The 49394-nt window shown below is 71.9% G+C and carries 44 protein-coding genes and 1 pseudogene (1 of these 45 only partly in view); 14 read left to right on the plus strand and 31 right to left on the minus strand.

What is annotated here, in order from left to right:
* The 4 genes in view from TAE01_RS14995 to TAE01_RS15010 are tightly spaced (at most 53 nt apart) and all read left to right on the plus strand, a layout consistent with a single transcriptional unit that may run on beyond the window.
* Nucleotides 1–670: the final stretch of a 2-oxoacid:acceptor oxidoreductase subunit alpha gene (locus tag TAE01_RS14995; protein WP_147067623.1), read on the plus strand. 1229 nt of this gene lie to the left of the window's left edge; 670 of the gene's 1899 nt are visible here — the last part of the coding sequence; its start codon lies beyond the left edge, outside the window; it ends in the stop codon at nt 668–670.
* Nucleotides 667–1746: a 2-oxoacid:ferredoxin oxidoreductase subunit beta gene (locus TAE01_RS15000; RefSeq protein ID WP_147067624.1), complete on the plus strand. Its 1080-nt coding sequence runs from the start codon at nt 667–669 to the stop codon at nt 1744–1746. The genes TAE01_RS14995 and TAE01_RS15000 overlap by 4 nt, the downstream gene beginning before the upstream one ends.
* A complete protein-coding gene (gene rarD, locus TAE01_RS15005; protein ID WP_147067625.1) occupies nt 1743–2747 on the plus strand; it encodes an EamA family transporter RarD in 1005 nt (334 codons plus the stop codon). Before TAE01_RS15000 ends, rarD begins: the two co-directional genes overlap by 4 nt.
* 53 nt (nt 2748–2800) lie before the next feature.
* Nucleotides 2801–4354 carry an MFS transporter gene (locus TAE01_RS15010; protein ID WP_147067626.1) on the plus strand — a complete coding sequence of 518 codons (1554 nt, stop codon included), beginning with the start codon at nt 2801–2803 and terminating at the stop codon, nt 4352–4354.
* Between the two features lie 2 nt (nt 4355–4356).
* On the opposite strand, the gene TAE01_RS15015 is transcribed toward TAE01_RS15010, so the two are convergent.
* Complete coding sequence (locus TAE01_RS15015; RefSeq protein WP_147067627.1) at nt 4357–6093, minus strand: sialidase family protein; 1737 nt, start codon at nt 6091–6093, stop codon at nt 4357–4359.
* A 123-nt stretch (nt 6094–6216) separates the two neighbouring features.
* Here TAE01_RS15015 and TAE01_RS15020 point away from each other — a divergent pair, with 123 nt between their 5' ends.
* The gene (locus tag TAE01_RS15020; protein ID WP_147067628.1) at nt 6217–7629 is read left to right on the plus strand and encodes a class II fumarate hydratase; all 1413 of its coding nucleotides are present in this window, start codon (nt 6217–6219) and stop codon (nt 7627–7629) included.
* A 130-nt stretch (nt 7630–7759) separates the two neighbouring features.
* Here the strand turns inward: TAE01_RS15020 and TAE01_RS15025 are convergent, their stop codons facing one another.
* The 19 genes from TAE01_RS15025 to TAE01_RS15115 all read right to left on the minus strand — a co-directional run bounded on the left by TAE01_RS15025 (nt 7760) and on the right by TAE01_RS15115 (nt 30055).
* Nucleotides 7760–9091 carry a D-arabinono-1,4-lactone oxidase gene (locus tag TAE01_RS15025; protein WP_147067629.1) on the minus strand — a complete coding sequence of 444 codons (1332 nt, stop codon included), beginning with the start codon at nt 9089–9091 and terminating at the stop codon, nt 7760–7762.
* Between the two features lie 4 nt (nt 9092–9095).
* A complete protein-coding gene (locus TAE01_RS15030) occupies nt 9096–10277 on the minus strand; it encodes an alanine racemase (RefSeq protein ID WP_147067630.1) in 1182 nt (393 codons plus the stop codon).
* A 198-nt stretch (nt 10278–10475) separates the two neighbouring features.
* On the minus strand, nt 10476–11495 hold the full coding sequence (locus TAE01_RS15035; RefSeq protein ID WP_147067631.1) for a polyprenyl synthetase family protein: 1020 nt from the start codon (nt 11493–11495) through the stop codon (nt 10476–10478).
* A gap of 34 nt (nt 11496–11529) precedes the next feature.
* Complete coding sequence (gene nuoN / locus TAE01_RS15040) at nt 11530–13143, minus strand: NADH-quinone oxidoreductase subunit NuoN (protein ID WP_147067632.1); 1614 nt, start codon at nt 13141–13143, stop codon at nt 11530–11532.
* Nucleotides 13140–14741, minus strand: a complete 1602-nt coding sequence (locus TAE01_RS15045) for an NADH-quinone oxidoreductase subunit M (protein ID WP_147067669.1) — start codon at nt 14739–14741, stop codon at nt 13140–13142. The genes nuoN and TAE01_RS15045 overlap by 4 nt, the downstream gene beginning before the upstream one ends.
* An 8-nt stretch (nt 14742–14749) precedes the next feature.
* Nucleotides 14750–16735, minus strand: a complete 1986-nt coding sequence (gene nuoL / locus TAE01_RS15050) for an NADH-quinone oxidoreductase subunit L (protein WP_147067633.1) — start codon at nt 16733–16735, stop codon at nt 14750–14752.
* A gap of 15 nt (nt 16736–16750) precedes the next feature.
* Nucleotides 16751–17041: an NADH-quinone oxidoreductase subunit NuoK gene (nuoK, locus tag TAE01_RS15055; RefSeq protein WP_371860843.1), complete on the minus strand. Its 291-nt coding sequence runs from the start codon at nt 17039–17041 to the stop codon at nt 16751–16753.
* A gap of 5 nt (nt 17042–17046) precedes the next feature.
* Nucleotides 17047–17835: an NADH-quinone oxidoreductase subunit J gene (locus tag TAE01_RS15060; RefSeq protein WP_147067634.1), complete on the minus strand. Its 789-nt coding sequence runs from the start codon at nt 17833–17835 to the stop codon at nt 17047–17049.
* Entirely contained in the window at nt 17832–18644 is an 813-nt protein-coding gene (gene nuoI / locus TAE01_RS15065; RefSeq protein ID WP_147067635.1) for an NADH-quinone oxidoreductase subunit NuoI, read from the minus strand. Before nuoI ends, TAE01_RS15060 begins: the two co-directional genes overlap by 4 nt.
* Complete coding sequence (gene nuoH / locus TAE01_RS15070) at nt 18637–20076, minus strand: NADH-quinone oxidoreductase subunit NuoH (RefSeq protein WP_147067636.1); 1440 nt, start codon at nt 20074–20076, stop codon at nt 18637–18639. The genes nuoI and nuoH overlap by 8 nt, the downstream gene beginning before the upstream one ends.
* Nucleotides 20073–22541 carry an NADH-quinone oxidoreductase subunit G gene (locus tag TAE01_RS15075; RefSeq protein WP_147067637.1) on the minus strand — a complete coding sequence of 823 codons (2469 nt, stop codon included), beginning with the start codon at nt 22539–22541 and terminating at the stop codon, nt 20073–20075. The genes nuoH and TAE01_RS15075 overlap by 4 nt, the downstream gene beginning before the upstream one ends.
* A complete protein-coding gene (nuoF, locus tag TAE01_RS15080; protein ID WP_147067638.1) occupies nt 22538–23881 on the minus strand; it encodes an NADH-quinone oxidoreductase subunit NuoF in 1344 nt (447 codons plus the stop codon). Before nuoF ends, TAE01_RS15075 begins: the two co-directional genes overlap by 4 nt.
* Entirely contained in the window at nt 23878–24609 is a 732-nt protein-coding gene (nuoE, locus tag TAE01_RS15085) for an NADH-quinone oxidoreductase subunit NuoE (RefSeq protein WP_147067639.1), read from the minus strand. The genes nuoF and nuoE overlap by 4 nt, the downstream gene beginning before the upstream one ends.
* Nucleotides 24606–26003 carry an NADH-quinone oxidoreductase subunit D gene (locus TAE01_RS15090; protein ID WP_222594143.1) on the minus strand — a complete coding sequence of 466 codons (1398 nt, stop codon included), beginning with the start codon at nt 26001–26003 and terminating at the stop codon, nt 24606–24608. Before TAE01_RS15090 ends, nuoE begins: the two co-directional genes overlap by 4 nt.
* Nucleotides 26003–26782, minus strand: a complete 780-nt coding sequence (locus TAE01_RS15095; protein ID WP_147067640.1) for an NADH-quinone oxidoreductase subunit C — start codon at nt 26780–26782, stop codon at nt 26003–26005. The genes TAE01_RS15090 and TAE01_RS15095 overlap by 1 nt, the downstream gene beginning before the upstream one ends.
* Entirely contained in the window at nt 26779–27333 is a 555-nt protein-coding gene (locus tag TAE01_RS15100; RefSeq protein WP_147067641.1) for a NuoB/complex I 20 kDa subunit family protein, read from the minus strand. Before TAE01_RS15100 ends, TAE01_RS15095 begins: the two co-directional genes overlap by 4 nt.
* Before the next feature lie 68 nt (nt 27334–27401).
* Nucleotides 27402–27761: an NADH-quinone oxidoreductase subunit A gene (locus tag TAE01_RS15105; RefSeq protein ID WP_026864999.1), complete on the minus strand. Its 360-nt coding sequence runs from the start codon at nt 27759–27761 to the stop codon at nt 27402–27404.
* A gap of 154 nt (nt 27762–27915) precedes the next feature.
* A complete protein-coding gene (locus tag TAE01_RS15110) occupies nt 27916–29235 on the minus strand; it encodes a geranylgeranyl reductase family protein (RefSeq protein ID WP_147067642.1) in 1320 nt (439 codons plus the stop codon).
* A 127-nt stretch (nt 29236–29362) separates the two neighbouring features.
* Nucleotides 29363–30055: a demethylmenaquinone methyltransferase gene (locus TAE01_RS15115; RefSeq protein WP_147067643.1), complete on the minus strand. Its 693-nt coding sequence runs from the start codon at nt 30053–30055 to the stop codon at nt 29363–29365.
* A 92-nt stretch (nt 30056–30147) separates the two neighbouring features.
* On the opposite strand from TAE01_RS15115, the gene TAE01_RS15120 reads away from it, so the two are divergent.
* Both TAE01_RS15120 and menD read left to right on the plus strand, forming a co-directional pair.
* A complete protein-coding gene (locus TAE01_RS15120) occupies nt 30148–31443 on the plus strand; it encodes an isochorismate synthase (RefSeq protein ID WP_186815229.1) in 1296 nt (431 codons plus the stop codon).
* 12 nt (nt 31444–31455) lie between these two features.
* Entirely contained in the window at nt 31456–33198 is a 1743-nt protein-coding gene (gene menD / locus TAE01_RS15125) for a 2-succinyl-5-enolpyruvyl-6-hydroxy-3-cyclohexene-1-carboxylic-acid synthase (RefSeq protein WP_147067644.1), read from the plus strand.
* A gap of 16 nt (nt 33199–33214) precedes the next feature.
* Here the strand turns inward: menD and TAE01_RS15130 are convergent, their stop codons facing one another.
* From TAE01_RS15130 to TAE01_RS15145, 4 genes are all read right to left on the minus strand, one after another.
* Nucleotides 33215–33937 (minus strand): 3-keto-5-aminohexanoate cleavage protein, encoded by a 723-nt coding sequence (locus TAE01_RS15130; protein WP_246111380.1) that lies wholly within the window; start codon nt 33935–33937, stop codon nt 33215–33217.
* Nucleotides 33938–33984: 47 nt separating this feature from the next.
* Nucleotides 33985–34989, minus strand: coding sequence for an o-succinylbenzoate synthase (locus TAE01_RS15135; protein WP_147067646.1), 1005 nt, complete (start codon nt 34987–34989; stop codon nt 33985–33987).
* 23 nt (nt 34990–35012) lie between these two features.
* Nucleotides 35013–35270, minus strand: a complete 258-nt coding sequence (locus tag TAE01_RS15140) for a hypothetical protein (protein ID WP_222594144.1) — start codon at nt 35268–35270, stop codon at nt 35013–35015.
* A 135-nt stretch (nt 35271–35405) separates the two neighbouring features.
* Nucleotides 35406–35921: an NUDIX hydrolase gene (locus tag TAE01_RS15145; RefSeq protein ID WP_147067648.1), complete on the minus strand. Its 516-nt coding sequence runs from the start codon at nt 35919–35921 to the stop codon at nt 35406–35408.
* 35 nt (nt 35922–35956) lie between these two features.
* Between TAE01_RS15145 and TAE01_RS15150 the strand changes: the two genes are divergently transcribed.
* Nucleotides 35957–36916: a 1,4-dihydroxy-2-naphthoyl-CoA synthase gene (locus tag TAE01_RS15150; RefSeq protein WP_147067649.1), complete on the plus strand. Its 960-nt coding sequence runs from the start codon at nt 35957–35959 to the stop codon at nt 36914–36916.
* Nucleotides 36917–36920: 4 nt separating this feature from the next.
* On the opposite strand, the gene TAE01_RS15155 is transcribed toward TAE01_RS15150, so the two are convergent.
* Complete coding sequence (locus tag TAE01_RS15155; RefSeq protein ID WP_246111382.1) at nt 36921–37895, minus strand: alpha/beta hydrolase; 975 nt, start codon at nt 37893–37895, stop codon at nt 36921–36923.
* A 163-nt stretch (nt 37896–38058) separates the two neighbouring features.
* On the opposite strand from TAE01_RS15155, the gene TAE01_RS15160 reads away from it, so the two are divergent.
* From TAE01_RS15160 to TAE01_RS15180, 5 genes are all read left to right on the plus strand, one after another.
* Complete coding sequence (locus TAE01_RS15160; protein WP_147067651.1) at nt 38059–39741, plus strand: MFS transporter; 1683 nt, start codon at nt 38059–38061, stop codon at nt 39739–39741.
* A complete protein-coding gene (gene menE, locus TAE01_RS15165) occupies nt 39741–40925 on the plus strand; it encodes an o-succinylbenzoate--CoA ligase (protein WP_147067652.1) in 1185 nt (394 codons plus the stop codon). Before TAE01_RS15160 ends, menE begins: the two co-directional genes overlap by 1 nt.
* Nucleotides 40926–40971: 46 nt before the next feature.
* Nucleotides 40972–41247 (plus strand): PLD nuclease N-terminal domain-containing protein, encoded by a 276-nt coding sequence (locus TAE01_RS15170; RefSeq protein WP_147067653.1) that lies wholly within the window; start codon nt 40972–40974, stop codon nt 41245–41247.
* Between the two features lie 20 nt (nt 41248–41267).
* Entirely contained in the window at nt 41268–42143 is an 876-nt protein-coding gene (locus tag TAE01_RS15175) for a 1,4-dihydroxy-2-naphthoate polyprenyltransferase (RefSeq protein ID WP_147067654.1), read from the plus strand.
* 102 nt (nt 42144–42245) lie between these two features.
* Entirely contained in the window at nt 42246–43472 is a 1227-nt protein-coding gene (locus TAE01_RS15180) for a flavin-containing monooxygenase (RefSeq protein ID WP_147067655.1), read from the plus strand.
* A 97-nt stretch (nt 43473–43569) separates the two neighbouring features.
* On the opposite strand, the gene TAE01_RS15185 is transcribed toward TAE01_RS15180, so the two are convergent.
* Genes TAE01_RS15185 through TAE01_RS15210 form a run of 6 tightly spaced genes read right to left on the minus strand, consistent with a single transcriptional unit; the run spans nt 43570 to nt 48631 of the window.
* Nucleotides 43570–43887 carry a DUF4229 domain-containing protein gene (locus TAE01_RS15185; protein WP_147067656.1) on the minus strand — a complete coding sequence of 106 codons (318 nt, stop codon included), beginning with the start codon at nt 43885–43887 and terminating at the stop codon, nt 43570–43572.
* 12 nt (nt 43888–43899) lie between these two features.
* On the minus strand, nt 43900–44898 hold the full coding sequence (gene ccsB, locus TAE01_RS15190) for a c-type cytochrome biogenesis protein CcsB (protein WP_147067657.1): 999 nt from the start codon (nt 44896–44898) through the stop codon (nt 43900–43902).
* Nucleotides 44895–46598, minus strand: coding sequence for a cytochrome c biogenesis protein ResB (gene resB / locus TAE01_RS15195; protein ID WP_147067658.1), 1704 nt, complete (start codon nt 46596–46598; stop codon nt 44895–44897). The genes ccsB and resB overlap by 4 nt, the downstream gene beginning before the upstream one ends.
* Nucleotide 46599: 1 nt before the next feature.
* The gene (locus TAE01_RS15200; RefSeq protein WP_147067659.1) at nt 46600–47343 is read right to left on the minus strand and encodes a cytochrome c biogenesis CcdA family protein; all 744 of its coding nucleotides are present in this window, start codon (nt 47341–47343) and stop codon (nt 46600–46602) included.
* 5 nt (nt 47344–47348) lie between these two features.
* Complete coding sequence (locus TAE01_RS15205) at nt 47349–47963, minus strand: TlpA family protein disulfide reductase (protein ID WP_147067660.1); 615 nt, start codon at nt 47961–47963, stop codon at nt 47349–47351.
* The gene (locus TAE01_RS15210) at nt 47963–48631 is read right to left on the minus strand and encodes a histidine phosphatase family protein (RefSeq protein ID WP_147067661.1); all 669 of its coding nucleotides are present in this window, start codon (nt 48629–48631) and stop codon (nt 47963–47965) included. The genes TAE01_RS15205 and TAE01_RS15210 overlap by 1 nt, the downstream gene beginning before the upstream one ends.
* 130 nt (nt 48632–48761) lie before the next feature.
* On the opposite strand from TAE01_RS15210, the pseudogene TAE01_RS15215 reads away from it, so the two are divergent.
* A pseudogene (locus tag TAE01_RS15215) lies at nt 48762–49380 on the plus strand (LysE family transporter).
* Nucleotides 49381–49394: the final 14 nt, after the last annotated feature.

Here is a 49394-nt window from a genome sequence, read left to right on the forward strand (position 1 = left end):
CGGCTCCGAGCCCTGGCGGCTGCCGGTCACGAGCGAGCTGCCCGACATCGCCGTGGAGTTCGCGACCGAGCCCAACGCGGTCGACGACTCGGGCCGGCCGACCTTCCACCCCTACCTGCGCGACCCGGAGACGCTCGCGCGGCCGTGGGCCATCCCCGGCACCCCGGGTCTCGAGCACCGCGTCGGGGGCATCGAGAAGGCCGACGTCACGGGCAACATCTCCTACGACCCCGACAACCACGACCACATGACGCGGCTGCGCCAGGCCAAGATCGACGGGATCGCCGACACCATCGGCGTTCTCGAGGTCGACGACCCGTCCGGTGACGCCGACGTGCTCGTCCTCGGCTGGGGCTCGACCTTCGGCCCCATCGCCGCCGGGGTGCGCCTCGCCCGGTCGACCGGAGCCCGGGTCGCCCAGGCGCACCTGCGCCACCTCAACCCGTTCCCCGCCAACACCGGCGAGGTCCTGCGCTCGTACCAGCGCGTCATCGTGCCCGAGATGAACCTCGGCCAGCTCGCGATGCTGCTGCGGGCGAAGTACCTCGTCGACATCGAGTCGCACACCTCGGTGCGCGGCCGGCCGTTCCAGGCGGGCGAGCTCGCCGACGTCATCGCCACCGCCGTGGCGTCCGTCTCGGACGTGCCCCTGAAGGAGGCCGCCAAGTGACCATCGACCTGGGTATGCCGTCCGGCGGGCCCGGTGCCCCCGGCACCGCGGGTGTCCCCCGCCTCGCGGACGGCACCGCGCTGACGAAGAAGGACTTCACCTCCGACCAGGAGGTGCGCTGGTGCCCCGGGTGCGGTGACTACGCGATCCTCGCGGCCGTGCAGGGCTTCCTGCCCGAGCTCGGCCTCAAGCGCGAGAACATCGTCTTCGTCTCGGGCATCGGGTGCAGCTCGCGCTTCCCGTACTACCTCGACACGTACGGCATGCACTCGATCCACGGTCGCGCGCCGGCCATCGCGACGGGCCTGGCCGCGACCCGCGAGGACCTCTCGGTCTGGGTCGTCACGGGCGACGGCGACGCGCTCTCGATCGGCGGCAACCACCTCATCCACGCCCTGCGCCGCAACGTCAACCTCAAGATCCTGCTCTTCAACAACGAGATCTACGGCCTGACCAAGGGGCAGTACTCCCCCACCTCCCACGTCGGCCAGGTGACGAAGTCGACCCCGCTCGGCTCGCTCGACACGCCCTTCAACCCGGTGTCGTTGGCGCTCGGCGCCGAGGCGAGCTTCGTGGCCCGCACGATGGACTCCGACCGCCAACACCTGACCTCGGTGCTGCGGGCCGCGGCCGAGCACCGCGGGTCGGCGCTCGTGGAGATCTACCAGAACTGCCCGATCTTCAACGACGGCGTCTTCGACGTGCTCAAGGACCGCACCGAGGCTGCCGCCCGCATCCTGCACCTCACCGACGGCGAGGAGGTCGGCACCGCCGAGACCGTCGTCGTCCGTGACGACCGGGGCTCGCTCGCGGTCGTGCCGCGCGCCGAGGCCGACCCGACCCGCATCGTGCGCCACGACGTCGCGGCAGCCGACCCGTCGGCGGCGTTCGCGCTCTCGCGCCTCGACAGCCCCGACCTCGGGCACGTGCCGATGGGGATCTTCCGCAACGTCCAGCGCCCGACCTACGACGACTCCCTGCGCGACCAGGTCGCCTCCGCCCGCACCGGCGAGGTCACCGACGCCGACATCGACGCCCTGCTCGCCGGCCGGGACACCTGGACCGTGGGGGCGTGACCACCCGCGACACCGCTCCGTCCGTCGCACCGAGCGGGTCCGGCACCCCGGGCCCGGCGTCGCCGGCACCCCACGGTGAGGTCGGCCGCGGCACCCTGCTCGGCTTCGTGGCCTACGGCCTCTGGGGGCTCTTCCCGCTCTACTTCGACGCGCTCAAGCCCGCCGGGCCGTGGGAGATCCTCGCCCACCGCATCCTGTGGACGCTGCTCTTCTGCGTCGTCGTCCTGCTCGTCGTGCGCGACCTCGGCTGGGTCCGCCCCCTGCTGCGGAGGCCGAAGCTCCTCGCCGGCACCGCGGTCGCGGCGGTCCTCATCGCCGTCAACTGGGTCGTCTACGTCGCGGCCGTCACGTCGGGCAACACCTCCGAGGCGGCGCTCGGCTACTTCCTCAACCCGCTCGTCACGGTGGCGCTCGGCGTCGTCGTCCTCGGTGAGCGGCTGCGCCTCCTGCAGTGGGTCGCCGTCGGCATCGGTGTGGCGGCCGGCGTCTACCTCGGCGTGTCCGGAGGTCGCGTGCCGTGGGTGGCGCTGACGCTCGCCGTGTCGTTCGCGCTCTACGGCCTGACGAAGAAGAAGGTCGGCGTCAGCCTCGACGCGATCCACGGGCTCACCGTCGAGACGGTCGTGCTCGCGCCGGTCGCCGTGGTCCTGCTCCTCGTCGTCGGCGCCCAGGGCGGTCTCGAGTTCGGTCGCCACGGCGCCGTGCACACCTCGCTGCTCGTGCTGTCGGGCGTCGTCACCGCCGTGCCGCTGCTGTGCTTCGCGGCCGCCGCCCGGCGCATCCCCCTCGTCTCCATCGGCCTGATCCAGTTCATCACCCCGGTCATGCAGCTGTTGTGCGCCGTGCTGCTCCTGCACGAGCACATGCCGCGCGAGCGCTGGATCGGGTTCGGCATCGTCTGGGTCGCGCTCCTCGTGCTGAGCGTCGACTCGCTCGTCAGCCTGCGTGGGACGCGCGCGGCCCGGCGCGAGCCGCTCCCGGTCGACGACTGCCCCCGCTGAGCGCGCACCGGCGCAGGGCCCGCTCGGACCGGCGGCGGTGACAGACTGCCGAGGTGAGTGACATCGCCCTCGGCTCCCGCACCGGTCGGTTCGTCATCGCGGCCGCGGTGCTGGGCTCCGGCATGGCGTTGCTCGACGGGACCGTCGTCAACGTCGCGCTCGTGCGCATCGGCAAGGACCTCGGTGCGAGCCTGGCCGACCTGCAGTGGATCACCAACGGCTACCTGCTCGCGCTCGCCTCGCTCATCCTGCTCGGAGGCTCGCTCGGTGACCGCTTCGGCCGGCGCCGCGTCTTCGTCATCGGGGTCGCGTGGTTCACCCTCGCCTCCGCCGCGTGCGGCCTCGCCCAGTCGCCCGGCCAGCTCGCCGTCGCGCGTGTGCTCCAGGGCGTGGGCGGAGCGCTCCTGACGCCCGGCAGCCTGTCGATGATCCAGGCGTCCTTCCGACCCGACGACCGCGGCAAGGCCATCGGCACCTGGTCGGGGCTCGGCGGGATCGCCTCTGCGCTGGGGCCGTTCGCCGGCGGGTGGCTCGTGCAGTACGCCAGCTGGCGGTGGGCCTTCCTCGTCAACGTGCCGCTCGGGGTGGCGACGATCTGGATCGCCCAGCTGCACGTGCCCGAGACACGCGACGAGGAGGCGGACCACCGCTTCGACGTCGCCGGGGCGGCGCTGGCGACGCTCGCCCTCGGCATCACGACGTTCGCGCTCATCCAGCACGAGGCGCTCGGGCTCGGGCCGGCCCTCGCCGTCGGCGCCCTCGGGCTCGCTGTCGGGGCGGCCTTCGTCGTCGTGGAGCGGCGGACCTCCCACCCCATGGTGCAGCCGGCGCTCTTCGCCTCCCGCCAGTTCAGCGCCGCGAACGCCATGACGCTGCTCGTGTATGCCGCCCTGGGCGCGGTCTTCTTCTTCCTCACCCTCCAGGTGCAGACGGTGCTCGGCTACGGTCCCCTCGTGGCGGGGATGGCCTCCCTGCCGGTCACGGTGCTGATGCTGCTGCTCGCCGCCCGTGGGGGTGAGCTCGCCTCGCGCATCGGGCCGCGGCTGCCCATGACCGTCGGCCCCGTCGTGTGCGGCATCGGCACCCTGCTGCTCTCGGGGGTGGGCGTGGGGTCGACCTACTGGACCGGCATCCTGCCCGGCATCTCCGTCTTCGGCCTCGGGCTCACCCTGCTCGTCGCCCCGCTCACCGCCACCGTCCTCGCCGCCGCGCCGGACCGCTACGCCGGGGTCGCCAGCGGGGTCAACAACGCCGTGGCCCGCGCCGGCAGCCTGCTCGCGGTCGCTGCGCTCCCCGCCGTCGTGGGTCTCCACGGCGCGGACTACACGGTGCCCGAGGCGTTCTCGTCGGCCTACCGCGCGGCGATGCTCATCTGCGCCGCCCTGCTCGTCGCCGGCGGCGCCGTGTCGTGGCTGCTCATCCGCAACCCGGACCGCACGGTGCAGGCCGCACCCGAGCGCGAGCACGCCGTCCTCGGGCACGCCGGCACACGGCATACGCGATCGGCCCCGGCGGGGTGGTCGTGCGCGGGCACCGAGGGGTGCCCGGGCACGAGCCACGCCCACGAGGACCGCCCGGTCGTCGGCGACGTCGAGGCGGGGCGCTGAGGTCAGGGCGTCGGGTCGGCCCAGCTGCCTCCACGGATGTCGCTGTTGCCGAACGTCGCCGGGCAGGACCCGAGGACGTCGGGCGGAGCGGTCGGAGTGCTCGTGTAGAGCGACGCGCGGTAGGCGTCGATCGCCGGGCAGTCCGCCGCGTTCGAGGCGTCGTTCCAGACGCCGACGACCTTGTCCCGGGTGGCACTCGCGTAGACGTAGTCCCCGAGGAACTCGGCCGTCAGACCGTTCTGGCTCGTCCCGCGCGGGTCACCGACCGCGCTCCGGTCGAGCGACGACCAGCCGGTCGGCACCCCGCCCACGACGTTCGCGTGCCAGATCTCGCCGACGAGCCCGCGGGGCGAGGTCGTGTCGTTCCGGTAGGGCGTCGTGAAGGCGTTGTCGACGACGTAGAGGTCGGTGCCGTCGGGCGAGAGAGCCGGTGCGGTGTAGACCGGGCGGTCACCCGCGCGGAGCGGGACCGCTGCCGGTGCGGTCCACGCAGACCCGCCGTCCGTCGAGCTCGTCCAGAGCAGCTGCTCGTGGTTAAGGCCGGCGGCACCGTCGGCCCAGGTCATGACGATCTGGTCGGTGGCGTCGGCGCCCGTCGGCGCTCCGTTGGCGATGTCGACGCTCGGGCCCGCGGCCAGGTCGACGCGCGCACCCGCGAAGCCGTCCATGGTCGGGCGGCCGAGCACGGGGTCGGTCACGCCGGGCGCCGTGACCGGCGCGACGAGCGACGGGCCCGTCCAGTGGGCGCCGCCGTCCGTCGACCGGTACAGCATCTGGAACTGCTGACCACCGCGCGTGCCGATGCCGAAGACGTAGACGTTGCCGTGGCTGTCGGTGCGCACGGTGCAGCCGTCGGGCTGCGAGTTGATCCCGTTGTCGGTCGCCGGGCCGACCTGCTTGCTCGTCCACGTCGCTCCCCCGTCCGTCGACCGGGCGACGTTGAGCGGGGTCGGGAGTGCCTGGCCGCGGCTGTTGCTGCGGAAGGAGGCCCAGCAGACGTAGACGTTGCCGAAGAACCGGCTCGACGCGGCGTTGTCGGCCCAGACCTGCTCCTTGTCCGAGAACGTCGTCGAGGACTGCTTCGAGACGAGGACCGGGCTCTTCCAGGCGGCGGCGTCACCCGCGGCCGCAGCGCGAGGGTTGTCGGTGCGCGAGACCGCGATCGCCTCGAAGCCCTTGAAGGTCGCGGACTCCTTGTCCGCGCCAACGTTCGAGGTGAGGTTGGCGTAGTACAGGCGCGAGCCGTTGCCCCACGAGAACGACCCGTCGGCACCCGGTCGCGGGCCGAAGGCGAGCGCCGGGTCACCGTCGGAGACGAGCCCCATCTCGGCGTAGCTGGGGAGCGTGCCGATCGGACCGGTGTGCGCGGTGCACGCTGCGGGACCGGTGCAGTCGCGGGCCGTCAGCCCGGTGTACGTCGGCTGCACCCACCCCCCACCGTCGAACGAGAAGTAGATGCCCGACACCCCGACCCCTGCGGTGAAGGGACAGGACGTCGGGTCACCCGCCGCGCACGACTCCTCGTCGATCTCGTCGTTCGCGCCCGCCACGACGACACCGGGGTCGTGCGCGTCGATCGCGACCGTCGGCTCGTTCTGCTTGTTCTGCGAGAACGGCGTCGGCGGGCTGCCCACCGACACGAGGGTGTCGGCGGATGGCGCAGCGACCGCCACCGCGGCTCCGGCGAAGACGGTCGCGAGGGATGCGAGGACGGCGGTGACGGTGCGGCGGTGGACCATGACCTCTCCTTCAGTGCTCGACAAAGGATCGCGTCGGCGCCCGCACCCTCCAGCGTGCTCCCGGCAGACGGCATACGACAAGGGTTTCGGTGCAACGACCGGCCGAGTGGGGATGATGGGGGCATGACGAGCGATGCAGGGCAGGGCTTCCGGACCGAGCACGACTCGATGGGCGAGGTGCAGGTGCCCGCCGCCGCCCTGTGGGGAGCGCAGACGGCCCGCGCCGTCGAGAACTTCCCCGTCAGCGGGCAGCCGGTGCCGCCCGGGGTCATCCACGCGCTCGCCCGCCTCAAGGCCGCCGCTGCCGACGTCAACGCCGAGCTCGGGGTCATCGATCCCGACCGGGCGCGCGCCATCGCCGCGGCCGCCGGTGAGGTCGCGGACGGCGAGCACGACGACGAGTTCCCCGTCGACGTCTTCCAGACCGGCTCCGGCACCTCGACGAACATGAACGTCAACGAGGTCGTCGCCCGTCTCGCCCACCTCGCGAGCGACCTCGACGTGCACCCCAACGACCACGTCAACGCGGGCCAGTCGAGCAACGACACCTTTCCCAGCGCGCTGCGCATCGCCGCGACGTCGGCGGCCGTGCTCGAGCTCGTCCCGGCGCTCGAGCACCTCGCTCTCGCCCTGGCCCGCAAGGAGTCCGAGTTCGCCGACGTCGTCAAGGCCGGCCGCACCCACCTCATGGACGCCGTGCCCGTGACCCTCGGCCAGGAGTTCGGGGGCTACCGGCGGCAGGTCGAGCTCGGGGCCACGCGGGTGCGCACGGCCGCTGAGGCGACGAGCGAGCTCCCCCTCGGCGGGACCGCCGCGGGCACGGGGCTCAATGCGGCACCGGGTTTCGCGCGCAAGGTGATCGAGCGCGTCGCGGGCGTCACCGGCATCCCGTTCCGCGAGGCCACCAACCACTTCGAGGCCCAGTCGGCCCAGGACGCCGTCGTCGAGCTGTCCGGCGCGCTCAAGGTCGTGGCCGTGAGCCTGACGAAGATCTGCAACGACCTCCGCTGGATGAGCTCGGGGCCGCGCACCGGCCTCGGCGAGATCCACCTGCCCGACCTGCAGCCCGGGTCGAGCATCATGCCGGGCAAGGTCAACCCGGTCGTCCCCGAGGCGACCCTCATGGCCTGCGCCCAGGTCATCGGCAACGACGTGACCATCACGACCGCCGGGGCGGCCGGTAACTTCGAGCTCAACGTCATGCTCCCGGTCATGGCCAAGAACGTCCTCGAGTCGATCGGGCTGCTGGCCTCGACGAGCCGGCTGCTGGCCGACCGGTGCGTCGACGGGATCACGGCCGAGGTCGAGCACGCGCGGGCCCTCGCCGAGGGCTCTCCCTCGATCGTCACCCCGCTCAACCGCTACCTCGGCTACGAGGCGGCAGCAGCCGTCGTCAAGCAGGCCGTCCGGGAGCGGCGCACGATCCGCGACGTCGTCATCGCCCGAGGTCACGTGGCCGACGGCACCCTGACCGAGCAGCAGCTCGACGACGCCCTCGACGTCCTCTCCATGACGCGGCCCGCGCCGAGGGCCTGACCGTTCCCTCGGTCGTATGCCGGGTGGCTGCGCTCCGTGGGTCCGCGTGCCCGCGAGCACGTCACCTCGCGGACGGGCGACACGGCATACGGCATACGGCATACCGGCCCGCGCCGGACGGCCGGCGCGCTCAGGGGCCGAGGACCCGCTCGAGGTAGGGGTTGCCGAAGCGGCGCTCCGGGTCGACGCGGTCGCGGACGGCGAGGAAGTCGTCGAACCGCGGGTAGACCCCACGGAGGTAGTCGGCGTCGCGGGTGTGGATCTTGCCCCAGTGCGGCCGGCCCCCGTGGTTGACCGCGATCGCCTCGAACGCGTCGAAGTAGGCGCCGCGCTGCTGCCGGTGGTACTTGTGGATCGCAACGTAGCAGCTCTGCCGCTCGTAGGCGGTCGACAGCCACACGTCGTCGGCCGCGGCCACGCGACACTCGACGGGGAACGAGATGCGCTCGTCGTGGCGCTCGACCCACTGGCGCAGCTCGAGCAGCACGTCCGACAGGCTCGCGCGCGGGAAGGCCCACTCCGACTCCATGAAGCGCACCTCGCGCGCGGTGACGAAGACCTTGTGCGAGCTGTCGGTGTACTGCCGCTCGCTGAGGGCCCGGGACGCGACGGCGTTGATCGCGCGCGTTGAGCGCGGCAGACGGGTCGCGACGCGGTTGGTCACCTCGAAGAAGCGGTTGCTGAGGAGGTCGTCGTCGAGCTTCTCGCGCCAGGCCGGCAACGGGCGGCTGGCGGTGCCCTCCGGGACGCGGTTGTTGCGCTTGGTCAGGACCCGGTCGGTGTGCGGGAACCAGTAGAACTCGAAGTGGTCGTTGGCCTCGGCCGAGACGTCCGCGTGGGCCAGCACGTCGCTCAGCGACTCGGGCCGCTCGACGGCGTGGAGCAGGAAGGCGGGCACGACGGCGACGGTGATCTCGGTGACGACGCCGAGGGCGCCGAGCCCGAGCCGGGCGGCCTGGAAGAGCTCGGGGTCACGCGTCGGCGAGCACTCGACTACGGAGCAGTCGGCGAGCACGATGCGCAGCGCGCGGACCCCCGCGGCGAGCCCCGTGAGGCGCAGCCCGGTGCCGTGAGTGCCGGTGCCGATGGCGCCGGCGAGGCTCTGCCGGTCGATGTCGCCGAGGTTGGGCAGCGCGCAGCCGAAGGCCGCCAGCTCCTCGTTGAGGACGTGGAGCGGGGTGCCGGCCCGGACGGTGGCCTCGCCGCGCGTCGAGTCGATGGAGGTGACGCCGGTCAGGGCGCCCAGCCGCAGCTGCACACCGTCGGTGACGGCGACTCCCGTGAACGAGTGCCCGGCGCCGATCGCCTTGACCCGCAGGCCCCGCGAGGCCGCACGCCTGACCTCGTCGACGACCTCGGCCTCGCTGCGCGGCGTTGCCACGCGGGCGAGCTTCGCGGACTCGGTGCCCGACCAGTTGGACCAGTCGACACTGCGTACGACGCGGCCCGTCGCACCGCCCACGCTGTCAGCCAAAGCACTGCCCTTCCCCACGATAGGTCGCGGCCCGCCCGACGACCCGGTCGCCTCCGTCGCTGCTGACGAGCGCGAACTCCGTGAAGCGCTCGGCCAGCTCCCCCGCCTTGGCGTGCCGGAACCATATCCGATCTCCCAGTGAGAGCCGGTCGGCCCCCTCGCCCTCCACGGGCGTCTGCACCTCGCCGGCGCCCTCGCGCCGGATCAGTGTGACGTCCTGCTCCGGGAGCGGGCTGGGCACCCGGGACCAACCGGGCGGACCCGACGCGACGTACCCCCCGCCGTATGCCGTCACCATCCGCTCGCCGGGTCGGCGCACCACCGGGGCGCCGAAGTAGGCGGCCGGACGCAGCGACAGCGCGTCGTAGCCGTCGAAGAGGGTCGGGGCGAAGAGGCCCGAGCCCGCCGCGAGCTCGGTGAGGCAGGGGTCGAGGTGGGTGACGTGGAGGCTGCCGGTCCCGCCGCCGTTGACCACCTCGAGGTCGGCCAGGGCGCGGGCGGCCGAGACCACCTCGGCGCGGCGGGAGCGCAGCTCGGTGTCGGAGACCTTCTTCATCCGCCGCACGGCCGGGCCCGAGTCGGGCAGACCGGCGATCTGCGCGTCGTAGAACATCAGGCCGGCGACGACGAGTCCCCGCTCCTGGGCCCGCCGGATCACGGCCTCGACGTCGCCGGGGGTCCGGGTCGGTGACCGGCGCACGCCCATGTGGGCAGGGCCCACCCGCAGCGACGCGTCGACGTCGACGGCCACGCGCAGACCCTCGTGGCCCGGGACCTCACGGGCGAGGAAGTCGACGTGCTCGACGCTGTCGATCATGACGATGGCCGCCCGGGTCAGGGAGGGGTCGGCGGCGAGCTCGGTCAACGCCGGCACGTCGACGCTCGGGTAGGCGACGAGGAGGTTGTCGTGACCGTCGCGGGCCCACCACAGCGCCTCTCGCACCGAGTAGCACATGAGCCCCTCGAAACCCTCACGGGCGAGGGCGCGCTCGATGAGGGGGCGGCTGCGCAGCGACTTGGTGGCGATGCGGATCGGCAGGCCGGCCGCGAGCCGGACGAGGGTGGCGGCGTTGGCGTCGAACGCGTCGAGGTCGACGACGGCGAGCGGCCCCGCCAGATCGGCCGTCGCCGCCGAGAGTCGGGCCGCGACCGGGGGCGACAGGCGACGATGCATGCCCGCACCCTACCGAGCGTCACCCCCGCCCACACCCCGTCGAGTGGGCACGTCCACACATCCAGTGGGCGCTTCCCCAGGCCGGGTGGGCGCCGGACCTCAGCCGTTCGTATAACTACAGTGCCCATTCGACTGGATCAAACTGCCCACTCGATTGGTCGAGGTGCCCACCCGACGAGGTGAGCGTGAGGGGGTGAGTCAGCCGACGCGGTCGACGACGCTCATCGCGAGGGCCTGCAGGGCCGCCTTGGCGTCACTGTCGGGCAGCGGGTCGAGCAGGGCCTGCGCCTCGCGGGCGACGGCATACGTCTCCTCGCGCGCCTGCGTGAGGGCCGGGTGGGCGCGGAGCAGCTCGAGCGCCTCGGTGACGCCGGCCTCGTCGGTCGACAGGTCGGCGTCGAGCAGCTCGAGCAGCCGCGCGTCGCCGCGGTCGCTCGGGTCGGCCATGGCGCGGAAGCGCAGTACGGCGAGCGTGTCGACCCCTTCGCGCAGGTCGGTGCCCGGGATCTTGCCGCTGTCGTCAGCGTCGGACGCGATGTCGATGAGGTCGTCGGCGAGCTGGAAGGCGATGCCGACCTTCTCGCCGTAGGAGCGCATGATCTCCACCGTCTCGGCCGAGCCGCCGCTGAACATGACGCCGTAGCGGCCGGCCGTCGCGATGAGCACGCCCGTCTTGTCGGCGAGGACACCGAGGTAGTAGTCGACGGGGTCGACGCCCTCGGGGCAGGCACGGTCGTCGCGGATCTGCCCGGAGCAGAGCCGAACGAAGGTCTGGGCCTGGATGAGCACCGCCTCGGCGCCGAGTCCCGCCACGAGCTCGGACGCCTTGCCGAAGAGCAGGTCTCCGACGAGGATCGCCGTCGAGTTGTCGTAGGCCGCGTTGACCGAGGCCACGCCGCGACGCACGGTCGCCTCGTCCATGACGTCGTCGTGGTAGAGCGAGGCGAGGTGCGTCAGCTCCACCCCCGCAGCCGCCGCGACGACGTCGTCGTTGATCCCGTCGCCGAGCTCGGCGGCGAGCAGCGTCAGCATCGGTCGGAACCGCTTGCCGCCCGCCTCGACGAGGTGGCCGGATGCCTTGGCGATGAAGGGGTCCGAGTGGTCGACGACCTGCGCCAGCAGGCCGTCGACCCGGGCCAGCCCGTCACGCAGGCGTGCCGACAGGTCCGCGGTGGCCCCGGGGATGCCCAGGACCGGCGGGGTGGCGTGCGTCGTCATCGAGGCCCGTGACCGTGCTGCCGCGTCGGAGACGTCATCGGACGAACTGCGACGCGCGGTCGGCCAGGTCGAGCAGGGCCGACGGCAGGACACCGAGGGCGAGCGTCACGAGCGTGCCGATGGCGATCGAGAAGGTCGTCGACACCGAGGGCGTCACGACCTCGACGGCGTCGTCGGGCGCGTCGCTGAAGAACATCAGCACGATGACGCGGGCGTAGACGAAGACCGTGATCGCGCTGCAGACGACACCGACGACCGCGAGGACCGTGCCGGTCGCGCCGCCCGTGCCGACCGCCGCCGAGAACACGCCGAACTTCGAGACGAAGCCCGACGTGAGCGGGATACCGGCGAAGGCCAGCATGAGGAAGGCGAAGGCGCCCGCGACGACCGGGTAGCGCTTGCCGAGCCCCGCCCACTGCGACAGGTGCGTGGCCTCGGCGCCGTTCTGGCGCACGAGCGAGACGATGGCGAAGGCCGCGATCGTCGAGAAGCCGTAGGCGACGAGGTAGAAGAGCACCGCGCCGACGGCCTTGCGGTCGAAGGCGAGCACGCCGACGAGGATGAAGCCCGCGTGCGCGATCGAGGAGTAGGCGAGCAGGCGCTTCATGTCGGTCTGCGTGACCGACAGCACCGCACCGACGACCATCGTCAGCAGGGCGACGAGGACGAGGGCGTTGGTCCACTCCCAGCGGCCGGTGTCGAGGCCGACGTAGGCCAGGCGCAGGATCGCACCGAACGCGGCGGCCTTGGTGCAGGCGGCCATGAAGCCGGTCACCGGGGTCGGCGCGCCCTGGTAGACGTCCGGCGTCCACGCGTGGAAGGGCACCGCGCCGACCTTGAAGAGCAGGCCGACGAAGACGAGGAACGCACCGGGCAGGAGCAGGCCGTTCATCGCGAGCGGTCCGGCGGCGATCGCCTTGGAGAGGTCACCGAAGTAGACCGATCCCGCGTAGCCGTAGAGCAGCGCCGTGCCGAAGAGGAAGAACGCCGAGCTGAACGCGCCGAGCAGGAAGTACTTCAGCGACGCCTCCTGCGAGAGCAGACGACGACGACGGGCGAGGCCCGAGAGGATGTAGAGCGGCAGCGAGAGCACCTCGAGGGCGACGAACATGCCGATGAGGTCGTTCGTCGTCGGGAAGAGCATCATGCCGAAGATCGCGAACATCGTCAGCGGGAAGACCTCGGACGTCAGCGCACCCGCGCGGGCCGCAGCCGTCTCGGTCGCCGAGCCAGGCGTGGACGCACCGCTGGGCGTGAACGCGTCGGGACCGATGCCGCCGAAGCGCTCGGCCATCGTCAGCACGCCCAGGACGCCCATGAGCAGGATCGTGCCCTGCATGAACAGCGCCGGTCCGTCGATGGCGAGGGCGAAGAGCTGCCGGTTGCTCGAGCCGTCCGTCAGGCCCATCGTCAGGCCCTGGTGCTTGGCCGCGACGGAGATCGAGGCCGCCGCCGCGAGCAGCCCGACGACCGCGAGGGTCACCTGGATCGCGTGGCGACGCTCGCGAGCCGCGAAGGCCTCGACGAGGACCCCGACGAGCGCCGTACCGAAGACGATGAGCAACGGCAGGATCGCGAGGTAGTCGACGTTCGACTGCTGGAACGCTGCGGGAAGCGTGGGCAGCGCCAGCGGAGCGACGGCGGTCACTTCGAGCTCCCTTCGGCCACGGTGCCGGCCGGGTTGAGGTTCGGAATGGCTTTCTGGACGTGCGAGAGGGTCTGGTCGACCGCCGGGTTGATGACGTTGAGCGCGAGGTTCGGCAGGAAGCCGAGCACGACGAACGCGGCGATCAGCGGGGCGGCGACGAGCTTCTCGCGCGTCGTCAGGTCGCGCACGGCGGTGAGGCCGCGGCGGGCCGGCTCGTCGAGCCGCTCGTGCTCGCGCTCGCCGACGAGGCCCTCGGGCTTCGGGCCGGTCATGACCTTCTTGTACATGAGCAGGATGTAGAGCGCGGCGAGGATGATGCCGGCCGTCGCGATGACGGCGGCCACCGGCTGCGTCGGGAAGCTGCCCACGAGCACGAGGAACTCCGAGACGAAGCTGCTGAGGCCCGGGAGCGCCAGGCCCGACAGGCCCGCGACGAGGAAGATGCCCGCCAGAGCCGGCGTGATCCGCTGCCAGCCGCCGAAGTCGGGGATGCGCTTGCTGCCCCGTCGGCGCACGAGCATCGCGGCGAAGAGGAAGAGCGCCGCCGTCGAGAAGCCGTGGTTGACCATGTAGAGCGTGGAGCCCGCGTGGCCGACGTTGGTGAACGCGAAGATGCCCAGCACGATGAAGCCGAAGTGGCTCACCGACGTGTAGGACACGAGACGCATCATGTCGGTCTGGCCGATGGCGAGCAGCGCGCCGTAGATGACCGACAGCACCGCGAGAGCCACGACGACCGGGGTCGCCCACTGGCTGGCCTCGGGGAAGAGCTGGAGGCAGAAGCGGATCATCCCGAACGTGCCGACCTTGTCGAGGACACCGACGAGGAGCGTCGCCGTGGCCGGCGAGGACTCGGTCGCGGCGTCGGGCAGCCACGTGTGGAACGGCACCATCGGGGCCTTGACCGCGAAGGCGAAGAAGAAGCCGACGAAGAGCAGGCGCTCGGTGGTCGGGTCCATCTGGAGCCCGGTGAGGCGCTCGATGAGGAAGCCGTCCGTGCCGCCGGGGCCCTGCAGGTAGAGGGCGATGACGGCGACGAGCATGATGAGCCCGCCGGCCAGCGAGAAGAGCAGGAACTTCATCGCGGCGTACTGCCTGCGCGGACCGCCGAAGCGCCCGATGAGGAAGTAGACCGGGATGAGCATGGCCTCGAAGAAGACGTAGAAGAGGAACACGTCGGTGGCGGCGAACACCCCGACCATGAACGTCTCGAGCACGAGGATCAGCGCGAAGTACGTCTTGACGCGCTGGCCGCCGCGGGGGCCGGCCTCCTCGGGCACGTCGTGCCAGGCGGCGAGCAGGCAGACCGGGGTCAGCACGAGCGCCATGAGGATGAGCACGAGCGCGATGCCGTCGACGCCGAGCGAGTAGCTGACGCCGAACTGCGGGATCCACGAGTGCTGCTCACCGAGCTGGAACTGCTTGCTCGACGCACGGTCGAACTGCGTCGCGGCGATGATGCCGACGACGAGCGTGACGAGCGAGAAGCCGATCGCCATCCGCTTGGCGTTCTCGGCGCTCCCCGGCACGAAGGCCACGACGAGCGCGCCGACGAGCGGGATGAGGCCGAGGATCGTCAGCCAGGGGACGGTGGACATTGCTGTCATCAGGACATCACCCAAAGAGCACCGAGGATGGCGACGACACCAGCGAGCATCGTCAGGGCATAGGAGCGTGCGAAGCCGTTCTGCAGCTTGCGCAGGCGGGAGCTCGTCCCGCCGACGAGGGCGGCGAGGCCACCGGCCGCACCGTCCACGCCCTTGCTGTCGGCGAAGACGAGCGAGCGCGTGAGGTGGATGCCGGGTCGCATGAGGATGGCCTCGTTGACCTGGTCCTGGTAGAGGTCCCGGCGGGCAGCCTGCGTCAGCAGCGAGCCGGCAGGGGCCGTGGCCGGCACCTCGTCACGCCAGTAGCGCAGCCACGCGAGCGCGATGCCGCCGGCGACGAGGAGCAGCGTCAGGGCCATGAGGACCGGCACCGGGATGACCGGGTGGGCGCCCTCGGGCTCGGCGCCGGTGATCGGCTCGAGCCAGGAGGTGAACAGCCCCGTCGGGCCGATGATGAGGCCGAGGAAGGCCGAGCCGGCCGCGAGGACGATCATCGGGACGGTCATGAGCTTGGGCGACTCGTGCGGGTGCACGTCGTCGGTCCAGCGCTTCTTGCCGTGGAAGGTCATGAAGAACAGGCGCGACATGTAGAAGGCGGTGATGCCCGCGCCGATGAGCGCCGTCAGGCCGAAGACCCACGGGCGCCACCCCTCGCCGATGAAGGCGGCCTCGATGATCTTGTCCTTGGACCAGAAGCCCGAGAACGGGGGCACACCGAGGATCGCCAGCCACCCGAGCGCGAAGGTCGCCCACGTGATCTTCATGGCCCCGGACAGGCCACCGAAGCGGCGCATGTCGACCTGGTCGTTCATGCCGTGCATGACCGAGCCGGCCCCGAGGAACATCCCGGCCTTGAAGAAGCCGTGCGTCAGCAGGTGGAAGATCGCGAAGGCGTAGCCGACCGGGCCGAGGCCCGCGGCGAGCATCATGTAGCCGATCTGGCTCATCGTCGACGCCGCGAGGGCCTTCTTGATGTCGTCCTTCGCGCAGCCGACGATGGCACCGAAGAGCAGCGTGATGCCACCGACGATGACGACGACGAGCTGCGCCGTGGGCGCCGCCTCGAAGATCGCCGACGAGCGCACGACGAGGTAGACACCGGCCGTGACCATGGTCGCGGCGTGGATGAGGGCCGACACGGGGGTCGGGCCGGCCATGGCGTCACCGAGCCAGCTCTGCAGCGGGAACTGCGCGGACTTGCCGCAGGCACCGAGCAGGAGCATCAGGCCGATGGCCGTCATGAAGCCCTGGTTGGCGTTGCTGCCGGCCGCGCCGAGCACCGTCTGGAAGTCGACCGCGCCGAAGTGGAAGAACATCACCATGATCGCGACGGACAGGCCGAAGTCACCGACGCGGTTGGCGACGAACGCCTTGTTGGCCGCGGTCGCGTAGGCCGGGTTGTAGTTCCAGAAACCGATGAGCAGGTAGCTCGCGAGACCGACGCCCTCCCAGCCGACGTAGAGCAGCAGGTAGGAGTTGGCCAGGACGAGCAGCAGCATCGCCGCGACGAAGAGGTTGAGGTAGGCGAAGAAGCGACGACGGTCGGGGTCGTGCTCCATGTAGCCGAGCGAGTAGACGTGGATGAGCGAGCCGACGAAGGTGATGAGCAGCACGAAGACCATGGACAGCTGGTCGACGAGCAGGCCCGCGCTCACCTTGAACGAGCCGGCGGCGACCCAGTCGAAGAGGTTGATGCCGACGGCGCGGTCGCCGGCGCCACGGCCGAGCATCGCGACGAAGACGATCGCACCCACGACGAAGGCACCCCACGAGAGGCACGTCGCGAGCAGCGGACCGAACTTGTCGGTGCGGCGGCCGCCGAGCAGCAGGACGGCGGCGCCGAGGAGCGGCAGCGCGACGAGGAGCCACGCGTATGCCGTCACCCCGCTGGCGGCGTGCGCCTCACCTTCGTGCGTGGCGAGGCCCACGGCATACGTGCTCAGCGTGCTCGGCGAGCTCGCGAGCGTCTGGACGAGAGTTCCCATTCTGGCCGGCGCTCCTTACAGCTTCAGCAGGTTGGCGTCGTCGACCGAGGCCGAGCGGCGGGCGCGGAAGATCGCCATGATGATGGCGAGCCCGACGACGACCTCCGCGGCTGCGACGACCATGACGAACAGGGCCATGACCTGCCCGTCGAGGGCGCCGTGCATCCGGGAGAAGGTGACGAGCGCGAGGTTGGTCGCGTTGAGCATCAGCTCGACACCCATGAAGACGATGATCGCGTTGCGTCGCGTCAGCACGGCGGCCGCGCCGATCGCGAAGAGCAGCACCGCGAGGTAGACGTAGTGCATCGGGCTCACTTGGACCGACCTTCCTCGATCTCGCGCTCCATGTGGCGCTCGACGTCCTTGAAGCCGTCGGTCGTCGCGACCTGGTCACGGGCCACGAGGACGCGCGAGACCGACAGGTCGCTCGGCGTGCCGTCGGGCAGCAGCGCCGGGGTGTCGACCGCGTTGTGGCGGGCGTAGACACCCGGCGCGGGCAGGCCCGCGACGTTCTTGTTGTCGCGCACGCGCTTGGCGGCCCACTCGGCCTGCGTGATGCGCGGCGTCAGCCGCTCGCGGTGCGCGAGGACCATGGCGCCGAGGGCGGCGGTGATGAGCAGCGCGGACGTGACCTCGAAGATCCAGACGTACTGGCCGAAGATCAGCTCGGCGAGGCCGGTCACGTTGCCGGTGTCGGCGTTGGTCGAGACCACCTTGTCCATGCCGGTCTGCACGCTCTGCTGGTCGATGACGACGCGGCCGAGCGAGAAGATCAGGACCCCGGCGAGGCCGACGACGAGCAGCAGGGAGGCCCACCGCTGACCCTTGATCGTCTCGACGACCGAGTCGGAGGAGTCGACGCCGACGAGCATGAGCACGAAGAGGAAGAGCATCATCACGGCGCCGGTGTAGACGAACACCTGCACGATCCCGAGGAAGTCGGCCTTCTGCATGATGTAGAAGATCCCGAGGATCACCATGACGAGCGCCATGCCGAGGGCGGCGTGGACGGCCTTCTTGGCGAAGAGCAGGCCCAGCGCGGCGATGACCGCGATCGGGGCGAGCAGCCAGAAGCCGACGGCTTCGGCGGTGGAGGTCACGGGTTGGCCCCTTCCCTGGTCTCTGCGGCGGTCGGGTGGGACGAGTGCACGAGGTCGTGGACCCCGGGCACCGAGGCGCCCACGTTGCCCGGGCCGTCGGCGTAGGCGTCGTCCTCGTCGCCGTCACGGGCGTCGCGGGCGTCGACGAAGGCGCGCTGGGCGGCGGTCGGCTCGCTGACCTTGCCCTGGTAGTAGTCGCGCTCCTCGAGCCCGTCGGACATCGGGAACGGCGGAGTGAGCATGCCGCCCTGCAGCGGCGCGAGCAGCTGGTCCTTGGTGAAGATCAGCTTGCCGCGGTCGTTGTCGGCCAGCTCGTAGAAGTTCGTCATCGTCAGGGCGCGCGTGGGGCAGGCCTCGATGCACAGGCCGCAGAAGATGCAGCGCAGGTAGTTGATCTGGTAGACGCGGCCGTAGCGCTCACCGGGGCTGAACCGACCCTTGCCAGCCTGCTCGAGCGGTGTGTCGTCGTTGTCCGCGCCCTCGACGAGGATCGCGTCGGCCGGGCAGGCCCACGCGCACAGCTCGCAGCCGATGCACTTCTCGAGCCCGTCCGGGTAGCGGTTGAGCTGGTGACGACCGTGGAAGCGGGGCGCCGTGGGGCGCGGCTTCTCGGGGTACTCCTCGGTGGCGACCTTGCGGAACATCGTGGAGAACGACACCCCGAAGCCGGCCACGGGCGCGAAGAGCTCGGAGAGGAACCCCTTCTCGCGCTGGTCCTCCCCCGGTCGCTGGTTGCGTGGCGTGCCGACCTCCGAGCCCTTGCCGGGGCTCTGGGGCGACACGTCCTTGCCGACGGTGTCGTCAGCCATGGTCCTCCTCCTTGACGGCGGTCGAGGTGCTCGGGCTGGCAGTGATGGACGCGCTGGAGGCGCTCGTGAGCACCGGCTCGCGCGACGAGCTCAGGCGGTGACCCGACGGCGTCGGCTCGACGAGACGCTGGCCGGGCAGCGGCGGCACGGGGTAGCCGTCCTCGAAGGGGTCGATCTCCTCCGGCGGCGCCTCGTCCTCGGCGGCGGCGCGGGCGGCCCGCTTGTCGTCCCAGATCCAGGCGGCGGCGAGCGCGATGACGGCGACGATGCTGACGATGACGACGGTCGCGACGGACAGCTCGCGTCCGGCGAAGGTCAGCTTGCTGTCACCGAGGAAGCCGAGCTGCGCGCCGCGGATGAACGCGACGGCGACGACCCAGGCGAGGGTGATCGGGATGAGGAACTTCCAGCCGAAGCGCATGAACTGGTCGTAGCGCACGCGCGGCAGGGAGCCACGGAGCCAGACGAAGACGAACATGAACATCCACAGCTTGGCGGTGAACCACAGCAGGCCCCACCAGCCACCACCGAGCATGTTGTCGTTGATCGCCGAGATGATCGGCGGGGCCTGCCAGCCACCGAGGAACAAGGTGGTGGCCAGGGCCGCGACGGTGAACATGTTGATGTACTCGCCGAGGAAGAACATCGCGAAGCGCATCGAGGAGTACTCGGTGTGGAAGCCACCGGTCAGCTCGCCCTCGCCCTCGGCGAGGTCGAAGGGCAGACGGTTGGTCTCGCCGACCATGGTGATGACGTAGACGGCGAAGCTGAAGAACGCCGGGAGGATGTACCAGAGCGAGCTCTGCGCCGACACGATCGCCGAGGTCGACATCGACCCGCTGTAGAGGAAGATCGCGACGAGCGAGAGGCCCATGGCGATCTCGTAGCTGATGACCTGGGCGGTCGAGCGCAGGCCACCGAGCAGCGGGTAGGTCGAGCCGGAGCTCCAGCCGGCGAGGATGATGCCGTAGACACCGACCGAGGCGACGGCGAGCACGAGCAGCACGGCGACGGGGACGTCGGTCAGCTGCAGCGGCGTCGTGTGGCCGAAGATCGACACGGTGCCGCCGAGCGGGATGATCGCGAACGACACGAAGGCCATCGTCGCGGCGATGAGCGGCGCGAGGGTGTAGATGACCTTCTCGGCGCGAGCGGGCGTGATGTCTTCCTTGAGCATCGACTTCATGCCGTCGGCGAGCGTCTGCAGCAGACCGAACGGCCCGTTGCGGTTGGGCCCGGGACGCTGCTGCATGCGACCGATGACGCGGCGCTCGAACCAGATGACGAGCAGCGTCGAGATCAGCAGGTAGACGAAGATGACGACGGCCTTGATAAGCGAGAGCCACCAGGGGGTGTCGCTGAAGTCGGCCGTGGGGTTCTCGGTCATGGGCAGCGTCGCCGCCACCCCGTATGCGGTCAGGCCGAGGCTCATGCCGCACCACCCTTCGTGACGTGGACGCGGCCGCCGGCTTCGGTGCCGAGGCCCGAACGGATCGAGCAGTCCTTGGCGTTGGTCGGGAGCCACACGACGCCGTCGACCATGTCGTCGGCGACGACCGCGGGCAGCGTGACGCTCCCCGTGGGGCCCGTGACCATGACGTGGTCGCCCTCGTCGAGACCGAGGGAGGCCGCCGACGAGGCGGAGAGCCGGGCGACGGCGCGCGGCGCGGTGCCGGCGAGGAACGGCTCGCCGTCCTGCATCCGGCCGGCATCGAGCAGCGTGGCCCAGCTCGACAGGACGAAGTCGCCGCTGCCGTCGGGCACCGAGGCGTCCCGCTGGCCGGCCGGGGCGACCGTGGCACGAGTGCCGCCCCACGGCCCGAGGGCCTCGAACTGCGCGTGGATCTCGCGCTGCGTGCGGGTCTCGAGGAAGAAGCCCATCTCGCTCGCGAGCATGTCGAGCGCCCGGTGGTCGCTGACGGCGTTGCTCTCGAGGGCCTCCTCGAAGGCGCGGACGCGGCCCTCCCAGTTGACGTAGGTGCCGGTCTTCTCGGCCTGCGGCGCGACGGGCAGCACGACGTCGGCGACGGCGGTGACCGGCGACTCGCGCAGCTCGAGCGAGACGACGAACGCCTTCTCGAGGGCTGCTGCGGCCGCGGGGTCACCGAGGTCGGACGGGTCGACGCCGGCGACGACCAGGGCCTCGATCTCGCCGGCGGCAGCGGCCGCGACGATGCCGGCCGTGTCGCGGGCCGGGGTGGCGGGGACCTGGTCGACGTCCCAGGCCCGGGCGACCTCGGCACGGGCCGCGGCGTCGGCGACGGGACGGCCACCGGGCAGGAGCGCGCCGAGCGCACCGGCCTCGAGGGCACCGCGCTCCCCCGCCCGACGCGGCACCCACGCGAGGCGGGCACCGGTGGCGGCGGCGAGGTCGGCCGCGGCGCGCAGGGCGCCGGGTGAGGTGGCGAGGCGCTCACCGACGAGGATGACGCCACCGGCGGCGAGGGCGTCGCGGGCCGGGGCCCCGAGCTCTGCCAGGGCGGCGGCCTCGTGACCGGGAACGGTGGGCAGCAGGGTGCCGCCCAGCTTGGTGAGGCCGCGCGTCGCGTGGGACGACACGGCATACACCTGCGTCTTGTGCTTGCGGAAGGCCTTGCGCAGGCGGAGGAAGACGATGGGGCTCTCGTCCTCCGGCTCGAAGCCGACGAGCAGGACGGCCGGGGCCGTCTCGAGGTCGGCGTACGTCACCGAGCCGGCTTCGGAGCCGGTGGCGACGACGTGTTCCGCGAGGAAGGCGACCTCCTCGGCCGAGTGCGGCCGCGAGCGGAAGTCGACGTCGTTGGTGCCGAGCACGACGCGCGCGAACTTGCCGTAGGCGTAGGCATCCTCGGCGGACACGCGCCCGCCGACGAGCACGCCGGAGGCCGAGGCCCGCGAGAGGCCGGCGGCGGCAGCGGCCAGGGCCTCGGGCCAGCCGACGACCTTGAGCTCGCCGCTCTCGTCACGCACCATCGGCAGCTCGACGCGGTCGGGCAGCGTGGCGTAGGTGAAGGCCCAGCGACCCTTGTCGCAGTTCCACTCCTCGTTGACCGCCTGGTCCTCCGCGGCCATCCGGCGCAGCACGACGCCGCGACGGTGGTCCGTGCGGATGGCGCAGCCGCTCGCGCAGTGCTCGCAGACCGACGGGGTCGACACGAGGTCGAACGGGCGGCTGCGGAAGCGGTAGGCCGCACCGGTCAGCGCACCAACCGGGCAGATCTGGACGGTGTTTCCGGAGAAGTAGCTCTCGAAGGGCTTCTCCTCGTAGATGCCGATCTGCTGCAGCGCGCCACGCTCGACGAGCGCGATGAACGGGTCACCGGCGACCTGGTCGGAGAAGCGGGTGCAGCGGGCACAGAGCACGCAGCGCTCACGGTCGAGCAGCACCTGGGAGGAGATGTTGACCGGCTTGGGGTAGGTGCGCTTGACGTCCTCGAAGCGCGACACCGGGCGACCGGCGCTCATCGCCTGGTTCTGCAGGGGGCACTCGCCGCCCTTGTCGCAGACCGGGCAGTCGAGCGGGTGGTTGATGAGGAGCAGCTCCATGACGCCCTGCTGCGCCTTGTCGGCGACCTTGGACGTGTGCTGCGTGTTGACGACCATGCCCTCGGACACCGTCATCGTGCACGAGGCCTGCGGCTTCGGCATGGGGCGCACGTTGCCCTCGCGGTCGGGCATCGCCACGTCGACGAGGCACTGGCGGCAGGCGCCGACCGGGTCGAGCAGCGGGTGGTCGCAGAAGCGCGGGATCTCGATGCCCACGGTCTCGGCCGCGCGGATCACGAGCGTGCCCTTGGGCACGCTGACGGGCACGCCGTCTATCGTGAGCCCGACGTGGTCGGGGTTCGGGGGCACCTGCGCGTTGCCGCCCTTGTCGACGGCGTTGCCGCCTGCGGACGGGGAGGTCGTGACGGTCATGCGGACACCATCCCGCTGGACTCCTTGGTCTGGACCGGGGTCTGGACAGTGAAGAGGACCGACTTCTCCGGCGGGAACAGCTCGTGGGCCGGCGTGTGCATGCCGGCCTCGAACTCCTCGCGGAAGTACTGCACGGCCGAGGTGATCGGGCTCGTGGCCGCGTCACCGAGAGCACAGAAGCTGCGGCCGAGGATGTTGTCGCAGATGTCGACGAGCTTGTCGATGTCGTCCTGCGTCCCCTGGCCCGCCTCGATGCGGTTCATGATCTGGCGCAGCCACCAGGTGCCCTCGCGGCAGGGCGTGCACTTGCCGCAGGACTCGTGGGCGTAGAAGTCGGTCCACCGGGCGACGGCGCGCACGACCGAGACGGTCTCGTCGAAGACCTGCAGCGCACGGGTGCCGAGCATGGAGCCGGCCGCGGCGACCGAGTCGAAGTCGAGGGGCACGTCGAGGTGCTCCTCGGTGAAGATCGGCGTCGAGCTGCCACCGGGCGTCCAGAACTTCAGCTTGCGGCCTCCGCGCATCCCGCCCGCGAGCTCGATGAGCTCGCGCATCGTGATGCCGAGCGGCGCCTCGAACTGGCCGGGGTTGGTCACGTGGCCCGAGAGGCTGAAGATGCCGAAGCCCGTGGACTTCTCGGTGCCCATGCCCTTGAACCAGTCGGAGCCCTCGAGGATGATCCCGGGCACCGAGGCGATGGACTCGACGTTGTTGACCGACGTCGGGCGGGCGTAGAGGCCCGCGGCGCCGGGGAACGGCGGCTTGAGGCGCGGCTGGCCGCGGCGACCCTCGAGCGAGTCGAGCAGCGCCGTCTCCTCGCCGCAGATGTAGGCACCGGCACCGGCGTGCACGGTGATGTCGACCGTGACGCCCTTGCCACCGACGTTCGTGCCGAGGTGGCCCGCGGCGCGAGCCTCCTCGACGGCGCGCAGCAGGCGGCGGTAGACGTGGACGACCTCGCCGCGGAGGTAGATGAACGCGTGCTCGCAGCCGATGGCGTACGAGGCGATGATGACGCCCTCGATGAGCGCGTGCGGGTTGGCCATCATGAGCGGCACGTCCTTGCACGTGCCCGGCTCGGACTCGTCGGCGTTGACGACGAGGTAGCGCGGTCCGCCGTCGGGCGGGCTCATGAACGACCACTTCATGCCGGTCGGGAAGCCGGCGCCACCACGGCCACGGATGCTCGAGTCCTTGACGGCGTCGATGATCGCCTGCGGCTCCATCTCGAGCGCCTTGGTCAGGGCCTTGTAGCCGTCGTGGCGCTCGTAGGTGGCGAGGGTCCAGGACTGGGGGTCGTCCCAGAACTTCGTGAGGATCGGGGTCAGGGTGTCGGTCACTTCGCGTCCTTCCCGTCTGCCTGCGCACCGGGCGCGGTCCAGCCGCGCTCGTTGGCGATCTTGAGGCCGAGCAGCGACGCCGGGCCGGCGCCCACGCCCTCGTCGGCGCGGCCGTCCTCGAAGCCCGCGAGGACCCGCGAGACCTCCTTGAAGGTGCAGACCTTGGCGGCGCCGCGCGTCGGCGCGACGTCCTTGCCGGCCCGCAGGTCCTCGACGAGGCCGATGGTGCTCTCGGGCGTCTGGTTGTCGAAGAACTCCCAGTTGGCCATGACGACCGGGGCGTAGTCGCACGCGGCGTTGCACTCGACGCGCTCGAGGGTGATCCTGCCGTCCTCGGTCGTCTCGTCGTGGCCGATGCCGAGGTGCTCGGAGAGCCGGTCGAAGATGAGGTCGCCGCCCATGACCGCGCACAGCGTGTTGGTGCAGACCCCGACGGTGTAGTCACCGTTGGGGTGGCGCTTGTACTGCGTGTAGAAGGTGGCGACACCGCTCACCTCGGCCTCGGTGAGGTCGAGCACCTCGGCGCAGAAGCTCACGCCGCGTCCCGTGACGTAGCCGTCGACGGACTGCACGAGGTGGAGCAGGGGCAGCAGCGCCGAGCGCTTCTGCGGGTAGCGCGCGATGACCTCGGCGGCGTCGACATGCAGCTTCTCGAGGACGTCGGCGGCATACGGCGCCTTCGACTCGGAGCTGACGTGCAGGTGGCCTGAAGCGTCGTGGCCGCTCAACGGTCCACACCTCCCATGACGGGGTCGATCGAGGCCACGGCGACGATGACGTCGGCGATCTGGCTGCCTTCGCACATCGCGGCCACGGCCTGCAGGTTGTTGAAGCTCGGGTCGCGGAAGTGCGCGCGGTACGGGCGCGTGCCGCCGTCGGAGACGACGTGGCAGCCCAGCTCGCCCTTCGGCGACTCGATGCCGACGTAGGCCTGGCCGGCCGGCACGCGGAAGCCCTCGGTGACGAGCTTGAAGTGGTGGATCAGGGACTCCATCGAGGTGCCCATGATCTCGCGGATGTGGTCGAGGCTGTTGCCGAGACCGTCGCTGCCGAGCGCGAGCTGCGCCGGCCACGCGATCTTCTTGTCGGCCACCATGACGCTGGCATGCTCGCCCTCGCTCGCCTGGAGGCGGTCGGTGGCCTGCTCGATGATCTTCAGCGACTCGTACATCTCGTCGATGCGGATGCGCAGGCGGCCGTAGGCGTCCTGGCTCGTGCGGGTCTTGACCTCGAAGTCGTAGGTCTCGTAGCCGCAGTACGGGTCGAGCTTGCGCAGGTCGTGCGGCAGTCCGGTCGAGCGCAGCACGGGGCCGGTGATGCCCAGGGCCATGCAGCCGGCGAGGTTGAGCACACCCACGTCGACCGTGCGGCCCTTGAGGATGGGGTTCTCGTTGAGCAGCGCCTCGAGCTCCCCGAGGCCACGACGGACCTCCGGGACCATCTCGCGCAGGGCGTCGATGCAGCCGGGCGGCAGGTCCTGGGCCACACCGCCGGGGCGGATGTAGGCGTTGTTCATGCGCAGGCCGGTCACCATCTCGATGACGCGGAGCAGTCGCTCGCGCTCGCGGAAGGCGACGGTCATGACGGTCGTCGCGCCCATCTCCATGCCACCGGTGCCGAGGCAGATGAGGTGGCTGCTGATGCGCGTCATCTCCATCATGAGCACGCGGATGACGTTGGCGCGCTCGGGGATGTCGTCGGTGATGCCGAGCAGCTTCTCGATGGCGAGGCAGTACGCGGCCTCCTGGAACATGGGCGTCAGGTAGTCCATGCGCGTGCAGAACGTGACGCCCTGCACCCAGGTGCGGTACTCCATGTTCTTCTCGATGCCGGTGTGGAGGTAGCCGATGCCCGCGCGGGCCTCGGTCACCGTCTCGCCGTCGATCTCGAGGATGAGGCGGAGCACGCCGTGCGTCGACGGGTGCTGCGGCCCCATGTTGACGACGATGCGCTCCTCGCCGAGCGAGGTGGCCTCGTCGACGAGGTCGTTCCAGTCGCCGCCGGCGGCGTTGAAGACGTGCGCGCCCTCGCTGGCCTGCTCGTCGGCCACGGACGTGGCGTAGACGTCGTTGGCGCCGGGGTCCGGCACCTCGGTCTGGGTGAACTCGGTGTGCGTGCTCATCAGTTGTACGACCTCCGCTGGTCCGGCGGCGGGACGGTGGCGCCCTTGTACTCGACGGGGATGCCGCCGAGAGGGTAGTCCTTCCGCTGCGGGTGGCCCGGCCAGTCGTCGGGCATGAGGATTCGGGTGAGGGCCGGGTGGCCGTCGAACTCGATGCCGAACATGTCCCACGTCTCGCGCTCGTGCCAGTCGTTGGCCGGGTAGACGGAGACGATCGACGGGATGTGGCGGTCGTCGTCGGGGCAGCTGACCTCGACGCGGATCCGTCGTCCGCCGTGGGTGATCGACAGGAAGTGGTAGACCGCGTGCAGCTCCTCGCCGGAGCGGTTCGGGTAGTGCACGCCGGAGACGCCGGTGACGATCTCGAAGCGCAGCGAGGCGTCGTCGCGCAACACCCGGGCCACGGCCACGAGGTGCTCACGGCGCACGTGGATCGTCATCTCGCCGCGGTCGACGACGACACGGTCGACGGCCTCGGCGTAGGAGGCGGTGCCGCCCACGAGACCGCGCTCGAGGTTGTCGGCGATCTCGTCGAAGTAGCCGCCGTAGGGGCGCTCGGAGGCGCCGGCGACGAGGATGGGACGCACGAGGCCGCCGTAGCCGGTGGTGTCGGCACCGGCCGTGGCGCCGAACATGCCGTGGCGGACGCCGACGACCTCGGGCTCGGCGGGCGTGCGGTCCTGGGCCAGCTCGACCTCGTGGGACGTCAGGCCCGAGGACTGGTCCGTCGTCGTGTCGGCGACCACGTCGCCCTTCGCGTTCTTGTCGCCGTCGCTCATGCGAGCAGGCCCTTCATCTGGTGCGTCGGCGTCGCGGAGAGCGCGGCGGCCTCGGCGGCCTTGGCGGCGGCCTCACGGTTGACGCCGAGCGGCGAGGTCTCGATCTGGTGGTGCAGCTCGATGATCGCGTTGAGCAGCATCTGCGGACGCGGCGGACAGCCCGGGAGGTAGATGTCGACCGGGATGATGTGGTCGACGCCCTGGACGATCGCGTAGTTGTTGAACATGCCGCCCGAGCTCGCACAGACACCCATGGAGATGACCCACTTGGGGTTGGGCATCTGGTCGTAGACCTGGCGCACGACGGGGGCCATCTTCTGGCTCACGCGTCCGGCCACGATCATCAGGTCGGCCTGGCGCGGCGTCGCCGAGAAGCGCTCCATGCCGAAGCGGGCGATGTCGTAGTCGGGCGTGCCGACGGCCATCATCTCGATGGCGCAGCAGGCGAGGCCGAACGTGGCCGGCCAGATCGATGCCTTGCGCATGTAGCCGGCGAGGCCCTCGACCGTCGAGAGCAGGAACCCGGCTGGGAGCTTCTCTTCGAGACCCATTGCTTACTCCTTAACCTTCCTGGTGAAACCCGGTGGACGCGTGCCCCTCGTGGGGAGGACCGCCGGGGTCAGTCCCACTCGAGGCCGCCACGGCGCCACACGTAGGCGTACGCGATGAAGACCGTGAGGATGAACAGGACCATCTCGACCAGTGCGAAGAGGCCCAGCTTGTTGAAGGCCACCGCGAACGGGTAGAGGAAGACGGACTCGATGTCGAAGATGATGAAGAGCATCGCCGTCAGGTAGTACTTGATCGGCACGCGGCCACCGCCGGCTGCCTGCGGCGTCGGCTGGATGCCGCACTCGTAGGCCTCGAGCTTGGCGCGGTTGTAGCGCTTGGGCCCGACGACGAGCGAGGTGAAGACCGACAGCGCGGCGAACGCGAAGCCGAGCCCCAGCATGAACAGGATCGGGACGTAGGAGTTCATCCGAGGTCACGTGCCTTCCGGTCGTGCGAGTCGTGCGGTGCGTGCAGGGTGGGGGCTGCGAGCGCTCCGAGGGCGCAGGTGCGCGGCGCACCCATCCTAGGGGCGTCGGCAGCGATGGTGCTCGGCGTCACGAGGGCACCGGCGCGGGGACGGTTCATGCGCTCGGGGCCAGTCGCGAGAGGGTCGTGATGAGGCGGTCGCTCGCGCCCTTGCTCGTCGGGTCGGCGAGGTTGGCCATGATCTTGAGCAGGAAGGGCATGAGCCTGGTGCGGGGCAGGCCGTAGCGCGTCGCGAGCCGCATGACCTCGGGGTTGCCGATGGCGTGGGCGAACCAGCGCCCGAGCGTGAAGTAGCCGCCGAGCTCGTCCTTCATGACCTTGGGGTATGCCGCGAGCACCCTCTCGCGCTCGGCGTCGCTCGGGCGGGCCATCGCCTGGGCGACGAGCTCGGCGCCGAGACGCGCGGCCTCGAGGGCGTAGTCGATGCCCTCGCCGTTGAAGGGGTTGACCATGCCGCCGGAGTCACCGACGAGGAGCAGGCCGTCGGCGTAGAGGGGCGTGCGGTTGAAGCCCATCGGCAGCGCGGCGCCGCGGATCGGGCCGGCCGTCTCGTCGTGCTCGAGCTGCCACTCCGGGTTGATGTCCTCGACCCAGCGACGCATGACGTCCTTGTAGTCGGTCTTCTGGAAGGCCGAGGTGGTGTCGAGCGTGCCGAGACCGACGTTGGTGCGGCCGTCCTCGAGCGGGAAGAGCCAGCCGTAGCCAGGCATGAGGATGCGGTTGCCGGCGTCGTCGCGGCTCCACAGCTCGAGGTGGCTCTCGAGGTAGTCGTCGCGCTTCGGCGTCGTGTAGTAGGCGCGGACGGCGACACCCATGACGCGGTCCTCGCGCTTGGGCCGGCCGACGGCGGTGGCGAGGCGACTCGAGACGCCGTCGCTCGCGACGACGACGGGGGCGCGGTAGGTGACGGTCTCACCGGTGGCGCGCCCGGCGTCGTCGAGGCGCTTGGCCGTGACCCCGGTGACGCGGCCGGAGGTGTCGCGGATCGGGGTGGAGACGCTGGTGCGCTCGTGCAGCAGGGCACCCTTGCGCTCCGCGTGCCGGGCGAGGGCCTCGTCGAGCTGGGCGCGGGTGCGCACCATGCCGTAGCCGGGGAAGGCGTCGGACTCGGGCCAGTCGAGCTGCAGCGTGTGGCCGCCACCCTTGATGCGCAGGCCCTTGGTGCGCTGCCACCCCGTCGTGTCGACGCCGAGGGAGACGAGCTCCTTGGTGGCGCGGGGCGTCAGGCCGTCGCCGCAGATCTTGTCGCGGGGGAAGGAGGACTTCTCGAGGAGCACGACGTCGAGGCCGTGGTCGGCGAGGTAGGCCGCCGTCGCGCTGCCGCCGGGACCGGCGCCGACGACGATGACGTCGGCCCGCTCGACGGGTGCAGCACCAGACCCCGAGGGGCTGGGCGCGACGCTCGAACTGGTCATGTCTCCCTGCACGCTTCCGGACCGCTTGTGAAGATCTTCACGAACTAACTTCGGGAGTCTATTCCCGCCATTTCGCGGTTGTCAGATAAGGCATACCTAAGTCTCGACAACGGACCGGCGGAGCCGGTCAGCGCTTCGTGCCGTGGTGCAGCGCGACGATGCCGCCGGTGAGGTTGGTCCAGCCCACCTGCTGCCAGCCGGCGGCCTCGACGATGCCGGCCAGCTCACCCTGCGGAGGCCAGGCGCGGATCGACTCGGCGAGGTAGACGTAGGAGTCGGGATTGCTCGACGTGCGGCGGGCCACCGGCGGCAGCGCACGCATGAGGTAGTTGCTGTAGACGGTCCGGAAGAGCTTGTTGACCGGCTGGCTGAACTCGCAGACGAGCAGGCGCCCGCCCGGCCTGGTGACGCGGAGGAACTCGCGCAGGGCGGTCTCGGCGTCCGCGACGTTGCGCAGCCCGAAGCTCATCGTCACGACGTCGAAGCTCTCGTCGGCGAAGGGCAGGCTCATCGCGTCGGCGGCCGTGAAGGCCATGTCGGGCCGGCGGCGGCGCCCGACCCGCAGCATGCCGAGGGAGAAGTCGGCCGGGACGACCTCGATCTCCTGGTCGGCCCACGGCTCGCTCGACGTGCCCGTGCCGGCGGCGATGTCGAGGATGCGCTCCCCCGGCCTGGCGTCGACGGCCTTGACGACGGCGCGGCGCCACAGACGGTCCTGACCGAGCGAGAGCACGTCGTTGGTCACGTCGTACTTCTCGGCGACGGTGTCGAACATCGACGCGACGTCGACCGGCTTCTTGTCCAGCTGCGCACGGGTCATGCGCTCATCCTCGCACCCGGGCGGTGTGGGTCGCGTCGCACGTGCGGTCGTGCGGCAGGGGCCGCGGTCGTTCGGTCGTAGAGTTGCAACCGATGTCCACGCTTCCCGCCCCCGGAGCGTCGTCCCCCGCCGCGGGACCGACGGTCGTCGTCCGCACGGTGCCCCTCGCGGCCACGGACCCGCTGCTCGCCTACCTGCCGTCCGGCCGCCCGCACGACGAGCTGCTGTCCTGGGTGCGCCGCGGCGAGGGTCTCGTCGGCTGGGGCGCAGCCCTGACCTTCGAGTCGCGCGGCGCCGACCGCTTCGCCGAGGCCGAGGCGTGGTGGCGCGAGATCGGCCACCGCGCCGTCGTCCGTGACGACGTGGAGCGACCGGGCACGGGGCTCGTCTGCTTCGGCTCCTTCCCCTTCGCCGCCGACTCGGCCGAGTCAGCACGTCTCGTCGTGCCGTCGACCATCGTCGGACGCCGCGACGGGCAGGGATGGCTCACCACCATCTCGCTCGATCCTCAGCTCACGCTCCTCGAGAACCCTTCCGTCGCAAGCGATCCCGAGCCTCCTCGCGACGTCGCCTTCGCGGACGGCGACGTCTCCCCCGCCGACTACGCCCATGCGGTCGCCGAGGCCGTGAAGCGCATCGGGGCGGGCGAGGTCGACAAGGTCGTCCTGGCCCGTGACCTCGTGGCGACGGCATCGGCCCCCATCGACCCGCGCTGGCTGCTGCGTCGTCTCGCCGAGCGCTACGAGAACACGTGGGTCTTCTCGGTGGCCGGACTCGTCGGTGCCACGCCCGAGCTGCTCGTGCGCCGGGACAAGGGCCTCATCACCTCGCGGGTCCTCGCCGGCACGATCCGCCGCACCGGCGACGACGCCAAGGACCTCGCCCTCGCGGCCTCGCTCGCCCGCTCGTCGAAGGACCTCGAGGAGCACGAGTACGCCGTTCGCTCCGTCGCGGAGGCCCTCGCACCGCACTGCTCGTCGATGAACGTGCCCGAGGCGCCGTTCGTGCTGCACCTGCCCAACGTCATGCACCTCGCGACCGACGTCGCGGCCGTCAGCGTCGACGACGCCTCGTCGCTGACCCTCGCCGCCTCCCTGCACCCGTCGGCCGCCGTGGGCGGCACGCCGACGGCGGCTGCCGTCGACCTCATCGGTGAGCTGGAGCAGATGGACCGGGGCCGCTACGCCGGCCCCGTCGGCTGGATGGACGCGCACGGCGACGGCGCCTGGGGAATCGCCCTGCGGAGCGGGGCCCTCGACCCCGACGACCCCTCGCAGATCACCCTGTACGCCGGCTGCGGCATCGTCGCAGGGTCCGATCCCGAGTCCGAGGTGGCCGAGTCCGACGCCAAGCTCATCCCCATGCGCGACGCGCTCGCCAGCGACTGACGGAGGTCGACGGTGACGGGAGACGCGACCGCCCCGGAGCTCGCGCTGCGCGTGCTCCAGCAGCTGTGGCTCGGCGGCGTCCGCGACGTCGTGCTGGCACCGGGGTCGCGGTCGGCGCCGTTCGCGCTGGCTCTCGACGCCGCCGACCGGGCCGGTGACCTGCGGCTGCACGTGCGCGTCGACGAGCGGTCTGCCGGCTTCCTCGCCCTCGGCCTGACCACCGGGTCCCGGCGTCCGGTGGCCGTCGTCACGACCTCCGGCACGGCGGTCGGCAACCTGCTGCCGGCCGTCATGGAGGCCCACCACACCGGCCGCCGGGTCGTCGTCGTGAGCGCCGACCGACCCGACCGGCTGCGGGGAACGGGCGCCAACCAGACGACCGACCAGGCCGGGATCTTCGGGACGTTCGCACCCTGCCACGACCTGACCGCCGCACTCGCGTCCGAGGACCTCGACGCGGTTGTCTCCCAGGCGTGCTCGCGCCGAGGACCGACCCAGCTCAACGTCCAGCTCGACGGCGACCTGCTGCCGTCCGACACGGACCCCCACGCCTGGTGGCACCGCCCAGACGACCTCCACGACCCCGCCGCGGCGGGGGTGGGACGGTCCGGAGTGACGGTGACGGTGACGGGCGTCGAGGCGTCGGTGTCGGTGCGGACCGACGGGGAGCTGCTGCCCCTGGGCCCCCGCACCGTGGTCGTCGCGGGTGACGACGCGGGTCCGGCCGCCCGCCTGCTGGCCCAGGCCGCCGACTGGCCGCTCGTCGCCGAGCCGACGTCCGGAGCCAGGGTCGGACGCCAGGCGTTGCGCACCGGACGCCTGCTCCTCACCACCGACCTGCGCGGCGACGTGGAGCGGGTCGTCGTCGTCGGGCACCCGACCCTGTCGCGTCCGGTGACGAGCCTCATCAGCGACCCCTCCGTCGAGGTCCTGTCGGTGCGGGGCCGCGACGGCGTGGCCACCGACCCCGGACGCATCGCCCGCGTGCTCGACGTCGTGCCGCGCGTCGAGGGCCCGGACGCCCCTGCCTGGTTCGATGCCTGGCAGAGCGCCGACGCCCGCCTGTCGACCCTCATCGACTCGGGGCTGGCTGCGCCGCAAGGGGATCCGGCGCGACCACCCGTCGGCGAAGGCGTCTCACCCCTCGCCGTCGCGGCCGTCGTGGGAGCCGCCGTCGCCGCCGACACGACCCTCGTCGTCGGCTCGTCCAACCCGGTGCGCGACCTCGACGTCGTGGCCACGCCCTGGACGCCGCACGAGCACCGCTTCGTGGTCGGCAACCGCGGGCTCGCCGGCATCGACGGGATGGTCTCGACGGCCGTCGGCGTGGCGCTCGGCCGGCCGCGCGCCGCACGCAGCATCGCCTACCTCGGCGACCTGACCTTCCTGCACGACACGAACGGCCTCCTCGTCGGCCCCGGCGAGCGCCGTCCGGACCTCACGGTCGTCGTCCTCAGCGACGACGGCGGTGCGATCTTCAGCACCCTCGAGCAGGGCGACCGACGCTACGCGAGCGCCTTCGAGCGGGTCTTCTCCACCCCGCACGGCACCGACCTCGCTGCCCTCTGCGCCGCGCACCACACGGCATACGAACGCGTCGACGACCTGGACCGGCTCGCAGCCGCACTGGCCGAGTCGCCCACGGGCACGAGGGTTCTCGAGGTCCCCGTGTCACGGGCGGACCGGCGGCACGAGGCCGCGTGGCTGCGCGACCTCGCCCGACAGGCCGTGCCGACCCGCGACGGGCGACCCTGACCCTCGGCCCCGCGGCTCAGGTCTCGGAGGCGTCGCCCGCCCAGCCGGCCCCTTGCCGCGCGGCCAGGGCAGCCGCGGCCCCGACGAGCTCGGCGTTGTCGCGGGCCTCGCGCCCGTCGGGCAGCAGGCACGTGTCCTCCAACCCGATGCGCAGGTCGTGTCCGGCCGCCGCGGCCCAGCCCAGCACCGGCCACGCCCACGCCTCCTCGCCGTGCACGACGACGGGCTCGGGAATCGCCCCCGGGCCGTTCAGGGCGGCGAGGACGAGAGCGGCCGCACCGGGCCCGCCGGGACCAGGGGTGGCGCCGGCGATGAGCTCGACGAGCACCCGCTCGACCCGTCCCGGCCAGCCGCTCCCGGCGAACCGGGCGGCGGCCTCGGGTGTCCAGATGCCGGCCTCGACACCGATTCCCCTGTCACACAAAGCCGCTGCGACCTCTTCGGAACCGTCCTCGTGCCAGTTGACGCTCGCACAGTCGGGGCCTCCGGTGGCCGGCGTCGGCCACCGCGACACGAGGTCGAGCTTGTCCCGCGCGCTGCCCACGATGCCGTCGCGCGTCGAGACGCTGACGCGCAGCCCGGGCGTCAGCGCCCGGATCGCGACGACGGCATCGACGACGTGCCGCGTCTCCAGGGTCTCCCGGCCGGTCTCGTCTCGCGGATGGACGTGGACCATGAACGCGCCGGCCGACACCGCGTCGGCGGCGGACCGGGCCAGCTCGGCGGGTGTCCGGGGCACGGAGGGGTGCTGCCGGCGGGTGCGGTCGCCGTTGAGGCACGCCTTGATCACCGGACACCCCCGTCGGCGAGCACGGCGTGGCAGCGCACGAGCCGCTCGCGCCACCACCGCTGCCGATCGGTCGGGGCCGCGAGGTCGAGGAGCGCCTCCGGGTCGGGCACGGCCCTGCCGGTCGTCAGCAGCCCACCGGCGGGGCGCCACGCCGTGGCCGAGACGTCGCGCTCGAAGAGGCCCACGGTGCCGAGCCCGCAGGCGTGATCGAGCGTCGGGAGGGCCGCGGCCAGAGCCACGCCGGCGGCGATGCCGACACTCGTGTCGAGCGCCGACGACACGACGGCCGGGAGGCCGCAGGCCTCGACGATCTCCAGCGCCGAGGCCACGCCACCGAGCGGAGCCACCTTGACCACGACGACGTCTGCCGCGCCGAGCCGCGCCACCCGGATCGGGTCCTCTGCCTTGCGGATCGACTCGTCGGCCGCGATGGGCACGTCGATCCCCTTGCGCGCCAAGGCTGTCCGCAGAGCCACGAGCTCCTCGACCTTGGCGCACGGCTGCTCGGCGTACTCGAGGTCGTATGCCGTGAGCCGCTCCAGCGCCTCGGTGGCGGTCTCGACGTCCCAGCCACCGTTGGCGTCGACCCGGATGCGGGCGCCCGGCCCCATCGCCGAACGCACGGCGGCGACGCGGTCGACGTCCTCGGCGAGGGACTGCCCCCGCTCGGCCACCTTGACCTTCGCCGTCGTGCAGCCGTCGAACCGGGCGAGGACCTCCGGCACGCGCTCCGGCCCGACGGCCGGGACGGTCGCGTTGACGGGCACGGCGTCACGCGCGGCGGCGGGCCACACGGCATACGCAGCCTCGAGGCCGGCGGCGAGCCAGCGCGCCGACTCAGCGTCGGCGTACTCGACGAAGGGACTGAACTCCCCCCAGCCCGACGGGCCCTCGAGGAGCAGGGCCTCGCGCACCTCGACGCCGCGGAAGCGGACACGCATCGGCAGCGCGACGACGTGGGCGCGCGCGAGCAGCTCGTCGACCGGGGGCAGCGTCGTCATGCCCCCATCATCACCGACGGCGCTCAACGGGAGGGGAAGGCCTCGTGCCGGTCACGCGTCGGGTCGGGTTGGGACGGGAACGACGGTGACTGGACGGGCCGCGCCGACGGGGCCGTCTCGTCGTGGAGCCGTCCGCGGCGACTCGTGCCACCGGCCCGGCCGACGCAGCCGTGGGAGCGCCCGGCGACGTGCGGCAGCATCCAGAAGAGGCCGAAGAGCCACCAGAAGCCGTGGCCCGACGACCCGAGCGCGACGGCGATGAGCACCACTCCGGCGACCATGAGGTTGCGTGGCGAGAACCCGTCGGTCTCCTCCGTCCTCGGGGCCCGGTCGGCCCCGTCTCCCTCGACGGTAGGACCGCGAGGGCCCGGCGCTCCGGTCCCTCTGTCAGCACCTGCCCCTGACAGATGTCACCCTCAGGTCGCGACGGGGCCCTCGTGCGACGGCGAGAGGCTGCCGAGTCGGACGTCCGTCGAGTTGTCGACGGCGAGGGCGATGCGGTCGAGGAAGACCTGGCGCATCGGCGGAAGGGCGTCGAGCGCGAACCAGCCCGCATCGGTCGACTCGTCGTCACCGGGCTCCGGCTCCCCCGACACCCACCGGCACCGGAAGGTGTGGTCGAGGTACTGCCCCAGGTCACCGTTCTCGTGGGTCACGACGCCGCTCGCCGACACCCAGACGAGGCGCTCGACCTCGGCGACGACACAGGCCTCCTCCTCCACCTCCCGGACGGCCGTGACGTGCGGCTCCTCGCCCGGGTCGACGATGCCGGTCACGGGCGTCCAGTCCCCGTTGTCGGACCGCTTGACGAGGAGCACCTCGTCGGCGCCCTCCTCGACCGTCCGGAGCACGACGGCCGTGACCCCGGGGAGCCAGAGCAGCTCGCGTCCGACCATGGTGCGCAGGTGGGCGACGTAGGGAGGGATGGGCATACGGCCGACCCTAACGCCGCCGATAGGGTCGTTGCGTGAGCAGCGAGCCGAACGAGAGCGCCGTGTCCGAGATCTTCGACCCGAGCGAGTGGGCGCCCGTCGAGGGCTTCGACCTCACCGACATCACCTACCACCGCCGACGTCCGGTCGCCGGTCGCCCGCACGCCGAGTCGGGCGTCGTGCGCATCGCCTTCGACCGGCCCGAGGTGCTCAACGCCTTCCGGCCGCACACCGTCGACGAGCTCTACCGCGCGCTCGACCACGCCCGCATGACCCCCGACGTCGGCGTCGTCCTGCTCACCGGCAACGGCCCGAGCCCCAAGGACGGCAAGTGGGCCTTCTGCTCCGGCGGCGACCAGCGCATCCGCGGCCGCTCGGGCTACCAGTACGCCGAGGGCGAGACGGCCGACACGGTCGACGCCGCGCGCACCCGGGCCCAGGGCGGGCGCCTGCACATCCTCGAGGTGCAACGCCTGATCCGCACCATGCCCAAGGTCGTCATCGCCGTCGTCTCGGGGTGGGCGGCCGGCGGCGGCCACTCGCTGCACGTCGTCTGCGACCTGACGATCGCGAGCCGCGAGCACGCCCGCTTCAAGCAGACCGACGCCGACGTGGGCAGCTTCGACGCGGGCTACGGCAGCGCCTACCTCGCCAAGATGGTCGGCCAGAAGTTCGCGCGCGAGATCTTCTTCCTCGGCCGCACCTACTCCGCCGAGGACATGCAGCGGATGGGCGCCGTCAACATCGTGGCCGACCACGCCGACCTCGAGACCGAGGCCCTGCAGGTCGCGACGGAGATCATGGGCAAGAGCCCGCAGGCGCAGCGCATGCTGAAGTTCGCCTTCAACCTCACCGACGACGGGCTCATGGGCCAGCAGGTCTTCGCCGGCGAGGCGACGCGCCTGGCCTACATGACCGACGAGGCCGTCGAGGGCCGCGACCAGTTCCTCGAGAAGCGCGAGCCCGACTGGTCGCCGTTCCCCTGGTACTTCTGACCCGTCAGAGCGAGTCCATCAGCGCGACCGTCGCGTCGACGATCTGCCGCTGCGCGGTCACCCGGTCGACCGTCGGGGTGCCGTCGCCGGGCTGGTCGCCGTAGTCCCCGAAGAAGGAGTGCACCGCTCCCTCGACGCGGGTGTATGCCGTGTCGCCGGGCAGCAGGGACCGGCTCGCCTCGACGTCGGCGGGGGTCGTGAACCCGTCGCGGCTGCCGCTCACGGACGCGACGGAGAGGTCCGTGCGGCCGGCGAGCGAGCCGACGGGATAGGACGCCCAGAGCAGCAGGCCCTTGACCGTCCCGGGGTGGTCGTGGGCGTAGGTCGTGGCGACGACACCGCCGAGGCTGTGCCCGCCGACCGCCCAGGACGTTACCTCGGGATGCCGCTCGATGAACGTGTCCGGGGCGGTCATGGCGAGGAACCCGATGCCGAAGGGCTGCTTGACCACGACGACGAGCACGCCCTGCCTGCTCACCTCCGCGAGCATCGGCACGTAGGCGCGCGGGTCGACCCGGGCACCGGGCTGGAAGATCAGGCCCCGGGTCGGGGTGCCGCTCGTCGGCGTGATGACGATGTGCGCGGGCGCGTCGGTGATGCGCACCTGTGCGCTGTCCGACATGGCCGCCACCGCCTCCGGCGTCGCCGCGAACGGGCGGAGCCAGACGAGCGCGCCGAGCACGACGAGCGTCACGAGGACCCCGAGGGTGCGCCCGACGGCCCGTCGCCACGGCCGCCCGTGCTCGGGGCGGACACCGTCGGCCTCGGACCGGTCCCGGGCGAGGAGCACGACCCCGATGAGCCCGCAGGCCGCGAGGGCGATGACCTGGGCCGGGTTGCCGGCGAGCAGGACGGACCGGTCGAGCACGAAGAGGACGAGCGGCACGACGAGCCAGAGGATCCCCAGCGCGACGGACAGGCGAGGCCGCCGGCGTCGACCGAGCGCCGGCCCGGGGTCGAGCACCTCCTCGTACGGCATGCTCGTCACCTCTCGAGCGTAACCACGCCGGCCGGGGCCACGGGGCCCCGGACGGGTCCGAATCCACGACGCGGACAGTCCTCGCGCCCGGTGCCTGCCCGAGCCGCACCCCCAGGTCGGTGTCGGTCGCACGACGTCCTCCCGGACAGGGCAGGATGTTGGGGTGGAACCGAGCGACGACCGCCGCGCCGACGCTGGCCGGCGCGCGCCCGGATCCGCACCGGGCGGGTCTCGCACGGGCGCCCGACCCGAGGCTGGTGGGCGTGACGGTGCCGGGGCGTCCGGGGGCGGCGACGTCCCCGAGGGCGGACGACCGGCCGACTTCCGCCAGCCGCGGCGCACCACCGCGGCCAACGCCACCCGCGCCGTCGGCCGCGGGCTCGGTCGCGCCGCCTCCGGGACGGCTCGTCTGACCGCGCGATCCGGCCGCTTCGCCGCCGGGAAGGCCCACGCCTACACGCACTCGGGCGGTGCCGGTGAGACCGGGCTGGCTCGCATGACCGAGCTGCACGCCAGCCACACCGCCGGCGACACGATCATGACGCTCGCCCTGGCCGGCACGCTCTTTTTCAACCCGCAGACCGCCCAGGCCCGGAGCGACGTCGCGACGTTCCTGCTGCTGACGATGGTCCCGTTCGTCCTCGTCGCGCCCCTCATCGGGCCGCTGCTCGACCGCTTCTCGCACGGACGCCGCTGGGCCATCGGCACGACGCTCGCCCTGCGTGCCTTCCTCTGCTGGGTCCTCGGCGAGGCCATCACCACCGACAGCAGCTGGCTCTTCCCCGCGGCACTGGGCTGCCTCGTCGCCTCCCGCGCCTACACGATCACCCGCGCCGCCGCCGTGCCTCGACTCCTGCCGCCGGGGACCACCCTCGTCAAGGCGAACTCGCGCGTGTCGATGGCCGGTGTCGTCGGGGCCGTCGCCGGAGGGGCGCTCGGCGGGGCCGCGATGGTCGCCGGTTCGGCGTGGGCGCTCCGGCTGGCCTTCGTCGTCTTCGTCGTCGGCACCGTCCAGGCCATCCGCCTGCCGGCGCGCGTCGACTCCTCCCTCGGTGAGGTCTCCATCGAGGACACGGCTCCCATCCCCCTGCGCAGCACCGACCCGCGCGGTGGCACCGGCAGCCCGCAGCCCGCGAGCTCGCTCCGCGGCACCCGTCGCGGATGGTCCGGCTCGCCCGCGGGACGGCATACGCCCTCGGACGGCGACGCGCTCACCGTCGACTCGCTCGGCCCGCTGGGTCGGTTCCGACGGCGCAAGCAGGCGATCCCGTGGCCCGTCATGCACGCGATGTGGTCGACCGGCGGCACGCGCGTGCTGACCGGGTTCCTCATCCTCTTCATGGCGTTCCTCGCCAAGGAGCACCCCATCGACGGCATCCGCGGCGAGGTGGTCCTGGCGATCATCGCCGTGGCCATCGGCATCGGCAACGGCCTCGGCAGCGTCGTCGGCAACGTCGTGCACGACCAGCGCCCTGAGCGCATCGCCATGCTGTCGGTGCTCGCCGCGACGGCCTGCTGCATCGCGACGGGGATCTGGTACGGCGTGTGGACCCTCGCCCTGCTCGGCTTCGTCCAGGGCCTGTCGGCCCAGCTGTCCAAGCTGTGCTTCGACGCCCTCGTGCAGCGCGAGGTCCCCGAGAACGTCCGCACGTCGGTCTTCGCGTGGTCCGAGACGATGCTCCAGGTGCTGTGGGTCGTCGGCGGGGCGCTCGGCATCGTGCTCCCCCTCGACCCCCACGTCGGGTTCCCCGTCTGCGCCGTCGTGCTCGTCTGGACCGTCGCCATGGCGGTCCGTCAGCGCCGACGCGCCACCCCGACCGCACGACCGAGAGCGAGACCCGCCTGATGGCTGCGCCGTCCCCCCGCCCACTGGCGATCCCCGCGGGCCCGGCCGTCCTCGACGTGCTGCCCGACCTCGAGGCCGCCCTCACGGGCCGGTCACCCGTGCTGCCGTATGCCGCCACCGACGCCACGCCGTCCGTGCCCTCCCACGACCCGGCCGGGCTCCCCGACGGCCTCGCCGTCGCCGTCGGCACGTCCGGATCGACGGGCCTCCCCAAGCGCGCGCTGCTCACGGGAGACGCCCTCGAGCGCTCGGCCTGGGCCACCCACCAGGTCCTCGGCGGCAGCGGCGCCTGGCTGCTCGCCATGCCGGCCCACCACATCGCCGGGCTGCAGGTGCTGCTCCGGTCGGTGGCCTCGGGGGTCACGCCTGCCGTCCTCGACCTGCGCGACGGCTTCACCGTCGAGGGGTTCACGGCCGCGGCGGCCCGGGTGCGCCCGACGGCCTCGGCGGCCCGTCGCTACACCGCCCTCGTCCCCACGCAGCTCTCCCGCCTCGTCGACGACCCGGCGGGGGTGGCCGCCCTGCGCGACTTCGACGGCGTGCTCGTCGGCGGGGCCGCGACACCCGCCGCCCTCGTCGAACGGGCCCGGGGCCTCGGCGTCGTCCTCAGCCTGACCTACGGCATGAGCGAGACGGCCGGCGGCTGCGTCTACGACGGCATCCCCCTGCCCGTCAGCCGCGTCCACGTCGACAACGACCGGCACGTCGTCCTCGGCGGCGACACCGTCGCGCACGGCTACCTCGGCGAGCCGGGGCTCAGCCGCGACGCCTTCGCCGTCGACCCCGACGGCGTGCGGTGGTTCCGCACCGACGACCTCGGTCACTTCGACGACGACGGCCTGCTCGTCATCGACGGGCGCGCCGACGACGTCATCAACACGGGCGGCCTCAAGATCAACCCCGGCGTCGTCGAGGACGCCATGACCCGGCACCTCCACGACGTGCTCGACGTCGTCGTGCTCGGTCTCCGCGACCCCGAGTGGGGCGAGTCGGTCTGTGCCGCAGTGACGCTCGTCGACCCGACCGGCCACCTGACGACGCGCGAGGTCCGGGAGCGGCTGCGCGGCATACTCCCCGACGCAGCCCTGCCGCGCCGGGTCGTCGTGCTCCCCTCGATCCCGCAGCGCGGCCCCGGCAAACCCGATCGGGCCGCGATCCGCCGCACCGTGCAGGACCTCGCCTGAGCGGTGGCAAGATAAGGGTGTTCCCACCCTCTCGAAGGAGGTCGTCGTGCTCCGCGTCGTGCTCGTCGCCCTCGTCGTGTTCGCCTCGATCTACGCCTTCGTCGACTGCGTGCAGACCGACCGCCGGGTGGTGCGCACCATGCCCAAGCCCGTCTGGCTCATCGGGGTGCTCGTCCCCGTGCTGGGGCCCGTCGGCTGGCTCCTGGCCGGCCGGGCGAGCTCGCGCGGCGGACCCGCCTCGCGCGGTCCCGCCCGCAGACCCCCCGGACCGCGGGGCCCGCTCGGCCCCGACGACGACCCCGACTTCCTCCGCAAGCTGTAGAAGGACGCCCCCAGAACCTCATGGCCACCTTGTCCCAGTGGATCGAGGGCGCCCGCCCCCGCACGCTGCCCGCCGCCGTCTCCCCCATCCTCGTCGGCACCGGTGCCGCCTACCAGACGGGCCACGTCGTCTGGGCGTATGCCGTCCTCGCCCTCGTCGTCGCCCTGGCCCTGCAGGTCGGGGTCAACTTCGCCAACGACTACTCCGACGGCATCCGGGGCACCGACGAGGTGCGCGTCGGGCCGGTGCGGCTCGTGGGCCAGCGGCTCGCGGCCCCGCGCTCGGTCAAGATCGCGGCCTTCGCGTGCTTCTTCTTCGCCGGGCTCATGGGACTCGCGCTCGTCGCCCTCTCGGGCCTCTGGGTGATGATCCCCATCGGCGCCGCCGCGATCGTCGCGGCCTGGTACTACACCGGGGGCACTAGGCCCTACGGCTACCTCGGCCTCGGCGAGGTCTTCGTCTTCGTCTTCTTCGGGCTCGTCGCGACGCTCGGCACCATGGCGACCATGACGCCACCGACCGCCGCCGGCTGGTGGGGCGCCATCGGCGTCGGCGCCCTGGCCTCGGCGATCCTCGTGGCCAACAACCTGCGCGACATCCCGACCGACCGCGAGCACGGCAAGCGCACCCTCGCGGTCCGGATGGGCGAGTCGGGCACGCGGACCTTCTACGTCGTGCTCGTCGCGGTGGCGTTCGTCATGACGGGGCTGGCCTCGCTCACCTCGCCCTGGGCCCTGCTCGCGCTCCTGGCGACACCCCTCGTCATCAGGCCGATGCAGGCGGTCGTCGGGCGCGCCTCGGGGCGCGGCCTCATCCCCGCCCTGGCCGGCACCGGGCAGTTCCAGCTCGCGTGGTCACTGCTGCTGGCCGTCGGTCTGGCGCTCGGCCGCGCCTGAGTCCGCCCGGCCGGTCCGCGCGCGGCAGGCCCGACGGCGGCGCGCAGCTCGGAGCGCGCAGTTCGGCTGACGGGGGTGCCGCACGGGTGACACCGTGGGGTCGTGCCCGAAGAGATCGACGTCGTCGTGGTGGGGGCCGGCCAGGCCGGTCTGGCCACCAGCCACGAGCTCGGCCTGCGTGGGATCGAGCACGTCGTGCTCGAGGCGAGCGAGCCCGGATCGTCGTGGCTGGGCCGGTGGGACAGCTTCACGCTCGTCGGGCCGAACCACACCGTGCGCCTGCCCGGGGCCGCCTACGCCGGTGACGACCCCGACGGGTTCATGTCGCGCACCGAGGTCGCCGACCACCTGAGGGCGTATGCCGGCCGGCTGGGACGCGTGCGCTCGGGAATGCCCGTGCACGGGCTCTGGCCCCGCGAGCACGGAGGCTACGAGCTGCGCACCGACGGGGACACGATCCGCAGCCGGGTCGTCGTCGTCGCGACCGGCGCCTACCAGCGCCCGCTGCGACCCGCCGCGGTCCGGGGGCTCGCGCCCGACGTGCCGTGCGTCGACGTGCTCGGCTACCGCAACCCCGCCGGCCTCCCCGACGGCCCGGTACTCGTCGTGGGCAGTGGCCAGAGCGCGTGCCAGATCGCCGAGGAGCTCGCCGTCAGCGGCCGCGACGTCGTCATGGCCTGCGGACGGGCGCCGTGGTTCCTCCGACGCGTCGGTGGTCGCGACCTCTTCGAGTGGCTCATGGACTCCCCGTTCTACGAGCAGACTCCCGACCAGCTGGCCACGCCGGCGGCGCGGCACGGCGCGAACGTCCAGGCGAGCGGTGGCGGAGGTGGTCACGACCTGCACTACCGCACGCTGGCGGCACTCGGGGTGCGGCTCATGGGACACCTGCTCGAGGTCGACGGACACACCGCCAGGTTCGCCCCGGACCTCGCGGAGGTCATCGCGGCCGGTGACGCGGGCTTTCGGTTCGTGCGCGACACCGTGGTGGGCGTGTGCCGGGACGGCGGGATGCCGGTGCCCGACATCCCGGAGCCGAGGCCGCTCGACACGACGGCGCCGACGGAGCTGGACCTTCGCGGCTTCGGGGCCGTGGTCGTGGCGACGGGCTTCCGGTCGCGCTACACCGAGTGGATCGACGTGCCCGGGCTCGTCGACGACCAGGGCTTCCCGGTGCACGTCGACGGTGAGAGCGTCGTGGCACCCGACCTGCACTTCGTCGGCGTCCACTTCCTGCGCCGGCGCCGATCGTCCCTGCTGTTCGGAGTCGGGGACGACGCCACGGCGACGGCAACCCGTGTCGCCGTCCGCCTGGCCCTGCCCACCTGACCCACGCGTGCCACCGCGCGTACCACCACGGGCACAGCAGCGAGTGCGTGGGCGAGGGAGAGAGCGGTGCGGTCGCTCGAGGGGAGGGAGGCCGGTCTCAGAGGTCGGCGTTGCGTGGCTTCTCGGCGGCTGCACCCGTCGAGTCGCGCAGCGGGCGCTCGTCCTCGGCGTCCTCGGCGAACTCGTCGCTCGTCGGGTCGACCTCGTGCCTGGCCACGAGCTTGGCCTCGTGGCGGTCGACGAGCCTGGCCGTGATCTCGTCGCGCATGCCGCGCAGCAGCAGGTAGGAGGCCGCCGCGGACGCGATCGCCGACGCCCCGAGAAGGAGCACCGGGTTGTTGCGCAGCCCGATGAGCCAGAAGAGGAAGAGGAACCCGAAGAAGATCAGGATGCGCAGGAGGGAGTAGCGGACCATCTCAGCTCACCGTCAGCCCATACCGGAGTAGTTGTGCATGCCCACGAAGGTCGACACGAGGTTGACCAGCGTGAAGTTGACGATCACCGACACGTAGCCGACGAGCGCGATGTACATCGACTTGCGGTGGTCGACCCCGGCCGTCGCACGGCTGTGCATGTAGGCGGCGTAGACCGTCCAGATGACGAACGTCCAGACCTCCTTGGGGTCCCACTGCCAGTAGGAGCCCCAGGCCTGCTTGGCCCAGATGGCGCCCGCGATGAGGGTGAACGTCCAGAGGATGAAGGCCACCATGTTGAGGCTGTAGGCCGTACGCTCGAGCGACTGCGCACTCGGGAGCGACTCGATGAAGTTGGGCTTGGCCGGCGGCTTCTCCTCGCGGCGCAGGCGCACGAGGTAGAGCAGGCCGACCGCGCACCCGAGCGTGAAGAACGCGACGGCGAGGAAGGCGACGGTCACGTGGATGCCGAGCCAGTAGGACTTCAGGGCCGGCATGAGCTCCCCGGCCTCGGTGTAGAGGACGGTGAGGGCCAGACCCAGCACGAGCAGGATCGGCGTGACGATGAAGACGCCGAGCCACTGCCAGTTGTTGCGCTTGGCGAGCACGCTGTAGGCGGCGCCGACGGCGGCAGCGGCAGCCGTCGCGAACTCGAACATGTTGCCCCACGGCGGGCGACCCACGGCGAGGCCGCGCATGAGCACCGACGAGACGAGCAGGGCCGACGCGAGGTAGGTCAGCATCAGGGCGATGCTGCCGCGCTGGCGGCTCTTGAGGCTCTCCTCGAAGCCGGGGCCGGCTGCGTACGGCGTGGCCGGACGGCGCTCGCTCGTCGTGGGCGCCCCGGCGCCGACGAGGACGCTCTCGCGCTCCGTGGCGGGCACCTCGGCGACCTTCGAGTCGGCCACCTTGGGCGCACGTGCCGCCAGGTGCCACGTGAAGGCGAGCATGGCGAGCGTGTAGACGATCATCGCCGCGTAGAGCGCGGCGTTGGCGTTGGCTGCGAGGTTCACGAGCGATCGGTCCGTTCTGCAAGGCGGTCGTGCACGCCGGTCGTGATCGCGGAGACGATCGCGGCGAGCCCGGGGTCGGAGTCCTTCGAGAGGCCACCGATGGTGACCACGGTAGCCGGTCGCCCGTCGGCGCCGGGAGGGCTGTCAAGGGTGCCCTCGGGTCGGTCGCCGCCGGCGCCCGCCGGGGCGGGCCGCACGCGCACGAAGACGCGGCGCCGCTTGATGGTGAGGCCGAGGATGAGGCCGAGGGTGGCGAGCGTGGCGCTGACGAGGCTGATCGGGGCGCCGGGGTCGGTGCGCACCGACAGGCCCGCGAAGCGCTTGACGCTGTCGAAGGTGATCGACCCGCGCCCGCCGGGCAGCTGCTTGGTCTCGCCGGGCTTGAGACGGAACAGGGCCGGCGAGCCGTTGGGCTGCAGCACCTGCTTCATCTCCTCGGTGTTGAGCGTGTAGACCGACTGCGGCGCACCGCCCGGGAAGAGGTTGCCCTCCCACAGCGACATGGCGATCTCGGGGTTGTTCGCGTCCGGGAAGAGCGACATCGGGCCGTTGGTGAAGCTCGGCTCGGCGGTCGGCAGGAAGAAGCCGGTGAACCCGAGCTGCTTGGGCGACGCCGAGGGCACCTTGATGACGCCGACGGACCGGTAGTTCGGGTCCTGCGGGAGGAACGGCGTGGCCTCGCGGTAGAGCACCTGGCCCTTCGCGTCGCGCACCGTGATGACGGGCGTGTAGCCGTTGCCGAGCAGAAAGATGTCGGCGCCGTCCACGCTGATCGGGTGGTTGACCGAGACGTTCTCGCTGCTCTTGGGTGCTCCCGGGGAGCTCTGCAGCGTCGTCTGGGCGTCGAAGAGCCGGGGCGTGCCGAAGGAGCGGCCGGGGGTGTCGTTGAACTCGACGTGCAGCTTGTCGAGCGACAGGACGAACGGGGGCAGGGTCTCGGAGTCGACCCACGGGCCGGGCGAGATCGTGTTGTACGTGCCGGCCGACGACGCGAACTTGTCACCCTCGGCCAGGATGATGTCGCCGCGCCACCCGAGCAGGTGCCCGACGGCCATGCCGATGATGATCCCGGTCAGGGCCAGGTGGAAGAGCAGGTTGCCGGTCTCGCGGAGGTAGCCGGACTCGGCCGAGACGCTGGTGCCGTCGTGCGAGTGGACGCGGAAACGCTTGCCCTTGAGGACCTTTCGCGCCGCCTCGAGCGCCTCGTCCGGCGTCAGGGTGGTCGTGAGCTCCGCGTGCTCGTCGAGCCGCTGGAGCCGGGCGGGCGCCCGCGGTGGGGTCGACCGCAGCGCCGACAGGTGCACCTTGGTGCGCGGCGCGATGCAGCCGACGAGCGAGACGAAGAGCAACAGGTAGATGGCCGAGAACCACGGCGACGCGTAGACGTCGAAGAAGCCGAGCCGGTCGAGCCACGGGGCGCTCGTCTGGTGCTGCGCGATGTAGTCGGCGACGCGGCCGGCGTCGATGTTGCGCTGCGGGAAGATCGAGCCCGGCACGGCCGCGATCGACAGGAGCAGGAGCAGGAAGAGCGCGGTGCGCATGCTCGTCAGCTGGCGCCAGCCCCAGCGCAGCATCCCGACGGCGCCGAGCGTGGGCAGCGTCGGCTCCTGACGGTCGGGCCGCATCCCCGTGCGGATGCGCTGGCTGTCCTGGGCGGCCGCCGGGTCCTGCGCCGTGGTCGGGTCGGTGTCGGTGCTCATGTCAGATCGCCACCTGGAAGCCGTTGACGAGGCGCACCTGGAGCCAGACGATGACGTCCTCCCAGACCCCGGTCAGCATGAGCAGCCCCACGACGACGAGGAGCAGGCCGCCGACGTTCTGCAGCGCCCGGCGGTGGCGGCGCAGCCAGTCGCTGGCGGTGCCGGCGCGCTCCCACAGGGCGGCCATGACGATGAAGGGCAGGCCGAGGCCGATGGAGTAGATGCCGGCGAGCGCGAGGCCTCGACCGATCGAGCCGGACTGGGCCGAGATCGGGGCGGCCATGGCCTGGATGGCCCCGAGCGTGGGACCCATGCACGGCGACCAGCCGACGGCGAAGGCGGCACCGAGCAGCGGCGCCCCCGCGAGACCGGCGCGCGGTCGCCAGCTGACGGGGACGGCATACGACCGTCCGACCCCGAGGAACAGCAGTCCCATGACGAGGACGACCGCTCCGCCGAGGCGCAGCAGCAGGCTCTGGTGCTCGCGGAACGCGAGGCCGACGGCCGAGACCGCGGCCGCTGCGACGAGGAAGACGACGGTGAACCCCAGGACGAAGAGGAGCGCCCCGAGCACGAGGCGCCCGCGGGACCGCTTCTCGAGCGACACGTCGGACAGGCCCGTGACGTAGCCGAGGAAGCCGGGGACGAGCGGCAGCACGCACGGTGAGGCGAACGAGACGAACCCGGCCACGAGGGCGACGAGCGATGCCGCGAGGAGCGACCCGGACGCGAGCTCGGTGGACACGGGGCTCAGGCCTTCTCGGCGAGCACGTCGTCGACGAGGCCGAGCAGCGTCGTCGTGGAGACCGGGCCGGAGACGCGGGCCGCGATGCGGGCCCGGCCGTCGAGCACGAGGGTCGTCGGCGTGGCCGAGGCCTTGCCCTGCAGCGACAGGATCGGGACGCCGCCGTCGTAGGCGAGAGAGGGGTAGGTGACCTTGTTGGCCCGCTGGAAGGCGAGGCCGGTCTCGGGACCCTCGAGCTTGTCGAGCCCGATGAACTCGATCTTCTTGCCCGTGGCCTGGACCGTCTCCCACGCCTTCTGCAGGTCCGGTGTCTCCTTGATGCACGGCGGGCACCACGAGCCCCACACGTTGACGACGAGGACCGTGCCGGCGCGGTCGGCGCTGCTCCATGGCTGGCCCTCGAGCGTCGTGCCCTCGAGCGTGACCGGGTCGCCACGGTCGCTGACGGCGAGCTGCTCGATGGAGCCGTCACCGGCCACGTAGCCCTTGCGATCACCCGAACGGGCTTGGTCCGCAACGGAGTTCGGATCCGATGAGCACGCGGCGGCGAAGGTCACGAGGCCTCCGGCCATGGCGACGGCACCCCACCGCAGTGCGGTCCGTCGATCGAGGTGGTCCATCAGGCGCCCACGCTCCTGCTCGCCCTCGCGAGCAGCTCCGCGGCCGGCTCGGAGTACGTGATGGAGGCGAGCTCGTCGCCGTGGTACGTCAGGGAGGTGAGGGAGGCGAGGGTGCACTGACGCTTGCGCGGGTCGTGCCACAGGCGCCGCCCCTCGAGCTTGTTGCGGGCGGTCCAGACGGGGAGCTGATGACTCACGAGCACGGCCTCGTGCCCGCGCGCGGCGTCGCGCGCGTCGGCGATGGCCGCGAGCATGCGGGTGGCGATCTCCTCGTAGGGCTCGCCCCAGGACGGCTTCGTGATGTCGGTGAACAGGTGCCAGTTGCGCGGGTGCAGCAGGTCGGTCAGCCCGACGGTCCGCCCCTCGAACTCGTTCTCGGACTCGATGACCCGCACGTCGGTGGCGATCTGCACGTCGTGGTCGGCGGCGATGGGCGCAGCCGTCTCCTGGGCCCGCTCGAGCGGCGACGCGACGACGTGCGTGATGTCGTTGGTCTCGAGGTGGGCCGCGAGGACGCGCGCCATCTGCTGGCCGAGCTCGGAGAGGTGGAAGCCGTCGAGGCGGCCGTAGAGCACGCCGTCGGGGTTGTGGACCTCGCCGTGTCGCATGAGGTGCACGACCGTGAGGTCGCCGACCGCCGCCGCCGACCCGCTCGCGCTCTGACCCATGGTCGACAGTCTCTCAAACGTCGTGCTCAGGACCGAATCCGCCTCCGAGCCTGTGCACGCCCTGTGACGTGCGCCGACGTCCGTGGAAGCAGCTCCTGCCACCGGGGCTGCCCGACCTAGACTCCGGGACGTGTCGTGGTCTCTCTGGCTGACGCTCGTCGCGGCGGCCACCCTCATCTCCCTGACCCCGGGCGCAGGGGCCGTCAACACGATGACCAACTCGCTCGGGTCCGGCTGGTCCCGCTCGATCTGGGGCATCCTCGGCCAGCAGGTGGCGCTGCTGGTCCACCTGGCCGTCGTCGCCGCGGGCGTCGGCGTGCTCGTGGCCGGCTCTCCCGTGCTCTTCTCCGTGATCCGGTATGCAGGCGCCGCCTACCTCGTCTACCTCGGCGTGCGCCTGTTCCGGGCGCGCGCCGCCGCGGCACCGGTCGACGGGACGAGCCGGGAGGCCGCGACCTCGATGTTCCGTCGTGGCCTGCTCGTCAACCTCACGAACCCCAAAGGCGGTCGTCTTCTTCCTGGCGTTCGTCCCGCAGTTCGTCCGGCCGGAGCGGCCGCTGGTCCCCCAGTACGCCGTGCTCGCCGCGACGATCGTCACCGTCGACGTCGTCGTCATGTGGTTCGTCTTCGCCGCGGCGGCACGCGGGCTCGGGCGCCTGACCCGGCGAGAGTCGGGACAGCGCACCCTGAACCGCGTCTTCGGCGGCCTCTTCGTCGGTGTCGGCGTGCTCCTCGCCGCCGTCCACTAGGTCCGGCGGCGAGG

This window comes from Terrabacter aerolatus, from assembly GCF_007991735.1.
In the GTDB taxonomy this organism is placed as follows: Bacteria; Actinomycetota; Actinomycetes; order Actinomycetales; family Dermatophilaceae; genus Terrabacter; species Terrabacter aerolatus.

Bases quoted from the DNA above. Each gene is read 5' to 3' on its own strand.
- TAE01_RS15135 (WP_147067646.1), bottom strand. From the start codon at position 34,989: ATGACGACGCTGCCCCCGGTCGACGAGCTGCTCGCGCGCGCCCACGTC.
- TAE01_RS15205 (WP_147067660.1), bottom strand. From the start codon at position 47,963: ATGGACCACCTCGATCGACGGACCGCACTGCGGTGGGGTGCCGTCGCC.
- TAE01_RS15140 (WP_222594144.1), bottom strand. From the start codon at position 35,270: ATGGTCGCCGGAGTGGTGCTCATCGCCGTCGCGCTCGGGTCGTCGGGC.
- TAE01_RS15185 (WP_147067656.1), bottom strand. From the start codon at position 43,887: ATGGTCCGCTACTCCCTCCTGCGCATCCTGATCTTCTTCGGGTTCCTC.
- TAE01_RS15115 (WP_147067643.1), bottom strand. From the start codon at position 30,055: ATGACCCGTGCGCAGCTGGACAAGAAGCCGGTCGACGTCGCGTCGATG.
- TAE01_RS15075 (WP_147067637.1), bottom strand. From the start codon at position 22,541: ATGACCGTCACGACCTCCCCGTCCGCAGGCGGCAACGCCGTCGACAAG.
- resB (WP_147067658.1), bottom strand. From the start codon at position 46,598: ATGAGCACCGACACCGACCCGACCACGGCGCAGGACCCGGCGGCCGCC.
- TAE01_RS15145 (WP_147067648.1), bottom strand. From the start codon at position 35,921: ATGCCCATCCCTCCCTACGTCGCCCACCTGCGCACCATGGTCGGACGC.
- nuoI (WP_147067635.1), bottom strand. From the start codon at position 18,644: ATGGCTGACGACACCGTCGGCAAGGACGTGTCGCCCCAGAGCCCCGGC.
- TAE01_RS15030 (WP_147067630.1), bottom strand. From the start codon at position 10,277: ATGCATCGTCGCCTGTCGCCCCCGGTCGCGGCCCGACTCTCGGCGGCG.
- TAE01_RS15020 (WP_147067628.1), top strand. From the start codon at position 6,217: ATGACGAGCGATGCAGGGCAGGGCTTCCGGACCGAGCACGACTCGATG.
- TAE01_RS15015 (WP_147067627.1), bottom strand. From the start codon at position 6,093: ATGGTCCACCGCCGCACCGTCACCGCCGTCCTCGCATCCCTCGCGACC.
- TAE01_RS15110 (WP_147067642.1), bottom strand. From the start codon at position 29,235: ATGACCAGTTCGAGCGTCGCGCCCAGCCCCTCGGGGTCTGGTGCTGCA.
- TAE01_RS15155 (WP_246111382.1), bottom strand. From the start codon at position 37,895: ATGCCGTACGAGGAGGTGCTCGACCCCGGGCCGGCGCTCGGTCGACGC.
- nuoL (WP_147067633.1), bottom strand. From the start codon at position 16,735: ATGGGAACTCTCGTCCAGACGCTCGCGAGCTCGCCGAGCACGCTGAGC.
- menE (WP_147067652.1), top strand. From the start codon at position 39,741: ATGGCTGCGCCGTCCCCCCGCCCACTGGCGATCCCCGCGGGCCCGGCC.
- nuoH (WP_147067636.1), bottom strand. From the start codon at position 20,076: ATGAGCCTCGGCCTGACCGCATACGGGGTGGCGGCGACGCTGCCCATG.
- TAE01_RS15100 (WP_147067641.1), bottom strand. From the start codon at position 27,333: ATGGGTCTCGAAGAGAAGCTCCCAGCCGGGTTCCTGCTCTCGACGGTC.
- TAE01_RS15095 (WP_147067640.1), bottom strand. From the start codon at position 26,782: ATGAGCGACGGCGACAAGAACGCGAAGGGCGACGTGGTCGCCGACACG.
- TAE01_RS15090 (WP_222594143.1), bottom strand. From the start codon at position 26,003: ATGAGCACGCACACCGAGTTCACCCAGACCGAGGTGCCGGACCCCGGC.
- TAE01_RS15045 (WP_147067669.1), bottom strand. From the start codon at position 14,741: ATGTCCACCGTCCCCTGGCTGACGATCCTCGGCCTCATCCCGCTCGTC.
- nuoK (WP_371860843.1), bottom strand. From the start codon at position 17,041: ATGCACTACGTCTACCTCGCGGTGCTGCTCTTCGCGATCGGCGCGGCC.
- TAE01_RS15105 (WP_026864999.1), bottom strand. From the start codon at position 27,761: ATGAACTCCTACGTCCCGATCCTGTTCATGCTGGGGCTCGGCTTCGCG.
- TAE01_RS15120 (WP_186815229.1), top strand. From the start codon at position 30,148: ATGTCCACGCTTCCCGCCCCCGGAGCGTCGTCCCCCGCCGCGGGACCG.
- TAE01_RS15210 (WP_147067661.1), bottom strand. From the start codon at position 48,631: ATGGGTCAGAGCGCGAGCGGGTCGGCGGCGGCGGTCGGCGACCTCACG.
- TAE01_RS15035 (WP_147067631.1), bottom strand. From the start codon at position 11,495: ATGACGACGCACGCCACCCCGCCGGTCCTGGGCATCCCCGGGGCCACC.
- TAE01_RS15175 (WP_147067654.1), top strand. From the start codon at position 41,268: ATGGCCACCTTGTCCCAGTGGATCGAGGGCGCCCGCCCCCGCACGCTG.